The sequence below is a fragment of the uncultured Mailhella sp. genome (genome assembly GCF_905187505.1).
Lineage (GTDB): Bacteria > Desulfobacterota > Desulfovibrionia > Desulfovibrionales > Desulfovibrionaceae > Mailhella.
The window spans coordinates 57,340-114,891 of sequence record NZ_CAJJIC010000001.1 but is presented as its reverse complement, the minus strand read 5'-3'; the positions used below and the strand labels follow the sequence as shown (position 1 = coordinate 114,891).

The following is a 57,552-nucleotide window of genomic DNA, read 5'->3' as shown; positions in this document are numbered from 1 at the left end:
TGTTGAGGTACATGAGCGACTGCCCCAGCGGCGAGGTGCGTCGCGTCACGTCCCATCCTGTGCGGAACAGCACGGTCTGCCGGTCTGCGGAGACGACGTGATCGAGCGACCAGTCCTTGACTTCCAGCACGATGAGACCGTTTTTCGGCGCATAGACCACGAAGTCGGGAGAATCGTCTCCCAGCATGGGGTTCATCCAGCCGGTAAAGGAGGAGGGGAGCTTTTCCAGAAGATGGAAGAATCGCCGTTCGCCCGCCGTAGCGTCGGAGGGCATTCGGGAAGGGATCAGGACCGCCATGCCGAGGACTCCTTGTCGTTGGCAAGAATTTCGAGCACCCGGCCTTCCAGGGGAAGATGCAGCCAGCAGCGGCACACTCTGCCCATGGCGCGCAGAGCGCGAACATAGTCCGTCTGACGGGCGCCGTACTCTTCGATCAGGTGCTCTTTCAATTTTTCATCCGTGAACTGTTCATAATCGCCGCATTTGTGGTCGATGGCAAGACAGGGACCGGCGGTGCCGTCGCCGTGCACGACTTCGGCCAGCATGTCGAGCCGCATGCTTTCCGTGCGGAAGCGCGTTCCTTCTCGGGCCGGTTCCATGCGCCTTTCTTCCAGCGGCCATTCCGTGCGTATGACGAGTCTGTCGCCGGGATCTTTGTCGGCCCGGCTCTCGAACCATTCGTTGACGACGTCCCGCAAAGCTTCGCTCATGCTTTTGAGCGGGGACTCGGCATGATTCCACAAAGGCACGGGGCTGTTCCACAGCGTGCACAGGTGCTCAAGGCGCTTGTCCATGCGGCCGGAACGCTCTTCCTCGAGGCGCTGCTCGTCGCTCATGCCGAAGCACACGGCAAACCATCCGTGCACCATGTTGCCGAGCTGCTTTCGGCTGACGCCGGGAGCGATGCCCGAGGTGTCGACGGCTCGCCCCTTCAGTGCCGGCAGCCAGCGGCCGCGCGGAGCGTCCCTTTGCTCCGGTGCCGACATTTCGGCCGGAACGGGTCTTGGGGGAAAGAGACAGTCTTCCTGTGCCGTGTTCATGGACCGTCCGACGCGGTCTGCGGCCTCGTCGGCATTGATGCACCGGACATGAAACGTGGAGCCGAGAAGCGAAGCTTCGACTTCCATGCCGGGGGCGGCAGCTGCTGCCATGGCGTCAAGGTCGCTCCTGAGCGCTTCGTCCGTGAGAAAGGGGGCCAGCCAGGAAAGCAGGATGGCATTTTTCTGCTGGTTGAAGTCCGCCGTAAGGACAAGAACGTTTCTTGCCCGCGTCATGCCCACATAGAGCAGACGAAGAGTTTCTTCCTGCTGCCTGCGGTCCGCCTTTGCCCTGGCTGAGGCCAGAGTGTCGCAGACGGGATCCAGCGCCGAGGCTCCGCCAAAGACGTTCGGAAGCCATTCCAGAGTTCTGTTTTCCAGAGGGGTTCGCAGCGCAGCCGCGACGGGATCGTCGGTCTGCGTCTGACTGAAGGCCCGGGGCTTCCAGATGTCGCCGGCGGGCTTTTTGCCGGACAGTCCGTAGAGAACGACGACGTTGCGCTCAAGTCCCTTGGACTTGTGATAGGTCCAGACCTGTACTGCGTCTTCTCCGCCGGAGGCACGGCTGCGTTCCTCTTCCTCCAGCCAGTCGAGCCAGCCCTGAGCGGTTGCAGGAGCGTGTCTGCCGTGCATGGCGTCCTCGTATTCCCGGGCGAGGGCGCGCAGCGCTTCAAGCTCTGCCATGCAGGTTCTGCCTCTGGGGCGGGCTGCGGCCCGGCGGAAGGCGTCCGTGGCGTTCATCACCTCGTCGAGAAGCTCGGCAGGAGAGAGAAGGGCGAGTCTTTCGCGTATGCCCTCAAGCTCGGTCAGCAGGGGAATGCCGTCGGCAAGACGGCCGTTTTCTGCGGCGTCGAACCAGTCGTCTCCTTCGTGCAGACTGCGGAAAAGGCAGGCGGCGGAAAGTCTGTCGTCGGGGTACAGCGTGAGGCGGAGGGCGTTCAGGCAGAAGCGCACGTCCTGCTGTTCGAGCAGGCCTCTGCGCTCGGCGCAGGCGGATACGCCCAGCGCTTCCAGAGCGTCGGCCAGCTCGACGCATTCTTCGTTGGTGCGGCAAAGAACGGCAATGTCTCCGGCCTGCACCTTTCTCGTGTCCGAGGTGGCGCTGCTGCCGAAGTCCTTCGTGCAGGCCACGGTAAAGGCGGGATTGTCGATCATGCCGGCGATGCTTTCGGCCAGAGCGGCGATCGTTTTGGCCTTTTTTCTCTTGTCCGAATGGTCGAACAGCCAGAAGTGCAGCGACGGAATGCTGCTTTCCAGAGCTGCGCGCAGCGATTCCCGGCCTGGCTGTTCCAACAGGCTGGTGGTGTTCAGCCTTGCGTCAGGAGCGCCGAGCAGATTTTCCCGGAAGGATGCGGGCATATGCGAGAAAAAGGCTTCGACGAAGCGGCAGATGGCAGGCAGGGAACGTCGGCATACGCTGAGGGACCGCTTTTCCCACAGAGGCTCGGGCGTGCCCGCCCGCGTGAGCGCCGAATCCGCACCCCGGAATCCGTAGACGGACTGCTTGTCGTCTCCGGCGAAGACGACAAGGCAGTTGCAGCTGCCGCTTTGGAGAATGTCGCAGATAAGCTGGAAAATGCGCAGCTGTATGGGGCTCGTGTCCTGAAACTCGTCCACAAAAAGTACGCGGAATCTTCCCTTCAGCCTGTCCTTTACCGCCTTTTCGGAAAGAGCGTCGCAGGCCATGCGTTCCATGTCGGCAAAATCCACGAGACCGGCGCTTTCCTTGACGGCACGGAAGGCTTCCGTGGCTTCCGCGGCAAACTGAAACGTTCCCTGAATGAGATCCCGGACGTCGTGCTCAAACTTTTCCAGTCCGAAGACCCGGCGGCCGAGCTCGTTGAGCTGTTCGACGTACTGCTGAAGACGATGGTCCTTTGCTCCGGCCGGGCGATTGATGATGGACAGCCAGTCCTTCCATCTCATGGCGTCCACGGGCAGGGCCTTCATGAACTCCAGGTGCGCCTTTTCCTTGCCGCTGAGCTTCTTCACGCCGGCTTTTTTTTCTTCCGCTGTGAGCTTCCCCGAACGATCATAGTTTTCCTCCTTCATCTGTACGGCCCGGGCTTCGGAAAGTTCGCGCTTCATGTCGGAAAGCTCGCTCTTGTCGTCGGAAACGACAGGGGACAGCTTTCTTATCAGATTCAGAATTTTTTCAGTGGACAGGTTCCCCATGGCTCGAAGATTGTCTTCCTTGCCGTTGACGCGGGCTAGGGCGATGAGCTCCCGGCAGGTGGCAAGAAAGGCGGGGTCGGAATGTTTCCGCTTCTTTTTGGTGCTGAATCCGCCCTCGAGACGGAATTGGGAGTACAGAGCTCCGAGGTATGCATATTTTTCCAAGAGCGGAGCAATCGCCTTGTTGAAAAGTGCGCGCTCGTCCTCCTCGGCAAGCTCTTCCGCCGCGGGGGATATGCCGGCTTCCAGGGCGTATTCCTGGAGAAGACGAAGACATACGCCGTGTACCGTGCCGATGAATGATCCGTTCACCCGGTCGGCTTCGTCGTAACGCCTTTGTTCGCAAAGGGCGCGGCGTATGCGGTCCTTCAGTTCGGCGGCGGCTTTCCGCGTGAAGGTGACGGCAATGATTTCTTCGGGCCGGCACGCGTCCACGGGCATGCGGTAGGCTTCCTCCACGTCGCAGCCGAGGCAGCCGAGGTAGAATTTTTCCAGATTGTACGTCTTGCCCGTGCCTGCGTCGGCCTTGAGAACCAGGCGTTTCATGCCGTTCATGCTGTTTTTTGCCTTCACTTGGCATCCTCCTCGTCGTCTGTCACAGGCTGGTTCACGCCGCAAAGTTTCCGGTAGTCGCACCATTGGCAGGCATCCTCGTCCGGAGCGTTTTCGGCCAGGTCGAGACGTCCGTGCTCAAGCTCGCCTCGCAGTGCGTGCCAGCGCTCTTCCACGTCCTTCCAGTGCTGAGCCAGGTTTTTTTTCCCGTCGCTTGCGGCATGAATGTCGGCTTCGGGCAGAAGCAGGAACCATGCGTCGTCCAGATGCGCACAACAGGGGGCCTGCTGATTTTTCGTGCCGCTTCCGTGTTCCAGAAGATAGTGGTAGGCGGCAAGCTGCACGGGACATCCTTTCGTGGTCTGCTCCTCGTACGTCTTGCGGCGCGACCATTTCATGTCGACCACAAGACACGGCGTCTTGTCTTTTTTCCTGCCGAAAAGCAGATCATAGCGGCCGCGCAGGGCCACACCGTCAAGTTCCCCCTCAAGACTCTGTTCGGCGTTGAGAAAGACGAGTCCTTCCGCGTCGGTCCGGGCACACAGGCGGAGAAAGCTGCGCTTCAGCCGCCCCGCCATGTCTCGAAGCAGATGTTCGTGTTCCGGCAGAGCCAGGCGCGCGGCGCTTTGCGGGGCAAGACGGGAGAGCAGGTCGAACAGGACGGCGTCCGTGACTTCGGGCATGGATTCGCCGCGGCGGGCACAGTCCTGTCGTCGTTCAAGCAGGGCGGTCATGGCGGCATGGGCAAGATTTCCGCAGACAATCTGGTCGGCTGACAGCCTTGCGCCTCCCCCTTCGAGCCTGAGGACGTTCTTGAAGTACCATGCCGCAGGACAGGTCAGCAGAGATTCAAGCGACGAGGCCTGAATGCTTTCGGGCAGGGAAAGAGGCTTTCTTCTGTTTTCGTTCCATGGGGCGGCAGCCGTCGGTCGGGGCAGAGGAGAGCGTGAGTCGAGATGGAAAAAGTCTCTGGGCTTTTCTTCGACGGAACTGCCCCCGTCGGAGGAGATGCGTTTTTTGCCGGTGAGCACGCAGAAGGCGTCTTTTTCCACGAATCCGTCTTGGGGAAGCAGCGCGGCAAGGGGATGGGGCGAGCTTTTTTCGCGGCCGTGGAAGCGGGGCTCGACGGTAATGACCCTCCGGCCGAAGAGAAAGGGATTCAGCTGCGCCAGTGTCTTTGCCCGTCGCTCGGTGGCGGCGCAGCAAAGAGGTCGGCCTTGTTTCTCAAGCCAGCGCCGCTCTTCATCGCTCCATGTGGAGGACTCCCGGACAGAACTGCCGTCATCGGTGAAGTCCCACCATATGACGGTGTCCGCCGGTCCCCAGAGCTGGCCGGGATCGTTCAGCACGCACCACGGCATGGCCGGAGGACTGCCCGGGGATCGTTCGCCGCTGCCGATCACGGCATCGAGGATTTTTTCAAGCTCCGGGGCCGACAGCGTTTTCTTTCCGTCACGTGCGATATCCGAAAGTCTCCGGCAGAGCTCCGCCGTCTTCTTGAGCTCGGCAGCCGGTTGTTTTTCGGCCCATTCTGCGAGAGCTTCGGCGGCTTCGGCAAGAGCGGCCGACGGTATGCCGGGCGTTTCCGGGGTGCATCCGGCTGAGGCTTCCGGCGCAGGCAGAACGCGCCTTTGCGGGCAGAACCAGCGTATCTGCTTTGTGAGCTTTTCATCCGTGACGCCGTTTCTGAGAAAGGCGGAGCGCCAGCGTTCCGGCCAGGAGGAGAAACTGTCCGCCTCGGGGGAAAATTCCTCGAAGCGCAGGGCGTTCAGCAGTCTGCGGCGCAGTCCCCGGGAGAGCGGACTTGTCGGCAGCAGAAGAAACTGCCTGAGCGTTTCCGGCGAGAAGGGAAGAAACTGAAGGCGCAGATACAGCGGCAGAAGCTGGAGATACGGCCTGGCCGCGGATCGGGCGCGGCAGGACGTACGGGGCAGGGAGAACCGTTCAAGCGCTGCGTCGAGCTCGAAGCTGTCGTTCTTGCGCAGCATGACGGTGCGGCCGAGCGTTCCGTCGCAGAGTCGTTCCCTAAGAACGGCCGCAAGCGCTTCGGCGGCTTCAGGCAGGTTTGTGGCCGTAAGGCGGAAACATTCTCCCCTGCCGGAAAACACGGGCAGAGAGGACACGAATTCGACGCTGAGAGGACGGTCGCCGTTCGTGTCTTCATCGGTGGAGAGATCGTTCACGGTCACGCTGCTTTTCCGCAGAAGAGAGAACATTTCCTGCCAGGGCTTCTCCCAGAGCTTTTCCGGCGTGGTGAGCTCAACAAGATGCAGGCCCGATATGCCCCAGAGTGAAAGTTCCGTGAGGATGAGCCGCATTCTGTCGGCTGCTCCGGGCAGGGGAGCGGAGGCGTGCTTCTGCTCCAGCTCGTACATTTCGGCAAGGCGATGAAGTCCGGACGCGGCACATTCCCGGGCGCGTTCGGCAAGGTCGCAGGCGGATCCTTCCAGCGCACCGGAGAACTTCAGTTCGTCGCGCATGGAAAGCACGCGTCTTGCCGTGTTCCAGTCGTCCTTTTTAAAGGAAGAAGCGTAGAACGGGGCGGCGCCGTTCGGCCGTTCTTCTTCCGTTCTTCGGGCAAGAAGCTGCTGCCACGAGGCAATGCGGCGGCTTTCGTGCGTGTTCAGGCAGGGAAGCCCCATTTTTTCTTCGAGCAGACTGAGAAAGCCCGCCGGGCCGACGATGTGCACTCCGGCCGCAGTGCGGGAGGGGACTGCGGATGCCGATTCCCTTTCTGCCGCTGCCGGGCCGACCGCATCGGGCCATGCACCGCCGTCCATGTATCTGCCGAGTATCACTTTCATGCCTTTTCTCCGGGAATGCGGGGTGAACGAAAAACAATGCGTTGAGCGTAGCGCAAAGTTCGCGTCACTTCCACAGTCAAAAGGGTGCCGGTGCATGGACGCATGGACGATTCTGGAGCCTTCCCGCTTGATTTCGTGCAGAAATCACGCGATTCTTGACAAGAAAATTTTGAGGTCACGCCATGGATGATACCGCGAAATGTGTTCATGAGGGCGACGGCTCCCGCATTACGAGACTTCTGCGCATGGCGCAGGAGATACGCAGAGAACCGCATCAGACGCAGGAGGCGTTGCGCAGGAAGCTTTGCATAGGGCGCAGTCAGTACTACAAGGACAAGGCGGCCCTGGCCGACGTGGGATTCCGGTTTGAGTTTCACAAGGCAAAGGGCTTTCACATTTTGGAAGACAGGCTGACGCCCATCACCGGTCTGACGTTCAGCGACCGCCTGCTGCTCATGTTTGCTCTGGAGCATCTGGCGGCGGAGGGGGACGGCACGCTTGCGGCGCTGGCCATGGAAACGGGGCGAAAGCTGGCCGGAGGACTGGAGTCTCCCTTCAGGGAGCAGATTCAGAGCAGCTTCGATTCCTGCGTCACGCAGGGCACGTTCGGCGTGAAGCCGGAAGTGCTGGCCGCTCTTCAGCAGGCCGTGCATGAGGGAAGGCGAGTGCGCATTCTTTACACGAGAGCGCTGGACTGGACAAAAAGCTGGCGTGAGATTGATCCGAGGCGTCTCTACATACGGCGCAGAGCCATGTATATGTATGCCAGAACCGTGGACGAGACGCCGCCCGCCTGGAAGATATTCCGTCTGAACCGCATCGAGCAGGTGCGGCCCACGGGCATTTTGTGCACGTGGGACCCCATGGATGACGGAGGATTCGAGGAAAAGCAGCGGAATGCGTTTTCCGGCGTGTTCGGCGACAGGCTTTACGACGTCACGCTGCGCTTTACCGGAGGAGCCATGCGCTATGTGCTTGAGAAGACGTGGCATTCAAGTCAGAAAATTCGTCGCTCCAGCAATGAGCTCATGTTTTCCGTAAGGGTTTCCGATCCGCAGGAGGTGTTGTACTGGGCCAAGCAGTGGGGACACGAGGCTGAAGTCGTAGGCGTGGAACTTGCGGAGGAGTCTGCGGAAGAGCCCAAGTCGTGACGTTTTCCGAATGGGCGGGCCGCAGTGTCCACCATGCGGTGGAACGAGCCATCTTCCATGCTTTTTGCCTGTCCGCTTCGCTGCTATGCTCTCTTCTGAAAAGGACGCTGTCCGATGATTTCGGGAGAGCAAAGGAGCGCGCATGGTTTCGGACATTCAGATCGTGGAAGGGCAGGCCTGCCGGGAAGAAACGTTTCGTCTTCTGTGGGAGGAGCCGGAGACGCTTGCTCTGATGCGGCGGCAGAAGGAGGAATTCTGTCTTGCGGCCGTGCAGCGGAACGGGCTTGTGCTGCGGCACGTTCTGCATCAGACCCCGGCCGTCTGTCTTGCGGCCGTTCAGGAAAACGGTCTGGCACTGCAGTTCGTGCAGAAACAGAGTCTGGAAATATGTCGCGCCGCGGTCATGAGTAACGGCGAAGCCCTTGCCTTTGTGAGAAGTCAGACCCCGGAGCTTTGCGAGCTTGCAGTCAAGCAGACGGGAACGGCCCTGCGTCATGTGCTTCGTCCGACGAAGGAGCTGATCCGTCTGGCCGCATGTTCCGATAAAGGGACGGATTTCATTCCCGAGGGCGCCGATCCTGCCATGTTTCTTGACCATGCCCGATCCGCGGGGCAGGCGCTGCGGCTTCTGGATCATCCGACGGAAGAGCAGTGTCTGCGGGCGGTGACGGCGGAGCCCGATGCGCTCTCCATGCTCGAAGAGAGGGAGCAGACCGAGAGGGTCTGTCTTGCGGCCGTGCGCGGGAGCGGTGCTGCCTTGCGCCTTGTGCTTCATCAGACCCCCGCGGTGTGCCTTGCGGCCGTGCGCGAGGACGGCACGGCCCTGAGATTCGTGCGGAAGCAGACGCCGGAACTTTGTCTGGAAGCCGTGCGGAATACGGGAAACGCCCTGCAGTATGTGCTGCATCAGACGCCCAGGATTTGTCTGGAAGCCGTGCGCTCCATGGGAGAAGCGTTGCGTTTCGTCAGAGACAGGACGCCGGAAATCTGTATGGCCGCCGTGGAGACCGACGGGAATGCCATACGCTTCGTGCCCCGGCAGACGCCTGAGATGCGCCTGGCGGCCGTTCGTCAGAATGTCGAGGCGCTGCGCTGGATGGACGGTGTGGACAGGAATCTTGCCCTTGAGGCCGTGAAGGACGACGGATTCGCGCTTCAGTACGTCATGGAACAGGACGACGAAATATGCCGTGCGGCCCTCAGTCACGGCAACAGCGACGTTCTTCAGTACGTGCACCGTCAGACCATGGAACTGTGTCTCGAGGCGTTCGGAAAGGAATCCTGGGGAATGGGACTTCGCCGGGTGCGCCTGCCGCAGACGGAGCGGCTCTGCCTGAAGGCGGTGCGCGCCAGCGGGGAAAATCTCCGTTACGTTCGCCATCAGACGGAAAGGATATGTCTTTCCGCCGTGAAAAGTTCGGGAGACGCCATACGCTTTGCGGCGCATCCCTCGCGAAGGGTGCGTCTTGCCGCGCTGCGAGGCGAAGGGCTGGCCATACGGTATCTTCCGGACGCATCGGAGGAGGAAAAGGAAGCGGCCGTTCGGGAAAACGGACTGGCGCTGCAATACATCCCCGACGTTTCGGACAGGCTGGAGAAGCTGGCCATGCGGCGGCTCTGGAAAGGATGGGGGCATCCGCTTCGCTTCGTCAGAAAGCAGACGGAGGCGCTCTGTCTTGAGGCAGCAAGATGTTCGGAGGAGGCTCTTGATGCCATGCGCGACAGAGCCATGGCCCGGAGGATCGCGGAAAGGCTGGAGCGGGAAAGAACGGCGCGTGACGAAGGGATAAGCGGGGCGTCGGAACATGGAAAAGGTTGTCGGGGCGAGGACTCCATTCCGGCGTGAGAGGAAGAAAGACGGAGCGACAGAGAAAGGGGAAGGGGCTGGACCCCTTCCCCCTTGTCGTCCATGGGCGAGCCGGTCCGAGGCGTGAGCGGGCCGGCTCGTGCTGCGGCCCGGCGTCCTTTCGCTATTGCTGAGCCGCAGCCGGAGAGGAGGACGTTTTTTCAAATTCCGCGATGGGATCGTCGAATTTGTCCCACAGCCTGGAAAAATGTTCCCGCATGACGGCGCTGGTGAAGGAGCCGTGAGGTCTGTGACCGTGCCATAGGGCCTTGTCGCCCCGCCATTGGGGAAAGGCGGAGTTGACGGCTGCGGCAAGGCTGCGTTCGTCGGGATGCAGGCAGTATTCCGCGTCCATGAGCGTGTTGTCGGCAATCTGATGCCGTACGACCGGACCGTCGGCACGAAGAAACACATAGCTGTGCCTGCCGCACAGACGGGTCAGTCCGGCAAGCAGTCTTTTCATGCGGCGCTCGTGTCTTGCATGGAAGAAGGCCACGATGAGGGAGTCTTCTTCCCCGGTTCCCGCAAGCTCCAGAAACGGGACGTCCGCCAGCCACAGGAGTCCCTTCACCTGCTCATGACGAGAGCCAGTGGAGAGCATTCCCGCCATGTCGAAGGCTCCGGCCTCGCGGAAGGCGGAAGCCCACGGCGCGCCGTCCTGCCAGGCTTCGAAGCTGTCCAGCATCTTGTCCTGTGTCAGCGTGTCCAGGGCGTGGCTGTAATCCATGATCTGATGCCCGGATTCGATGTCGTGCAGCGTGGCCGCTCCCTGCCAGAATGCCCGGGTCAGTCCGGCATCGAGAACGTCGTCGCCGTTGCCGAGAAAGATGTCCCGTTTCGGAGATCGGGCCGCGTCCAGAGCTGCCGGGGTGGTTTCCAGCGTTCTTTCCCCTTCCCCGGGGCAGAAGCAGAAGCCCCGGCCGCCGCCGAAGTCCATGAACGGAAGATGCCCCTCCCTGATATGGCGGGCCTTGCGTTCTTCCCGGGCCCAGGTTTCGTTTCTCCAGGGACGGGGATCGGGGGCCTGCGCGTAGGAGAGCATGATGTCTTTGGTGAATTCCCATGTGCCTGCGTCGGCAAAGCGCGTGTTCCTGCCGAGAAACTGTGCCATCTGAACGGCAGGGAAGACGACGGGATTCCATGCGACGGCATGGATGATGGACGGATGTCGAAGGCTGAGCGCGTAAAAGCCTCCCAGCGACGAGCCCATGATGCAGACGCGGTCGTTCGTCTCATCTATGGCGTCGAGCATCTGGCGTCGCAGAGAAGCGAAGCATTCCGCAAAGGGTCTGGAATAGTCGTATTCCAGACAGATGACCTGTCTGCCGAGAAGACCGGTCAGCGCCTGCCCCGAACGGCTTTGTGCACTGCTGTTGAATCCGTGGATATAAATGAAGCGGTCCATGATCTCTCCCGCGTTGAACGTCTGCGTGAACGGGCTCCGGTTCTCCCATCATCCGGTTCCGGCCCCGGGGAAGTCGTCCATGGCGGAAAGGGCGTCCTTGAGCGCCTGGGAGCCGGATGAGAGGAATGACAGATCGGGCCTTCATGTCATGCCTGTGAGAGACAGTATCAGAAAAAGGACGGACGGGGGAGCGGGGGCAGGCACCTCGTCCACCGCAGTGTGGACGAGCGCGGCATTTTTTTCAGGAAAGCGTCGGAAGACGCACAGGTTTTTCCCGCGCAGATGAAAAGCGGCTGCCGCTGGAGCGTGGAACGGAAGAATGCTGACGGATGCAGGATCGGAACAGGTGCTGCGGGGACGAGAAAGGGCCGAATGTGCCGGACAGGACATTCGGCCCCGGAAGCGCGGGATAATCGGGCATGCGGTCTGACGTGCGGATGCGCGCGTCTGTCGGAGAAAGCGGTTCAGGTGGAACGAGCCGGGACAAGAGAAGAACGCTACCCCCAGCGGCTTGAGCGGCGCACTCTGCCTGCGGGCAGGGTGAGCAGACAGGCGGCGTCCGGCAGTTTTTCCATGAAATTCGCCGGAGAGGGCATGACGCAGAGCGCCGTGGCGAGGGCGTCGGCCTCCATGGCGGAGGAGGCAACCACCGAAGCGCCGGGCAGCGTGGCGCAGCGACCGGTGACGGGATTGATGAGGTGATTGAGTTCGCCTTTTTCCCCGAGGACGTTTTCATAGGAGCCGGACGTGGCCATGGCCTGATTTTTCAGTGTGCGCACGGCGGGGTAGTCGGTGCCTCCGTGGTATTTTTCAGGGTTTTCCACGGCCACGCGCCAGGGGAGCCCCGCCTTGTCTCCGTCGGCCACGATGTCGCCGCCGGCGTTGATGAGAAAGTCCCTGACGCCGAAGCTGCGCATGATGCGGGCCCCCTCGTCCGCGATGTAGCCTTTGGCGATGCCGTCAAGACTCATCTTCATGCCGCCGCGCCTGAAGCGTATGCCGTCGTTTTCAATGGCGACGTTCGTCATGCCGACAAGTTCCGAGGCCTCGTTCATTTCCCGCTCGTTGAGATCGGAAGAGCCTGCTTCCAGGATTTCCAGCAGGGAAAGAACGGTGGGATCAAAGAATCCGCCCGTGACGCGGTGCATGCCTGCGGCCGAACGCACGACGGCAAGCAGAGGCGCGGGAGCGTCGGAGATTCGGCCGGAGGCGTTGAGCTGACCGAGAGCCGAGGCGCCGTCAAAGCGGGTGAGGGCGGCTTCGAGCGAGGCCATGTGTTCAAAGGCTCTGCCCATGGCATCGGAGGCCTGAGTGCTTGAAACGCCGCTGGTCTTGATGGTGACGAAGGTGCCCATCATGAGCCTTGTTTCCGTCATGAGCGAAGGCGTCGCGGCGCGGGCGGCGGAAAAAGGCATGGCGGTTGCGGCGGCGGCCGCGGTCAGACAGCGGAGAAAGAAGCGTCGTGTGAACATGGAAACCTCGCAGAGGCGGCGGAAGAAGCGGTTATACGGCTTTTTGCTGTTCCTTGTTGCAGGACTCGGCCATGGCGGCAATGGCAGCCTGACCGTGCAGGCGCAGGATCTGGCGCGGACAGGCCTTGGCGCAGGCCTGACCGCAGGAGTCTCCGTATTCAAGGCAGAGCTTCTGATTGATCTGAATTCTGTTGTTTTCCATGGAAATGGCTTTGGCGGGACAGGTCTTGACGCATTTTTCGCAGTGAATGCAGCCGACCTTGCACACGTCCATGACGGCCTTGAGCTTGTCCTGCGTGGAACAGGTAATGGCCACCCGGGCGCGCTTGGGAATGAGCTGAAGCACGTTTCTCGGGCAGACTTTCGTGCATTTGCCGCAGCCTATGCACATGGATTCGTTGACCATGACGATGTAGTTTTCGACGTGCAGCGCTTCCGTTATGCATTCCTTCACGCAGTCGCCGAAGCCGAGGCAGGAGAAACCGCACTGATCCGAGCCGTGGTGCAGTGCTGCCGCCGCGGCACAGGAGGGTATGCCCTTGTAGTCGAAGCGCCTTGTTACGTGTCCGGCATTCTTGTCGCAGCGTCTGTAGGCGCACAGCGGCTCCATTTCCGTGGTCAGCTTGCCGGTCAGCGTGCCGATGGCCGAAGCCACCTTGGCCCCGCCCACCACGCAGAGATTGGGCGGAATGGAAGGATCATGGACCACGGCGTTGGCGTAGCCTTCGCAGCCGGCGTAGCCGCAGCCGCCGCAGTTGGCGCCCGGCAGGCTGTCGGTGACCTTTCCTACCATGGGGTCCTCATAGACGGCGAAAAAGCGGGAGGCGACGGCAAGAAGGGCCGCGGCAACGAAGCCGAGTCCGGTAAGAGCGAGTATCGAATAGAGAACCATGAGGACGTCCTTGTGCTGACGATGAAAACCAATCGAAACTGAAGCGGATTCCGCCTAGACCATGCCCTTGAAGGCCATGAAGGACAGGGACATGATTCCCGCCATGATGAGCGCTATGGGCGTGCCGGCCAGAGCTCGCGGCACGCGGCAGGTCTCAAGCCGTTCGCGCACGCCGGCCATGAGCAGAAGAGCAAGCAGGAAGCCCGCGCCCGTGGCAAAGGCATACAGCAGGGAGGACATGAGATCGTACTGCTCCCTCTGCACGAGGAGCGTCACGCCGAGGACGCAGCAGTTCGTGGTGATGAGGGGCAGGAAGATGCCGAGCGAAGCGTACAGCGGCGGAACGGCCTTTTTGAGGAACATTTCCACGAACTGCACGAGCGCGGCTATGATGAGGATGAAGACCAGCGTCTGGAGGTATTCCAGATGCGTGGGCACGAGCAGATATTTCTGTACGAGCCACGTGCACAGCGTGGCCATCACGGTGACGAAGATGACCGACGTGCCCATGCCGAGGGCTACGCCCTTTTCCTTGGAGCAGCCGAGATAGGGGCAGTTGCCGAGGTTCTGGGACAGCACGATGTTGTTGACGAAGATGGCGGAAATGAAAACTTCAAAGACGCTCATGGGCGTTCTCCTTGTCTTCCGGCGGGCGGTTCTCTGTTCTCATGAAGGGAAGGACGGCCGGGATGGGGTCAGTCTTTGTCGCTGCGGCCCATGGCGCAGGCGCGGCAGCCGCCGCAGGGCGAGGGGAGCTCGTCGGAGCCTTCGCGGCTCTTCTTCATGAGCTGACGGTGCGTGCCGTAGTTCATGGCGGCGAGGGTGAGCCCCAGACAGAGGAAGGCGCCGGGCGCCTCCACCATGATGGTGAAGGGCTGGAATCCGTCCCACATGACGGGATGACCGAACCAGGTGCCGGCTCCGAGTATCTCGCGGATGGAGCCGAGGAAGGTGAGCGACATGGTGAAGCCGAGTCCCATGCCCAGACCGTCGGCAATGGCGAGATGCACGGGGTTCTTGGCGGCAAAGGCTTCGGCTCGTCCGAGGATGATGCAGTTCACCACGATGAGGGGCACGAAGATGCCGAGCTGCAGATAGAGCGGGTAGGCGTAGGCCTGCATGAGCAGTTCCACGGCGACCACCAGCGTGGCGGAAATGGTGATGAAGCAGGCGATGCGCACCTTGGAGGGAATGATGTTGCGCACCATGGAAATGAGCATGTTGGACAGCGTGAGCACGAAAAGCACGGCCATGCCCATGCCTATGCCGCTCGACGCGCTCTTGGTGACGGCAAGCACCGGGCACAGGCCCAGAAGAAGCCGGAACGGAGGAAGTTCCTTCCAAAGACCCTTGGTCAGTTCCTGCATGAAGCGGTTCATGGTTCCTCCGTTATTTCCACGTCTCCAGAAGGAGAGGCTTGAGTTCCTTGTAGACGGCAACGGCACTGTCCACCGCGCCCATGACGCCCTTGGAAGAGACGGTGGCGCCGGAAACGGCGTCGATGTCTCCGCCTTCGCTTCTCAGCTTGACGGGAACGGCCTTGCCCGGGAACTGTCTGAGAAATGCGGGCTCCTTGACGCGGGTGCCCACGCCGGCAGTTTCCTTCATGCTGGTTATGCCTATGCCGGCAAGGGTGTCGTTTGCCGTGTTGAAGCCGACGACCACGCCGAGATCGCCGCCGTAGCCGCTGCCGAACTGTTCCAGCGCCACGCCGGTGAGCTTTCCCTTCTTCAGGCAGGGAAAGACGTTGACGGTTCTGCCGTCGGCAAGGGTGAAGGCGCGGCGGTCGTTGATGGGGGAGTTGTCGGCGTCTTTGAAGACGTCCAGTATGGCGGGGCCCTGAACGAAGGTGAGCGCCTGGCTTTCGATGAGGGAAGCCGTGGTCATTTTCAGGTAGGAGAGACAGAAGCCTGCCGTGCCGCAGATGAGCGACAGCACAAGAATCATCTGAACCATGCTTTTCATGCGCGAGTCCTCCCTTCACTGCTGGAAGTCCGCCTGGTCTTTCCGGGACCGGTGCCGAAGGGATGGGACCGGATGAGGGCAAACATGGGAGCAAGCAGATTGATGAGCATGACGGCAAAGGGGGCGCCGTCCGTGTAGATGCCGAAGGTACGGATGAGAAGCACGAGCACGCCTCCGGTCAGCCCGTAAAGCAGCATGGGAAGAGGCCGGTGCGGAGAGCAGGAATCTTCCGTGGCCAGGAAAAAGGCGGCCAGTACGGTGGAGCCGCTGAAAATGTGGAACAGAGGTCCGGCATTAAGCTCGGGATTCGCAAAATGGAGTATCGAAGCGGAAGCGAAGACGCCGATGAGGAAGGAGAAGGGAACTTCCCAGCGGATGATGCCTCTGAGGGCGAGATACATGCCGCCGAGAAAGAGCGCTCCCGACTGTACGGCGCCGAGCCCGCCGAGCTGCCTGCCGAGCATGAGATCGAGCAGGGGAATGTCCGCAACGGCCGCGCCTCCGAAGTACTTGGCTCTCAGAAGCGGATCGATGAGCGTGGTTTGCAGCAGAGAGGCGTTCGGGTCCATGTAGAGAGGAAAGGACACGAATACCAGAGCCCAGCCCACAAGCGTGGCGTTGACCTGATTGGCCCCGTAGCCCCCGAAGGCCATGCGGCCTATGCCCATGGCGCAGACCGAGGCTATGATGACGAGCCACCATGGGGCGGATGCCGGAAGCAGAAAGGCCAGAAGAAGGCCGGTGATGGCGGCGGTGCCGTTGTTCTGGCTGAGCTTCTGCTTCATGAGGATTTGACAGACGGCTTCGGTCACGATGGCGGTCACCACGGAAAGGGCCATGACGCGTGCCGCGGGCACGCCCCACTGGATCAGACTCAGAATGACGGCCGGGGTGAGGGCAAGAAGCGTGTGAATGCTGTTTTTGCGTATGGTGCGCCCGCAGTGCCAGAAGGGGGGCGTGCTGATGGCAAGAAGAATGTCGTTGTTGGAATTGCTCATGTCTGTTCTCTCTGATGTGCTCGCGGTATGCATGGATGTACGACGGGACCGTGCCTATCCCTTGCCGACCGGCTCTACGGGAGTGAGATGCGAGAGACGCTCCTCTTCCTCGAGCCTCTTGACGGCAAGGCGTATGTACTGGAGTACGGGGCGTCGCGCGATGCACACGTAGCCGCAGAGCCCGCAGTCGATGCAGAGCCGGAAGTTTTCCTTCCGGGACATGTTGTATTTGCCGAATTCCGCGTAGCGGCTGAGCATGCGCGGGTCGATGCGCGTGGGACATATCTGGATGCACGCGCCGCAGTTGATGCAGGGGCTGTCGCCTTCGATGGGCGGCACTTCCCCGGCATTGACCACGAAGAAGCCGTAGGCACCCTTGGTGATGCTTCGGTCGAGTCTGTCGAGGCTTTCGCCGCGAAGCGGGCCGCCGCGCAGAATGGTGTCGCCGCTTTTCAGGGAAATGTTGGAAAATTCCAGAAGCTCGCCCACGAGGCTGCCGTTCTTGACGATGTAGTTGGCCCACTCCGTGGCCGTTCCTATGGTGATCACCGTCTCCATGAGGGGAAGTCCCGTCGTGCCCGTGCGTCCGAGGCTCCACACGTTGTGCAGGCCTACGGCCGCGACGTCCGGCGGGGCTTCTTCGCCCGTGACTTCCTTGATGAGCAGCTCGTTCACGCTGTTGGGATAGGTGGGGTCGACTTCCACGGTCTTTATGCCGGAGAAGCGGGCGGTACATCCCGTGGGAACGGCCAGCATGATTTCTTCGGCACGGTGCATCCTGCGTTGCAGCTCGAGTCCCGTACGGATCTCGTCGGCGCTTTCGGTGAGCATGGGTTCCGCCCAGCGCACGCCCGGCTCGGGGTTGAGGGCGTTGACGATGAGCGTTTTCGTCCGACGTCCCAGAGAGCGGGTGTTCACGCCCATCTTCTTGACCGTGTGCACCAGCTCTTCGCCCTCCTGGCCGCTTTTGAGAAGGTCCACGGCTTCAGGCGGATCGGGAAAGATGCCCGGCTCGGCCTGCGAAGGGTCCACGGCGTCCACGAACACGCTGCGGGCGTTGACTTCGGTGATCACCCCGTAGATGGGAGAATGCAGATCGCCCTTTTCCAGAGACGGGTGCTCGGCAAGAAGCATGCCGGGATACACCATGGTTTTTTTCTTGACTCCCGCAACCATGGAAAAGCCTTCACGATTGAGGCGTATTCTCTTGGGGGCGGGACCTGTGCCGAACGGCCTGTGCTCGTTGTAGACAAGACGGAACCGAGGGTCCTTGATCATTCGGAAATATTGCTTCATGGCTGTTCCCCGTCGCTATTTCGTATGGCATTGCGCGCAGTTGTCCACAGGGCCGCCCTGCTTTTCATGGCAGCTTATGCACAGGCCGTGATAGGCCGCCATGACGCCGGGAACGAGTCTCGAGGATTCCGTGTCGTGGCAGGTCGCACAGGGGATGAGCGCGCTCTTGGGGAGCCTGCCCTGTTTCTGCACGTCGCGCGAGGCCGTGGCCGTGTGGCAGCTTGAGCATGAGGTCATGTCGCCTTCGGCAAAGGCTTCTTCATGGCAGCTGGCGCAGCGCGTGTGCACGGCGTTTTTCAGAGAGAGAATGGGGCCCATGTCCGTCTTGCGGTCATGACAGTTCGCGCAGTTCTGAGGCGTGGCCTCTATCTGCGGACCATGATGACAGGCCTGACAGTCGATGTTCAGATCCCTGGTGTGCCTGGAGTGTCCCCACTTCTTGTGGGAGAGCGTCATGTGATGGCACGTCGCACAGGTGGACTGGTCCATCGTGACGGAATGTCCCTTGAAGGAGGCGTCGAATTCCAGCCCGTGACAGGTCCGGCAGCTCTGGCCGGCCTGCCCGGCCGCAAGTGCGTCATGGTGGCAGACCTGGCAGTCTATGCCGAGCTTGTCCGCGTGAGACGCATGGTCGAAGACTACGCGTCCGGCCGTGTTGTTCATCAGGATTCTGTTGGGAAGAGGCTCGGATTTTTCCGGCAGCAGATATCCCCCCACAGCAAGAATCAGCAGAGCACCAGTCAGGATATATGTTACGTTACGCAATGTCTTCTCCCCCTGATTTAGCTTTTTTCATATAATATGTTTCAGGGGATGAGAAGAGGCAAAGATATAAAATTCACGTGAGATTGCTTGCTTTATCAGTATGTTTTCGGGAGCGTCCTCGGCGGACGTGACAAATGAGACAACAGTCTGGATGATAATTTTTATGTTTAATTTCAAATGGTTGATTGCATAATGCGCGGACATTTCAGAGGAGTGTCGAAAAGAGAATGACGAAAAGGGGGCTTCGGAAAGGTCTGCGGAGGAATTCGGAAGAAGGTGCCGGCGCCGCCGGCAAGAGCGCGGAGCCGGACAAAGGGAAAGTATGTTATTATATAATATATTGATATAAATGTATTTATTTTTCAGTCTTGACAAAGACGGGCACTTTTGGATAAGTGAAAAAATTTTTTTGTCGAAACGGCGGAGAGCGGCGGAACGGTGTGGGAAAAAGACGGACCCTGCAGAACCCGGCCGGAACGTTCGCCCCGGAAGGAGAAAGACGGGACTCGATTTTTTCTTTTGTCTCTGGCATGGTCGGCGCAAAGGAGAAAGCATGAAAAAACTGATGATAGCATCCGACATTCACGGCTCCGCACGCTGGTGCGGCAGACTTATGGAATGTTTTGAGCGGGAGGGCGCAGACAGGCTGCTCCTTCTCGGCGACATCCTCTATCACGGTCCCCGCAACGATCTGCCTGAGGAATATGCGCCCAAAAAGGTCATGGCCATGCTCAATGCCGTGCGCGACAGAATTCTTTGCGTGCGCGGCAACTGCGACGGGGAAGTGGATCAGATGGTGCTCGAGTTTCCTATCATGGCGGACTACGCGTTTATTTCTCTCGAGAATGCGGACGTCTACGCCACGCACGGACATCATTATAATGAAAAGACTCCTCCGCCTTTTCCCAAAGGCAGCATTCTGCTTTACGGGCATACCCATGTTCCCGTGTGCAACAGGCATGACGGTTTTGTCGCCATGAATCCCGGCTCCGTGTCCATTCCCAAGGAAGGCAGCGCGCACGGCTTCATGGTATGGGAAAACGGCGCGTTCAGCTGGAAGAATCTGGAAGACGGTTCGACATACCGGCAGGAAACGATTTAGAGCGTTTCGCAACGTGCGGAACCTTCCGGACCGGGCATGCACGTGCGGACGCAGTGAAGTTTGCCTTCCGCTCGGCGGCCTCGCGCCTGCGTGCGATGCCCGAAGAGCATGGAGGTCCCTTCGTTCTGGAAACGTTGCCGCCCTTATGGGGCCGGTGCAGGAAAGCGCGTCGTGTTTCTTGTGGGAATGCGGCGCGCTTTCCTGCGTTCATGTTGCCGGTCCGTAAGCCTCCGGACCCTCGGGAGCCCTTCGCACCGGCCGGATTTCGTCGATGAGGCCTGCTCGTCCGTCGTTACTCCTGCGGGAGTTCGTCGCCGCAGAGAAAGGCGAGCAGAGGTTCGCGTTCGGCCCCGGAAAACCAGCTTTCCACAGGAACGTCGGAGAGCGCCTGTCGCAGGGAGGCGGCGTCGGCGCGAAGTCCGGCAAGAGCTGCTTCCAGTTCCCTGATGTCGCGCAGGGAAAAGAAGTCACCGAACAGACGAAAGCTCGCAATGACGCCGTTTCTGACCTCGAGCAGGCATTCCAGCCGTCCCCAGGAAAAGCGGTGCCGTCGTTTTTCCGTGAAGCGGGGGGACTGGCCCCAGTTCCATTCCCAGCTCCGATAGCGGGAAGCGGCGAGTTCCTCGGCCTTTTCCCGAAGATGCGGGGCGAGCGGACGTTCTTCCTGTGCGCAGCGGCGCGTCATGGCGCTGATGACCATGTCCATGCATGCTTCACGGGACAGGCCGTCGGGCAGAAACTCTCGAAGATTGGCCACTCTGGCTTTGTGAGATGCCACGCCCTTGGAGCGGAATTTTTCCGGATCCACGGCAAGAGCTCCGGCAAGAGCCGAGGTGTCCACGTCCACCAGCACGCAGCCGTGGTGAAGCATGCGCTGTCCCGCGCGTCGCTGCGCCGTGCCCGCCACCTTGCGTCCGTCCACGGTGATGTCGTTGCGGCTCGTGTACTCGGCGTTTATGCCGAGGTCTCTCAGCGCCGCCACCATGGGCCGCATGAATTCCTCAAAGCCGGAAATGCGGTTTTTCTCTACCCACGTGAGGAAGGAAAAGTTGACGTTGCCGAGATCTTGATAGACGGCTCCTCCGCCCGTGGGACGGCGGACCACGTGTATGCCGTGTTCCCGGCAGTAGACGGCATTGACTTCTTCAGCGGTGTTCTGATGGCAGCCTATGATGACGGACGGTTCGTTGCGCCAGATGAGAAAGATGCCGGGATTCTCGGGAGAAAGCGTGTTGAAGAGGGTTTCTTCCAGAGCAAGGTTGAAGGCAGGATCGGTACTTTCCATGCGAAGGGCGTACATGATGACTCCTTTGAGCGTTTTTGTCAGGTGAGAAAAAGGAGCCTCCATGACGTACGCGGAAGAGGTCTGCGTGCAGGCATGGATACCGCGCTTTTTCGCGGGGCGGAATCCTGACGTTCTGAACTTGTCCGCCGGACGGGTCGACTATACGGAGCGGCGGGAATGCGCGCAAGGGGGCGCTTGCTCTTGAGTCGGCCTCGTGGCAGTATGCCGCCAGAAGAACGTCATTCGTTTTTTCAATTTTTACAGACACGAGGAATCCATGGAGCAGCTTTCGTTATTCGACGGTTCCGCGCACAACGGGCATGACCGCGCCGCAGCCCGGGCGGCAAGGCTTCGTCGCGAGATCGAGCGTCACAACCGGCTCTACCATCAGCTTGACGCTCCTGAAATTACGGACGAGGCCTACGATGCGCTCTATCGTGAACTCGTGGATCTGGAGGAGCGTTTTCCCGACCTGAAAACGCTGGACTCCCCGACGCGTCGCGTGGGCGGAGCCGTGCTTCCCTATCTGGAAACCCGTCCGCACCGGGAAAGAATGTACGGACTGGACAACGTTTTTTCCGTCGAGGAATGGGATGGATTCGTTCAGAAGGCGGCACGGGCGCTGCCCGAGGCCGGACCGGACGTCATGGCGGCGTGGTGGGCCGATCCCAAGCTGGACGGGCTGGCCTGCGAGCTTGCCTATGAGAACGGCGTGATGGTGCAGGCGCTCACCCGGGGCGACGGCGAAGTGGGCGAAGTGGTGACCGAGGCCATGCGCACGGTGCGCAATCTGCCGCTCAGACTTCAGGGCAACGGGCCTTTTCCCCGGCGCATAGAAATTCGCGGCGAAGTGCTCATGTTCCGCAAGGAATTCGAGGAGCTGAACAGGCGTCAGACCGAGCTTGGACAGAAGCGCTTTGCCAATCCCCGCAATGCCGCGGCGGGTTCCCTGCGGCAGCTCGACACCAATGTCACGGCAAGCCGGAAGCTGCGTTTTCTTGCCTACAGTCTCGGCGAAGTGGACGCGCCGGGCATGAAGGACTGGGACACGCACTCTTCGCTCATGGCGTCTCTGAAAGCCTGGGGCTTCGACACGCCGCCGGAAGGGCGTCTCTGCCGCAATGTGGATGAAGCGCAGAAATATTATGAACATCTGGAAGCCATACGCGACGATCTGCCCTTTGAAATAGACGGCGTGGTCTACAAGCTGGACAACAGGGAGGCTCAGGCTGCGCTCGGCTTCACGGCAAGGGCTCCGCGCTTTGCCGTGGCGTGGAAGTTCACTTCTCGAAAGGCGGAAACGCGACTCAGAAAGATAGCCATACAGGTGGGGCGGACGGGCGTGCTCACCCCGGTGGCGGAACTTGATCCCGTAAGTCTCGGCGGGGTTGTCGTAAGCCGGGCCACGCTGCACAACGAAGATGAAATACGTCGTCTCGATCTGCGCGAGAACGACATGGTCATCATTCAGCGCGCCGGGGACGTCATTCCCGACGTCATGGGCCCGGTGCTCGAAAAGCGTCCCGAAGGCCTCGAACCCTTTGTCTTTCCCCATGTGTGCCCGGTGTGCGGTTCTCCGGCAAGACGCCTGGAGGGAGAGGCGGCCTGGCGCTGCCTGAACATGGCCTGTCCTGCTGTCATCATGCGCAGCATCGTGCATTTCGTCTCCAAGGCCGGGCTCGACGTGGACGGCGTGGGAGCGAAATGGGTGGAGGCGCTCATAGCATCGGGAAGAGTGAAGAGTCCGGCGGATCTGTTCACCGTGACGAAGGAAGAGCTCATGAGCTATGAGCGCATGGGCGAGGTTTCTGCGGGCAATTTTGTGAACGCACTCGAAGAGGCAAAGCACAATGCCTCGCTGACGCGTTTCATTGCCGCGCTCGGCATACGGCAGGTGGGCGAACAGACCGCCCGCACGCTCTCCGAACATTTTCACGACATGGACGAGCTGGAAAAGGCGGGCGTTGAGGAACTCATGAGTCTGCCCGACATAGGTCCCGAGGTGGCGGGCAGCATACGCGCCTTTTTTGAGACCGAGTCGAACCGAAAACTTCTGGAGCGTTTCAGGGCCATGGGACTGTGGCCGAAGGGCGGCCGCAGAGAGGAGACGGGCGGAGCGCTTTCGGGCCGCAAGGTTCTTTTCACGGGCACGCTTTCCCGTCCGCGCGACGAGTACCGCAGGCTGGCTGAAGCGGCCGGAGCCAACGTGGCTTCGGGAGTGTCGAAGACGCTGGATTATCTCATTGTCGGGGAGAATCCCGGATCGAAGCTGGACAAGGCGAGAACTCTCGGCATCACCGTTCTGGATGAGGAAGGATTCCTTGCTCTGCTGCATGACGACGGCGAAAAATGAATGATGTCGACTTTTGAAAAAGCGTGACGCCGCACTTGCGTGCCGGGGGCTTATTGGCTATGATGGGCCAGATTTTTTTCAGTGTCCTCCCATGGACGGAAGATGTATGGCAGTTGCCGGGGCCACATCCGTGTGCCGGGCTTATGTATCATATGGCCGTGAGGAGATGCGCTGATGAGCGTTTACTTGATCAGGAGATTATGATGAAAACCAGCTCTCGCAATGCCTACCCTGGTAAAATCACTGCTGTTATTCCCGGAAGCCTCAGCGACGAGGTCGAGCTCACGCTGGAAACCGGCGAGAAAATCTACGGTCAGATTTCTCACGCCAGCTTCCAGAATCTTTCCCTTGCAGAAGGCAAGGAAGCGGTCGCTCTCGTCAAGGCCACGGAAATCATGCTCGTTGCCGATGACAATGATTATGAATTTTCCTGCCGCAACCAGTTCACCGGCAAGGTCGTCAAGCTTGTGCGCGGCTTCGTCAACGGCGAAGTGCTCATCCAGACTCCCAGCGGCATGGAAATCAACGCCACCGTTTCTCTGGAAGGCGTGAACCGTCTGCGCCTCGAACGCGGCTGCACCGTCGTGGCCATGTTCAAGTCTCCCAACGTGCTGATGGCCGTCAAGAAGTAAGCGTTATTTCGGACGCCGTCCGTGGCGGAAGAAAGTCCGACCGGGACTTGTTCCGTTAGGGAAATGTTTTGCAGGACATGGAGAGGATATGCCCATGGGCATCCTTTCCATGTCCTGTTTTGTTTTTTTGTTTGGAAGCTCCGGCAAGAAGAGAGGGCTCACAGAACTCCTCCGGACGCTGTCGGCGTTGTTTTTTTTGCATGAAACGGGGAACGAGCGGAGGGAGGCTGGCGTGCAGCGTGGAAACGGACGGAAGTTGCGGCCCGGAGCACGGAGCGGTACAGACTTCCGACGATCGGAACGGGGAATTATTTTTTTCTGAAGCGCAGCAGAAGAACCGAAGTCAGCATGAGGGCATAGCCGAGCAGTTCGCTTGATTCTTCTATGGCATTTTTTGCCGCGCGCCATTCTCCGCCGGGCAGAAGGGTTTTCCAGAGCACGCTCATGCCGAACAGCCGGGAGTAGGTCAGAACGATGACGATGCCCGTGAGAAAGAGAGGGAAATGACGCCATCGGATGAAAACGGCCAGAGAGGAAATCGTTTCGCGCAGGCGGACGGCCGCGCAGGTCAGACAGCCGAAGGCCAGGATGAGGGCGGGCCATTTCCAGAAGCCGTGGGAAATCATGTCGAGAAAGTAGTCCTGTTCCCGTATGAGCATGCAGCCGGTGAGCCCGCCTGCCAGGATGAGCGCGTTGCGCATGTCGGGACAGCGGACGGCTTCACGAAAAAGAAAGAGGGTGCATAGAGAAAGCAGAAGCGTTTGAATGAGCTCAGTAGGGCCGACTTCACTGAAGGGATTGTCGCAGCGTGAGTCCCATACAAAGATTAAGAACAGTACGGCGATGGTCGCGCCCAGCATGAAAAGCAGTTTAAGAGCGCTCGTTATGGTTTTGATGTCGGACAGAACTGCGTCTTGCAATGCGGAAAAGCGGATATTCATGGCTGCCACATGGGTTGAGCCGTCGGCTTCTTTGCAAGCGGACGACCGTTGCCCTCCGAAGAGGGAGAAGATCCATGATATCACTCATCGGGGAAGGAGTTGTCAAGCGTTCATACGGTTAAAGCGGCAGATTTTGCATGATGATGAGATTTTTTTGAAAGAAAATCCGCCGCTCCGTTGCAGGAGGAGCGGCGGATGATGCTCAGAATTTTTTTGCTGCAGCCAGCCGTTGTATGGCCAGCGGAAGAACGATGCCGACGATGCAGGTCACTCCGGCAAGAAGCACCATGCCGTCCAGTGCCGGAGGGAGAGCCGGAAGCGTGCCGTCGTGCCATGGCCATACCGTGCGCAGAGAACCGGCCATGAAGCCGATGAGAACGGCGTTCGTCTGCGAGAGATAACGGCGGAAGCAGGCGGAAAGCACGCGGCTGAAGCTCATGAGACCGCACAGTCCGCCCGCAATGAAGGTAAGCAGCACCGCCATGTCGAGGTGCACCACGGCGGAAAGAATGTAGGCATACTGCCCCATGACCACCAGCATGAAGGAACCGGAAATGCCGGGCAGAATCATGGCGCACAGAGCGATGAAGCCCGCAATGAAGATGCGGGGAAGATCGTGGGAAGCCGTCATGGCTTCCGCCCCGGTGACGAACCATGCTGCGACGGCTCCGGCGGCGAGCAGGGCAATGCCTGAAGCCGGCATGCGCTGGCCCCGCATCATGAGCAGTATGGATGAAATGATGAGGCCGAAAAAGAAGGCCCACAGCGCCTGCGGCCATGCGTGAAGCAGGTACAGCGTAAGACGCGCAAGGCTGAAAATGGACGTGCCTATGCCCAGAAGAAGCGGCAACAGAAAGCCCCACGGAATGCCGGCGAAGGCGGCCTTCCAGCGACCGGTGAAAAGCAGCCGGAAGAACGTGGCGTCAAAGGCCTTGATGCCGTTCAGAAGCTGGTCGTAGATGCCGGTGATGAAGGCTATGGTGCCGCCGGAGACGCCGGGAACCACATCGGCGGCTCCCATGGCCAGTCCGCAGAGAAGGTAGCGCAGCTTTTCTCTCATGCCTTTTCCCCCTTCACCATGCGCACGCGCAGAGGGCGCCGGGCCGGTATGCGGCGATAGTTGACGGTAGGAACGCCCACCATGAGGCCGGCCAGAGGCCTGAGTCCCGGTTTCGTCCCCATGGCCTCGCATACGCCGGCATCGAGCGCGGCGGCGCGCATGACGTATCCGGCCCAGCAGCCGCCGAGACCCATGGTCGGCAGAAGAAGATCGAGCATGGAAACGGCAATGGAGCAGTTGACGATGTCGAGATCGTATTCTCCGCTGGCGCAGGCGAACACGGCGCAGGGAGCTCCCCGGAAAATGGGATCGGCGCCGCTTTCATGGGCACGAACCAGTCCGGCAAGCCGCTTGTCCTGCCGGAAGAGGTTTATGACGCGATCGGCCACCTTGCGGAGCGTGTCCCTGCCTTCCAGCACCAGCCAGCTCACGTTTTCCAGGTTCTTTCCCGTGGGAGCGTATCGGGCCGTGTCCAGAGCCTGAAGCAGCGTCTGTTCCGGGACGGCGGCTTCCTTGAATTCCCGGATGGAACGGCGGCTTTTAATGAGAGCCGTCAGAGCTGCCGTGTCGGGCAGGGGAGAAAGGTGCGGCAGCGTGTCGGGATCGACGTCGTCGAGCCGTACGGCGGCCGAGGGACAGGCGGCGGCACAGTGACCGCAGTGCATGCAGTATTCTTCATGATGGATGCTGATGCCTCCGCTCGTGACGTGGAAGCAGTGAAGAGGGCAGACCCGGGCGCAGAGCCCGCAGCGGACACAACGGCTATTGTCTATGCGTATCATGGCTTTTCCTGGAGGTATGTGCTAAGGAATGTCCGTGCAGCATAGAGGAAAATGCCGGAAAGGGGAAGCGTTCCCCGGCGGTTTTTGCGCGAAGGCTTCCGCCCGGCTTTTGTCTTGTTTTCTGGTCTTACTGCTGCGCTCTGTCCGGGGATCAGGTGCGGCGGACGGGCTCGGCCGACATTTCGCCGTTTGTGCCTCGCCTTCTGTAAAAGGAAAAAGGGATCATGGAATCGTTGACTCTGGTCGTGTTCGGCGCGCTGTTCGCCGTGCTGGGCTTTGTATGGGCGCTTTGCTGTGCCGTGCATGCGCTCCTTCATAAAAAGGATCCTCAGTCGGCGCTTGCCTGGGTGGCCAGCGTCATGCTGCTGCCTTTTCTGGGAAGTCTGGCCTATTCTCTGTTCGGCATCAGCCGGGCCGACAGCCTTGCAGGGCGCCTTCTTGACGAGGCTTCACGAAGGCAGGATTCCTCGGATCGCGTGCTGGATCGTCGCCTGAATGCGGAGGAAGATGTCAATCTCCCCGGGGATTGGGAGGCATTGCGCGTAGGAAGGGCCATCACCGGCCGGCCCATGATGCGCGGCAACAGGCTGGAACTTCTGAAAAACGGCGAAGAGGCCTATCCGGCCATGCTGGATGCCATACGCCGGGCCCGGCACATGGTATGCCTTTCCACCTATATATTCAAAGGCGACGAGACGGGACGCGCCTTTGCCGAGGCCCTCGGCGAGGCGGCGGAGCGGGGCGTCGACGTCAGGCTCATTGTGGACGGATTCGGCGGCATGATCTATTCCCTGCGCAAGCCCTGGCGCAGGCTCGCCGCACGAGGGGTGAAGGTACAGATGTTTTTGCCTCCCCGTCTGTGGCCTCCCATGTTCGCCATCAATCTGCGCACGCATCGAAAGGTGCTGGCCTGTGACGGCAATGTCGCCTTTACCGGCGGCATGAACATAGGCGACCATCATCTTGTGTCCCTGCCGAAGCGAGGCCGCGTGCAGGATATCCATTTTCGCTGCACCGGGCCCGTGGCGGCCAGACTTCAGGAAGCCTTTCTCATGGACTGGGCCTTTGTTTCCAAGCTGCCCACGCCTCCTTCCGGCGTGGAGCCGGAGGAAGCCGGGAATTCCCATTGCCGGCTGGTGTTCGACGGACTTGGAAGGCAGCGGGAAAACATTCATCAGCTTTTGTGCGGGGTGATATCTTCCGCAAGGCATCGCGTGACCATATTCACGCCGTACTTCATTCCTCCCCGTGAGCTGTCGGGGACGCTTGTTGCCGCCGTGCAGCGCGGCGTGCGCGTGGACATCATCCTGCCTGCCAAAAACAACCTTTTCTATGTGCATCATGCCTCCCGTCGCTATCAGCGGCAGCTTGCGGGCATGGGAGTACGCATCTGGTATCAGCCGCCGCCGTTTGCTCATACCAAGCTTCTTCTGGTGGATGACTGGTATGCCCTGTTCGGGTCGGCCAACCTTGATCCGCGCAGTCTTTTTCTTAACTTTGAGCTCAATGTGGAGGCTGCGGACCCTGAGTTTCAAAAGGAGCTTTCCTCCTATGCAGACGAGATACTTTCGCGTTCCCGCAGAATGACTCCGCAGGATTATGAAAGAATGAGTCTTGCCTCATGTCTTTTTGATTCCGTCTGCTGGCTGATGAGTCCCTATATCTGAGCTCGGGAAACATAACGAAACAATATGAAAGACTTTTCCTGTTGACTTCACAGACGAATCACGTATCTGTGTATCATACGATACCCGAAGCTTTTCAAGGAGTTTTTCATGTCGCTGTTTGATATCCTGAATTCCTCAGAACTCAAGTCTGCACTCGGTACCTTTGCGGATAAGGCCAGAAACGCCGCGTCCGACGCAACGAGCCAGGCGCCCGGCGGCCTGGGAGGTCTGCTTGGAGCCGGAGCGCTCGGCGCGCTGATCGGCGGATTCGTTTCCAAAAGCGTGCTGAAGGACGCCGCGCTTGTCGGCGCGGGGGCCGTTGCCTGGAACTTTTATCAGAAATGGAGTCAGGGCAGAGAGCAGAGCCGGAGCGAGCATGGCGGTGGAGAGAGAACCTCGGCGCTGCCTTCCGTTTCTGCGGGAGCCTCCGTGGCGGCAACCCCTGACGCCACGGCCATGCTCATGCTTCGCGCCATGGTCTATACGGCGAGGGCGGACGGCCATGTCGACGCCACGGAGCAGGGACGCATTCTCAGGCTTGTTGAACAGATGTTTCCCGGACAGAGCATGACCGCCGTCATGAATGCTCTGATGACCGAACCCATTGATCCGTCAAGGCTGGCGGCGGAGGTCCGCTCGCCCGAACAGGCAGAGGATCTGTATCGGCTTTCCTGCCTTATCGTGGACGTGGATCATTTCATGGAAAAAAGCTATCTCGACGGGCTGGCCCGTGCCTTGCATCTTTCCGAGGCGCGCAGGGCGACGCTTGAACAGGAAGTCTCGCAGGCCAGACAGCAGTTACTGCCCGGATAACGGATGAAACAAACAAAGGGAACGACATGTCGTTCCCTTTGTTTTTCGTCGTTAGAGTCCGGCGTTCTTCCGACACAGAAGGTGTGGACTGAGAAGAGGGGACTGCCACGGGGGGAGGACGGCGGCAGGAGAGACGCCGCTCTTGATGAAGGCCAGGAAAAGAGTCTTTGGGGGCGGAACGTTTTGCCGCGCTGACGTGGCGGCGGACAAGGACGATGCGCGTGCTGCCGGTCGGTCGCGGGACGTCGGACCCGGAGCAACGGCGGAAGATGACAAAGCGCCCCTGAGACTCACGGCAAGCTCAGGGGCGCTTCTGTTTTTCCATGTCGGATTACTTCATGGAACGATACTTCAGGTAATGCTTGAATGCCCGATGCAGGTTGTGAAGGCGATGGAGCAGACTGTAATGCGTTTCGACGCCGGAAGCATTGAGATAGCTGACGGCTTCTTTTTCGGACAGGTTATTCATCATCTTGTTGACGTAGAAGGAGTCCCAGTCTGCCAGGAAGTGACGTTCAACGCCTTCCTCTCTGGCGATGGCGTCCAGTATGCCGCAGTAGATTTCCCGTCCCTTCCGCATTTTTGCTATGGTTCGGCTCCGTATTTCCTGAGGCGTGATGGGAAGAGCCATGGCCTTTTTCACCGCTTCGGCGATGGCGTCGGGATCAGGATCGGCCCATATGACGTAGTCCTTGTCGAACATGGCGTCGCGGCCTCCGATATTGGGTGTCGTGACCACGGGCAGACCGCAGAGCAGGTATTCAACCGCGGCAAAGCATGCGCCTTCCTGAGCAGAGGCAATGATGCCGCATCGGCTGGCGGAGAGCATTTCGCAGATTTTGTCGTTGTCGAACCACTGCCATGCTTTTCCGTCGAACTGCGGACAGATGAGATTGGGACACGCGGCGCTCTCTCCTCCAGCATGGGGGAGAATGAGCTTTTCGTATTCATAGTCGGAAGGATCGAGGAAGTAGGTGAGCAGGGCGCAGTTTTCCACCCTGCTCAACAGTTCCAGTCGCTTATATGGCGCCATGCGTGAATTGGAGATGGCGTCATACTTTTTTTCCACCTGCCGTATCGTGTAGCAGCGCTCGTCAATGAGACAGTTCTGGTTGCACAGTTCGGAACGAACGCCGTGAGCTCGAAGCAGTTCAAGTTCTTCCGGTTCGTTTGCCAGCACGGTCACTATGATCCACGGATACTGTCTGGCATATTTATGATATTCCTCAGCAAGTCGTTCGATCTTTTTCTGCGGGCGTATGGACATATTAATGGTAAGAACAATGTGAATGTTCTTGCCCTTTCGTATGTAGGGAGCCAGCTGCTTTACGGGCGTGTAGATATGACCGAAATTATAGCTGTGGAATATAAGAGGATCCTGTGAGACCTTGCACAGTGTAGGCATCACTTCCTCCTGAAGGTTAGACAGTGAACAGAAAGCCTACACGTTGAAGAGGAAGTTCATCATGTCGCCGTCCTTGACGACATAGTCCTTGCCTTCCACTCGGAGCACGCCGGCGGAGCGGCAGGCCGCTTCGGACTTGTACTTCATGTAGTCTTCGTAGCTGATGACTTCGGCGCGGATGAAGCCTTTTTCAAAGTCGGTATGGATGACGCCTGCAGCCTGCGGAGCCTTCCAGCCCTGGCGGAACGTCCAGGCACGCACTTCCTTGGGACCGGCGGTAAGGAAGCTGGCAAGCCCGAGGGTGTGGTAGCCCATGCGGATGATGTTCTCAAGGCCGCTCTCCTTGATGCCGTAGGATTCCAGCATTTCCGCCTGTTCGGCGTCGGAGAGTCCCTGAAGTTCTTCTTCGAGACGGGCGCATATCTTCACCATGCCGCATCCTCTGGCTTCCGCCAGAGAGCGCAGTGCCTTCACGTGATCGTTGTCTTCTTCAAGACCGGCCTCGTCGACGTTGGCGCAGTAGATGAACTTTTTGGCCGTGAGCAGGGAGAGCTCGCGCCAGACCTGCTTGAAGGGCTCGTTGAGTTCGGGCACCTCGAAGGTGGAGCCGCTCTTGCCTTCGCCAAGATGGGCCACCAGCGCTTCCAGTACGGGCTGGGCCTTCTGCATTTCCTTGTCGAATTTCGATTTCTTTTTCAGCGTGTCGAGGCGCTTTTCCGCCGTGTCGAGATCGGCGAGAAGAAGTTCGGTTTCAATGGTGTCCACGTCGCGCAGCGGATCGACGCTGCCGTCCACATGCGCGATGTTTTCATCGTCGAAGCAGCGCACCACTTCCACAATGGCGGCACACTCGCGGATGTTGGCAAGAAACTGATTGCCGAGGCCTTCACCCTTGCTTGCGCCGCGCACGAGACCGGCGATGTCCACGAAGTCCACGGTGGCATAGATGGTCTTGGCAGGCTTCACGAGATCGGTAAGCGCGTCGACTCTCTTGTCGGGCACGGCCACGGTGGCCTTGTTTGGTTCGATGGTGCAGAAGGGGTAGTTGGCGGCTTCGGCGTTCTGCGCCTTGGTGAGCGCGTTGAAAAGAGTGGACTTGCCCACGTTGGGCAGACCGACGATTCCCAGACTTAATGACATGACAGACTCCGAAAGAAAGCGGGACGCGCCTCAGCCGCGCACGGCGATGTGGAGGTTGGCGACGCCCAGCGTGAAGGGGATGTGCTGAACAAAGGCGAAGCCCGCCTCGCGCAGTTCGTCGCTGAACGCCGCGGGTTTCGGAAAGTTTTCGATGGTGCCGGCAAAGTAGTCATAGGCCGAGGTGGAGTGACTGACAAGGCCGGCAAGCTTGGGCATGACGTGACGCAGATACCAGTGATAGCACGGACCGAACAGAGGCGTGGACACGGGAGCAAATTCCAGTATGCAGGCTCTGCCTCCGGGCACGAGCAGACGGTGCATTTCGCGCAGGGCATCCATGCGGGGGCGCACGTTGCGGATGCCGAAGGCGATGGTCACGGCGTCGGCGCAGCCGTCCGGCAGGGGCATGTTGCGGGCATCGGCCACCATGGTGGTCACGCGGGAGCGCTCGCCCGCCCGCATCTTATGCTCTTCGCCGTAGCGGAGCATGGGTTCGCAGATGTCGGTGGCATAGACGCGCAGCTCGGGATAGCGGCGGATGAGCGCAAGCGTGACGTCGAGCGTGCCCGCCGCCATGTCGATGACCGTGTTCGTGGGGCCGGGCACCACGGAGCGCACGAGATTGCGACGCCACCAGCAGTCGAGGAAAAGGCTGAACACGCGGTTCTGAAGGTCATACCACGGGGTCATGCGGCCGAACATTTCAGACACGTTGCGGGTATGTTCATCGCCGGGGCCCTTGCCGGAAGCGCCGTCCGCGGAGCTCCCTTCGGAAGCGGACTGCGCGATGCCGCCCGACGCTTCACCCGTCTGTTCCTTGCGGAGATTCTCATCTCCGGAAGTGTTCTGGCTCATTGTGCGTCTCCTTCCTGTTCAAGCTTTTCCCTGCCCTTCAGGGCCGTGTCCATGACCACGCGGTAGATGGAAGGGAAGATTTCTTCAAAGTTGCTGGGAGAAAGGCGCTGCGACTCAATGAACTTCACCGCGATTTCCTTGCTCACCTGCATGATTTCACGTTCCAGTTTTTCCATATATGCTCCTGCGGCGGTGCCGCAAGCTGAAGGCAAAAAAACCCGCCTGTGGGGAATGGCCCCGGCCACCGCGGCTGGGAACCGGGCGGGTCAAAAAGACGGGAAGGGGTACCCCCCAGCCTTTTTATGTTGACATGAATCCGTCATGCGGCCGGACCCGGAAGTCCCCGGGCTGGTCCCGGCCGCATGACGGACGGAATTTCAATCAGCGGCGTCTGTCCGGGACAGATCCCGCACGCAGTCTTCCGTCAGAACATGTCCTTCAGAAGATCCTCACCCTGCTGGGCCTGTTCGGCGGCCTGCTGAGCGAGCTCGGGATCAACCTCGCCGTCGAGGGCGTCGATCCCGTAGCCGGTTCCGGGTTCCGTGCCTTCGATGAAGGGCATGCTCATGCCGCCGGCGTCGGCGAACACGATGCCGTCGGGCTTCGGGAAATCGTCCGGCGGATAGGCTTTCAGTGCCTCCTTCGCATAGTAGATGTAGGCGGGAAGCGCCGCTCCGGAGCCTGTTTCTCCGCGTCCCATGGGCTGAAGCTGATCGTAGCCTATGTAGGTTGCGGTGACGAGATAGGGCGTTATGCCGATGAACCACGCGTCGTTTTCGTCGTTGGTGGTGCCGGTCTTGCCGCCGAGGGGACGTCCGAGCACGCGGGCCTTGCCGCCGGTGCCGAAGTTGACCACGCCCTCGAGAAGCTTGGACATGACATAGGCGTTCTGCGGCGTGATGGCCTGCACGGATTCGGGCTGACTTTCGTAGATGGTGTTGCCCCAGGGCCCCTGAATGCTGGTGATGAAGCGCGGGGAGCTCACCTTGCCGCCGTTGGCAAAGGCCGTGTATGCCTGCGCGAGGTTGAGCGGCGAAACGGCCACGGCGCCGAGGCTGATGGAAAGCGTGGCGGGAAAATCAGGCGTAAGGCGCAGAGCCTTGGCCCGGGCAATGATGTGTTCCACGCCCATCTGCTGCGCCACGCGGACGGTGCAGAGGTTGCGCGAACGGGCCAGCGCCCGGTACAGAGGCATGGGGCCGTCGAACTTGCCGTCGTCGTTGCCGGGACGCCAGGCCTTCTTGGTCCACTTGTCGATGAGAATGATGGGCGCGTCGAGCAGCATGGACGCCGGAGTGAAGCCGTTGTCCAGCGCGGCCGAGTAGACGATGGGCTTGAATGACGAGCCCGGCTGACGCTGTGCCTGCGTGACGCGGTTGAACTGCGAACCGGAACTGCCGAAGGAGTAGCCGCCCACCATGGCCACCACGTCGCCGTTTTCCGGTTCGATGGACACCATGGCTCCCTGCACGTCGGGGTATTGCTGCAAACGCAGGGCTATGACCGGCTCGCTGGTGCGGGAGGCGGCGTTTTGTGCGTTCTTCTGGGACTGCGCGCCATTGGAGGTTTTCTTCTGCTTCTGGGAAGAGGCCGGAGTCTGGTCTCGGGAAACCCATATGACGTCGCCCGGCTTGACCACGCGCGTGGCATCGCGCATGACCACGGCCGTGACCGATCCGGCCACGCGCTTGTTGGGCTTGCGCGCCCAGTTCATGGTGCGCACGTTCACGTATCCGCGCTGCGTTTCAGACAAAAGCACGTCGGCGCCGGACTTGCTCACGCCGGTCACGAGGGCGAGAGCCCAGCCGTCGTCGTCGAGATCGGAGAGCTGGAAGTCCTTTTTCTTAAGAAAATCCGTGTATTCCGACGGTTCGAGGTGCTTTACGGGGCCAAGCCAGCCGTGACGCTTGGTGGCGTCTTCCAGACCGTGGCGCAGGCCTTCGTTGGCAGCCTTCTGCTGCAGAGGATCCATGGCGGTGTGCACGGTGAGGCCGAGCTCGTACACGGCGTCTTCGCCGTAGATGCCGAAGTCGTAGCCGTTCTTCTTGCAGTTCTCTTCCGAGAACATGTCAACGAGCAGGCGGCGCACTTCTTCAAGATACCACGCTCCGTCAGGGTTGGAAGAGGGCATGGCCTTGTATTCGAGCTTCTGATTGATGGCTTCGTCGTATTCGGCGTCGCTTATCCAGCCGAGGTCGCGAAGACGGCGGAGCACGTGATGCTGACGGTTCTGAGCGGCTTCGGGATTGCGGTAGGGATTGTAGGCCGAAGGCGACTGGCCGAGACCGGCGATGAGCGCGGCTTCGGCTATGGTGAGGTCCTTGGCGTTCTTGGCAAAGTACACGCGCGCGGCGGCTTCGACGCCGTAGGCATTGTTGCCGAGGAAAATCTGGTTGATGTAGAGGGTGAGTATTTCATCCTTGCTGAGCTGCTTTTCCAGACGGTAGGCAAGAATGGCTTCCTTGATCTTGCGTTCGTAGCTCTTTTCCGGCGTGAGCATGAGACGCTTGACCACCTGCTGCGTGATGGTGCTTCCGCCCTGCCGGGTGGAGCCGTGCTGGAAGTTGGCTATGGCCGCGCGGATGATGGCCTTGATGTCCACGCCGGGATGATTGTAGAACTGATCGTCCTCCACGGCGAGAAAGGCCTGAGGCACCACCTTGGGCAGCTGGTCGAGCGTGACGAGGAAGCGCCGTTCGTGATAAAGCTGGCCTATGAGACTGCCGTCGCGCGCAAGGACGGTGGTCACGAGCGGAGGCCGGTAGTCGGCGATCTTGCTGAAGCTCGGCAAATCGTCGGCAACCCACTGGTAGATCATGTACCCGCCTGCCGCCGCACCGAGGGCTCCGAGCAGCACGAGCGTGCCGAAAAGATACAGAAGCGTGCCGAAGAACCCGCGCTTTCTGCGGCGTTTTCTGCGGCCTCCCCGGGGATCGGCGTCCAGCGACAGAAGTTCGCTGTCCGACTCGTCTTCCATGACCGGTTCGGAGGACTTTTTTCTTCTGCCGCGGGCGGGCGTGCCTAAATCGAGCCTGTCGAGTCCGTTATCGTTGTTCCAGTCGTTGTTGCTCATGGCGATAGGGAAAACCGTGTGTCGGGTTGAGGCGCTCCGACGGGGGAGCGCCGTGACGTGAGAGTCTTCTACGCCTGGCCGAGGAAGCGGGCGAGCGCTTCGTTGACCATGGCGGGGTTGGCCTTGCCTCGCATTTCGCGCATGACCTGTCCCACGAAGAAGCTGATGAGCTTGGTCTTGCCGCCTCTGTACGCTTCCGCTTCGGCGGGATGCGCGGCGAGAACCTTCTGCACGGCGGCGTCGATGGCGCCGGTGTCGGACACCTGCACGAGTCCGCGGGCCTTGACGAGCTCGGCGGGCATGATCTCGCCCTTCATGAGCTCGGGGAAAATGTCGGCCGCAATCTTGGCGGAAATGGTGCCGTTGCCGATGATGGCGACAAGCTCGGCCAGGGCTTCGGGAGAAATTTTGATGTCGGCGGTGCTTATGCCGCTCTGATTGACCTCGCGCATCATCATGCCGAGCATGATGTTGGCCACCTTTTTGGGCTGAGAGCAGATGTTGCAGGCCTTTTCAAAAAGCACGGCAAGGTGCGGATCGGAGCAGAGCTGCTCGGCATCCTGTTCGGGAAGCTGAAAGTCGCCCATGTAGCGGGCCATGCGGGCTTCGGGAAGTTCCGGCTGCGTGGCCGCCCATTCGGCGAGCTCCTCGTCGGTGATGACCACCGGGAGCAGGTCGGGATCGGGAAAATAGCGGTAGTCCTGCGCGTCCTCCTTGCTGCGCATGGGCGCGGTAAGGTTGCGGGCGGCGTCGTAGAGGCGGGTTTCCTGAATCACTTCCTCGCCGTCGTCGAGCAGATCGGACTGTCTTGCGATTTCAAACTCGATGGCGCGCTGCACGTTGCGGAAGGAATTGAGGTTCTTCAGTTCCGTGCGGGTGCCGAGCTTCTTTTCCCCGCGGGGACGTATGGACACGTTGGCGTCGCAGCGGAAGCAGCCTTCCTCCATGTTGCCGTTGCTGATGCCGAGGCTCACCACCATGGCATGCAGTTTCTTGAGGTAGGCCACGGCTTCTTCCGCGCTGCGCAGATCCGGCTCGCTCACGATTTCGATGAGAGGCGTACCGGCCCGGTTGAGGTCAACATAGCTGAAATTTTCGCCCTGAGGATGGATGTTCTTGCCCGCGTCGTCTTCCATGTGGATGCGGGTGATGCCGATGCGGCGCTTTTCCCCGTTGACCGTGATGTCGAGCCAGCCGTGCTCGCAGAGGGGAAGCTCGAACTGCGAAATCTGGTAGTCCTTGGGCATGTCGGGGTAGAAATAGTTTTTCCGGGCGAACTGAGAGCGCTGATTGATGGTCGCGTGGATGGCGAGCGCCATGCGCGAGGCGTATTCCACGGCCTTGCGGTTGAGCACGGGCAGAACGCCGGGCATTCCGGCGCAAACTTCGCAGACATTGGTGTTGGGCTCGTCGCCGAAGGAATTGGGGCAGGAACAGAAAAGCTTGCTGGCAGTGGCCAGGTGCACGTGCACTTCCAGGCCGATGACAGCCTCGTATGCGGACATGGGGTACTCCCTGATGATAGCGGATAAACAAAGCCTCCCGGGCGGAGGAATCTGTACTCCTATCATTAAAAACGGCGAGGCTCAAGCGCAACCCGGACGTTCGGCCGCAGTGCGGAGAGGAGCCGACGAAGCGGGAGTCGTCCGTTCCGCAAATGCGGCGTCGGCGGAAGGCAAACACGTTTCCGGCGTTACGTTTCGCCGTGATGGCGAGGCACCGGCGTCCGGAACCTGCCTGCGTGCTCTCAGAGGCTTTCTCTTCTGCCCGGTCCCGAAGTGACGATGCCCCGGTCGATGAGGCGGCGCAGATACCAGCTTGTGTCGCTCACCAGCATGTAAAGCTGGTCGGGCACGCCCTGGATTTCCAGAACGTCGCCGAAATCCAGCGGAAGATTCTCCTGACCGTCCACGGACAGAAGCACCTGATCGCCGTGACGGCAGGCTTCAAGTCGTATGCGCGAAGCGGCGGGCAGGGCGATGGGCGGAAAGCCGCCGGCAAAGGGACAGATGGGGGTGACGAGCTGGGCATTCATGGAGGGCATGGTGAGAGGCCCCCCGGCGGAAGCCGTGTACGCGGTGGAGCCGAGCGGCGTGGACACGATGACGCCGTCGCAGCGCAGCGTGCTGAAATGCACGTCGTCTATGGTGAGACTCAGGGAGACGGCGCGGGCCACGACGCCGTGGGCGGTGACCACGTCGTTGATGGCCACGCCTTCGCTTCGGGGATGAAGGTCGTTTCCCTCCCGTCTCAGAATGCGCCAGCGCAGCGTGAGATGGCGTTCAAGTTCCCATCGCCCCAGAATCATGTCGGCAAGCGGCTTTTCCCAGCCCTCGGCGGGCAGGGATGCCAGAAATCCCACGCGCCCGAAATTCATGCCCGCAAGCGGCGTGCGTATGCCTGCCAGACGGCGCGCCACGCCCACCATGGTGCCGTCGCCGCCGAGCACGAGCACGGCGTCGCTTGCAGCGGCTTCGGCCCGCATGGTGATGGCATCGGCTCCGGCGGAAAGCAGAATGCCGTCCACATGGCGTGCCTTCAGCCAGGAGAGCAGTTCCCGACCGGCGTTTTCCGGCTGAGGATTGTCCTTGTGAAGAATGAGAAGACGCGAGATGGGATGCATGGAATGTCCTTTGAGGGCCTCCCGGCGCGTGCCGCAGAGCGGAAGGCGGAATAAAACGTGCGCCGGGATGAAGACAGTCCGGGGCATGGGAGTCTTGTACTCTAAAGAACAATCCCGCGCAACGGAAAAATGAAACGGACGTCCCGTGTCAGGCCTTCTGCAGAGGGGGCGTGCCAGCCGTCGCGGCAGGTGCGCAGGGCGCAGAGAAAGAGGCGCATTGCCGGAAAAAGGCCGCTTCTTCCCCTTGCCGAAGCCGGAGACGGAGTTATCTTCTGAGCACGGAACGCATCCTGTTTCCGCCGGTTCGGCAACAATTCCGGCCATTGTCAGCCCCGTCGCTTTGGGGTATGGTTCCTTGTTCGTAAACTCGCGGCTGCCGCCGCTTATGCCAAGCATCATGGAGCATCATGAAAACAGCTCTTGAAATCATACAGGAACACGCCGAGGAAGGCGCGCGACTGCGCCGAACCTTCCTTGCGGATGTCGCTCCCGTTCTTGACGCCGCTTCCCGCAGCATGGCCCGCTGCCTTGCCGCCGGGGGAAAGATTCTTGTCTGCGGCAACGGAGGAAGCGCCGCCGACGCCCAGCACATGACCGGCGAACTCCTGGGACGGTTTCTCATGGAGCGGCCGTCGCTTCCGGCCGTGGCCCTTACGGTGGACACGTCCACGCTCACGGCCGTGGGCAACGACTACGGCTACGAGGAAGTGTTTTCCCGCCAGGTTTCCGGACTCGGACGTCCCGGAGACGTGCTGGTGGCCTTTTCCACCTCGGGCGGAAGCGTCAACGTCATAAAAGCCATAGAGACCGCCCGTGCTGCGGGCATGACGGTCGTCGGACTGACCGGAAAGGGCGGGGGCCGCATGGCGTCCATGTGCGACTATCTGCTCGACGTGCCTCACGGACACACGCCGCTCATTCAGGAAATGCACGAGGCGTGCATGCACCTCATGTGTCAGCTTGTCGACTACTATCTTTTTGAAAATGTCCGGGCCCTCAGCGATGAGAACCCGAAAGGAGCCTGATATCCATGCCTATCTATGAATACCGCTGCAAGGCCTGCAACCATACGTTTGAAGATCTCGTCTTCGGCGATGAAAAGCCTTCCTGCCCCAAGTGCCATTCCACGGAAACGGAAAAGATGATTTCGCGCTGCTCCTGCCGACTTGCGGACGGCACGCCCGATTCCTTCGATCTTTCGTCCGCTCCGGCCTCGGGCGGCGGCTGCGCCGGCTGCTCCGGCGGAAACTGCGCAAGCTGCGGTCACTAAGGTGTGCGGGAGAGCCTTCGCGGGCGCTCCCCGTTACCGCTTTCCTTGTTTTCATAAGGGGTTCCATGGGCGTGATCCGTCAAGGTCGCGCTCATGATTTTTCTTTTTCAAGGGAGCCTTCGGCCGCATGAGGCGCGACGCATCGTCGTTTCCGCGCCGCGCGGGAACGCTTTCGCAGGCATGGTCGAAAGGTCTCTGCCGGAAAGGGAACGTCCCTTCGCTGCGTGGCCTTCCCTTTCCAGGGAGCCTTCGGCGCGTGTTCCTGCGTTGCGGTCGTACAGAATCTTCACGCTTTTTCTGGCGAAGCGTCCGTGCCGTGCCCGGCGTTTTCGGAATCCTCGTTCATCATGCCGTTTCCCGACAAGGGAGCCTCGAGCCTCTCAGGGCGACGAAAGGGTCCGGCTGGGCTTCATGCCCGCCGGTTCCGGCAACTCTGGAGTTTATATGAAAAAAATCATCATCGCCACGCGGGGAAGCAAGCTTGCGCTGTGGCAGGCGGAACATATCAGGGAACGCCTTCTGGCGCATCATGCCGGCCTTGAGGTCGAGCTGCTCGTGCTCAAGACCAAGGGCGACGTCATTCTCGACGTGCCGCTGGCCAAGGTGGGCGGCAAGGGTCTGTTCGTCAAGGAAATCGAGGAAGCGCTGCTTTCCGGCGCGGCGGACATCGCGGTGCACAGCATGAAGGACGTTCCCATGGTGCTGCCCGAGGGACTTGTGCTCGGTGCCGTGCCGGAGCGGGAAATCTGCACCGATCTTTTTCTTTCCGAAAACTATGCCTCGCTTTCCGCTCTTCCTGCCGGTGCCGTGCTGGGAACGAGCTCCCTGCGCAGACAGGCGCAGGTTCTGGCCCTGCGCCCCGACATCCGCGTGGACATGCTGCGCGGCAACGTGGAAACCCGTCTGCGCAAGATGAAGGAAGGGCAGTATGACGCCATCATTCTTGCCCGTGCCGGAGTGAAGCGCCTCGGCCTTTCGGCAACGTGGCAGGAAGATCTTGTGCCGCCCGCCATGCTGCCCGCCGTGGGACAGGGCGCTCTCGGCGTGGAAATGAGGGAGGACAGGGAAGATCTGCATGAACTTCTCGCCTTTCTGGAGCATCGTCCCACGCGCCTGTGCGTTTCCGCCGAGCGCGCGTTCCTTCGTCGCCTCGACGGAGGCTGTCAGGTGCCCATTGCGGCCCACGCCGGGCTTTGCGGAGAAGAGCTGACGCTGGACGCCCTGGTGGCCGGCGTGGACGGCAAAACGGTGATACGCGGCTCTCTGCGCTCGAGCGCCTCGCTGGAAGAGGCGGAGCGCATGGGCCGTGCCCTTGCCGAAGAGCTGCTCGGCAGAGGCGCCGACCGCATTCTTGCCGAGCTTTATGACGGAGAAGAGGAGAAGGCATGAGTCCTGCGCTTCATCTCGTTGCGCCGCTGCCTGCGGAAAAGCTGCATCCTTCCTGGCCTGCGGAGCGCATCCCGTGGGAGGACAGTCGCGCCATTCCCCGCGGTGGCCGACGCCGTCCGGCTCAGCCCAGGGCGCTGGCCGCGCTGGAACTGGCCGTGCACATACGCAACTCCGGCTACAACGTCTATCTGGCCGGTTCTCCCGATCTCGGCCGGACCTATATGCTGTGCGACTTTCTTGAGCCCCTGGCTCGCAGGGAGGCCACGCCGCCGGACGTCATCTACGTCAACAACTTCAAGGACGAAGACAGACCCGTGCTCATTCAGCTTCCGGCCGGGCAGGGCGGACAGCTGCGCGATTCCCTGGCGGACGCCCTGCGGCAAATGCGCGAGGATCTGCCCGCGAGGCTGGATTCCGATGCCTTTTTGCGCAAACGCCGCGCCGGACGCGAGGAGTTTCGCGAAAAGCGCTCGGGCATGGTGAAGGAACTTGAGCGCATGGCCGAAGAAAAGGGCTTTGCCCTTGAGGCCGAGGAGCAGGGCTCGCTTTCGCTTTTTCCCATGAAGGAAGGCAGGCGTCTGAGCGATGAGGAAGTCGCGCTTCTGGACGCTCTGGAAAGGAAGGAGTTCAAGCGCCGTGCTGATCAGCTTTTGCAGAGCATGGCTCCCTTCGTCCGAAAGATGGGCGAGCTTGAGAAAAGCTTTCAGAAGAAGGAGCAGCAGCTTGAACGCGAAGCCGCGGAGTACCTGCTGAACCGACTGGTGGAGCCTGTGGCCGTCCGAGCCTGCCGCGTGTGCGGCTGCGAAGAGAAGACCGACGAGCTGCGCGCCTTTTTCGACGACCTTCGTGCCGATGTGCTGGAACACCTGGATCTGTTTCTGCCCAAGGACGGCCCTGCCGTTCTTCCCCATGGGGAAAACGCGTCCCCGCAGGAGCCGGATCTGTACCGCTACAGCGTCAACGTGCTTGTGGACAACGGCGGAATGCACGGCGCGCCCGTGGTGGTGGAGGATCACCCCACCTACGGCAACCTGCTCGGCTGCGTGGAGAGAGAATCGGAAATGGGCGCGCTGGTCACGGATTTCACGCTCATCAAGGCCGGCTCCCTGCACCGCGCCAACGGCGGCTATCTCATCCTGCACGTCAACGACCTTCTGGCGAACGGTCCCGCATGGGAAGGACTCATGCGCGCTCTGCGTTCCGGCGTGGCCCGCATCGAGGACCCGGACTTCAACGACACCTCCCGTGTGAAGGGCATAGAGCCCGAGCCCATGCCGCTCAATCTCAAGGTGGTGCTCGTGGGCGAGGATGAGCTTTACGAAATGCTCCTTGAGCGCGACGAGCGTTTTGCCAAGCAGTTCAAGATCAAGGCACAGATGGCTTCGGAAACCGAGCGCACGGCCCCGTCCGTCCGTTCCTGGCTCTGCCAGCTCGCCCGCATCATGGACGAGGCCGACCTGCTGCCCTTCGACCGCGAGGCCCTGGCCGGTCTGGTGGATCACGGCTCGGAACTGTGCGAGGATCATCGAAAGCTTTCCCTGCGCTTCCCTCTCATGCGCGAGACGCTCATCGAGGCGTCGGCCATGGCGTCCATGGCCGGCAAGTCCATGGTGGACAAGGCCAGTCTCGACGAGGCGCTGCGGGCAAGACGGCATCGTTCGGATCTTGTCGAGGAACTCTTCATGGAGGAATACGACAGGGACGTCATCAAGCTGCGCACCTCGGGAGCGGAAGTCGGCTGCGTCAACGGCCTTGCCGTCACCACGAGCGGAGACTATGAATTCGGTCTGCCGCATCAGATTTCCTGCACCGTGGGAGTGGGGCACGGCGGCATCATCGATCTTGAGCGCGAGGCGGAGCTCGGCGGCCCCATCCACACCAAGGCCATGATGATCCTCAAAAGCTATCTTGCCTCGCAGTTCGCGCACAACAAGCCGCTGGTGCTTTCCGGCAGTCTCTGCTTCGAGCAGAGCTACAGCGGCATTGAGGGAGATTCCGCCTCGGGTGCGGAGCTGGCGGCGCTGCTTTCCGCCATTTCCGAGGTTCCCATCCGGCTTTCTCTGGCCTTTACCGGCGCGGTGAGCCAGTCCGGACAGATCATGGCCGTGGGCGGCGTGACGCGCAAGATAGAGGGCTTTTTCGAGCTGTGCTCCCGCAGAGGTCTCACGGGCGAGCAGGGAGTCATTCTGCCGCGCGACAACGTGGAACATCTCATGCTGGACGAAAAGGTGGTCAATGCCGTGCGCGACGGAAAGTTTTCCATCTATCCCGTGACGCACATTGCCGAGGCCATGGAACTTCTGACCGGCATTCCCGCGGGACGCCGCCGCAAGGACGGGTCCTTCCCGAAGGACACCCTGTTCTGCAAGGTCGACGAGCGCCTGAGTGAGTTCGGCTGGCTGGCCGAGCACAGTTTCAAGACCAGGAGGCGCAGAACGCATCCCTGACACGGAAGTTTTTCGCGCTGACCGAGCGGTCCGACAAGGTCTCAGGCGCTTCTTTTGAAGTGGCCTCCTTGCGTGAACTTCCGGTATCATCATGAACAACGCCCGTCCGTTGTTTTCTTTGGGGGAAAAAAACGGACGGGCGTTTCGTCATGATTTCCGATGCGTTTCGTCTGCGTATGTTGCGGCAGCGGATGCCGGAGCACCTGAAAGCTTTTCTTTTCAGGCGTTCTTCGGTTCCCTCAAAAAGCACGCACATACTGCGCCGATGACGGCGAGAGGCGTGAGCAGATGCATGGCGGGGGCGAGTCCTCCCCACGCGTCGGCAGCCCAGCCGAGAACGGGAGCGAACATCCCGCCCACGCTCACGGCCACGCCGAGCGTGATGCCTGAGGCGAATCCCATGTTCTTGGAAAGATAGCGCTGCCCAAGCACGACCATGGAGCTGAACGGGGCGAACAGGGCAATGGCCAGCGGCGCGAGCAGAAGACCGGCCAGCCACGGGCTTGTCACCAGAGGAAAGACGGCCAGTATGGGCAGGGAGAGGAAGGACGCCCAGCGTATGATGCGGCGAAAGCCCCAGCGATCGGCGGCCGCGCCTCCGGTGAGGTTGCTGGCCACCCCGAACACGGAAAAGAGAACGAGCATGAGGTTGCCCGTGGCGGCGGAGGCGTGAAACACGCCCTGCCAGTAGAGGGGCAGATAGGTGGTGAAGGCCACGGTAAGGCCCATGCGGGTGAGCAGGCAGCCGGACAGTATGCCGAACGATCCCCATTCATTGGAAGCTCCCGCGCTGCCGCTCAGGACCTTGGGAGTCCTTGCCGCCATGTCCCAGGCGGACACGCGCCAGAAGAGCAGGGAGGCCATGACGAGACCGAGCAGACAGAAGGCCGCCGTGCCGTGCAGGCCGAAGCCTCCGAGGGTAAAGTCTCCCATGGGCACGCCGCCTACGGCCAGCATGACGATGACCGGTCCCATGAGCATGCCGCCGTTGCCGCCCACGGAAAAGATGCTGAGGCCGACGCCCTTGCGGTCGCCGGAAACGATGTTGGCGTAGCGCGCCGCTTCGGGGTGGAAGACAGCCGCGCCTATGCCTCCGACGACCAGGGAAAGGAACATGGCGTATTCATTGGAGAGAAAGCCTGTGGCGCCTATGCCCGTGGCGGCCATGAGAATGCCGAGAGGAATGAACCAGCCCCGGGCTATTCTGTCGGCCAGAAGCCCGAGTCCCGGCTGAACCAGGGAAGCCACGGCGGAATAGGCAAAGGCCAGAAAGCCGCAGGTCTGATAGTCGAAGCCGTGCGCCGCCGCCAGATAGGGCAGCAGGGCGGGAAGGGCGTGAGAGTTGAGATCGCAGGACAGATGACCGAGGGAAAGAAGCAGAATTTTTCTGTAGTTCATGGCAATGCGGGGAAACAGGGTGATCATGCGCGGCGGCATGGGTAGAGCCATGCTAGTCCACAGCCTTTCTCATGGCAAGATGCGGGAGCCGGTCTTTTCCGCCCTGAGCCTGAGGATCGGAGCAAAAGAAGATGGGACGGGGGGGCGGCGTCCTTACGGAAGGCTTCGTGCTTCGTGGCGCTGAAGGGGTGCGCCTTACGCGCTGACCGGAAGGAGTGGAAACCATGAAAAAGACCGTCCGCATCATGATGCGGACGGTCGGATATCGCGTTCAGCCGCTTTTCGGCGGCAGGAGGCGCTACTTGAACAGTTTGAGTCCTTCCTTCAGCAGGTTCTTTGCCTTGTCGCCGGCCTTGTCGCCATCCTTGAGCAGCGTGGAGCCCAGGTTCTTCGTCTGCTCCGCCGTCGCTTCGGCCAGTGTGCGGGAGACTTCCGTGGCCACGAGGAGGGCGGCCTTCGCGAAGCTGGCGCCGGATTCCTTGCGGCCGATGTCGGTCATGCGGATTTCAGGCAGCGGAACGTGGACGGTGACCTTGAGAAGGGGCACAAGGAGCGTGGCCTTCGCGTTGCGTATGACAAGTTCGTCGATGATGACCTTCTTTTTCGAGGCGTCGTCGGTCTTGCCGGAAGAGGCGGATGTGCCGGATTCCTTGTTTTCGTTCCTGTCGGCGTACTCCCGGACGTTTTTCAGGATGACGTCGAAGTTGCTGGTGTTCTTGCCGAGCTCGTAGACAAGTTCCGGGCCGTCGACGGTCACGTTGCGCACGATGACGACATCCTTGAACACGGAGCCTGTGTCAAGCGCCACGGCAATGGAGTCCACCGTTGCGGCATGACTGCCGCTGAAGCCCGCGGGGTTGCCTACGGAGAAGCCGCTGAACACGCCTTTGCCGGAGAAGAGGGAAAGATCGGCCTTGTCCAGATGCACGGCGGTGCCCGTAATCTTCGGACCTTCCGTGTTCACGGCCTTTTCCACGATGGAATTGAGAGAGAAAAAGAGAATGATGACGCCTGCAATCAGCAGGATGACCAGAGTGGCCAGAGCGATGAGCCATTTTTTCATGGACAGCCTCCATGAGGAAAGAGAGTTCCGGGACCGTGTACTTGTGACGCGTTGTGCCTGCGACGGAAAGAGAGGTCTGCGGCGGAATCGACGTGTTTTCGTGCCCTGTTCTGCTCTCTGCGGAGAGTGCGGCTTCACGGGCGCAGCCTGAGCGATTCCGGCAGAGGATCTTTTTCATGCCGAGTGTAGAGAAAAAAGAGAAAGAACGCCATGATGTCTGAGCCTCTGCCGGGGAAAAATAAGGAGAAACGCGTTGATGCTGCAGGCCGGCCAGAAGGGGCGGACGAGTTCAGACACGCACGGGAAGAAGCAGGCAGGCATGAAGGGAGAGTTCCATTTCCGCCCAGTGCGTCTTGTAGGCCATGGAAGGATGATCGCTCATGCCCATGTCGTAACGGACGGCTCCCTCCTCGCACAGCCAGAGAAGCTGGTTGAGCTGAAGCAGATCACCTATGGAAAAGGCCTTCCAGTCCGCATCATAGCTGAACTGCTGTCCGCGGTAGCAGGAACCGGCCATGCCTCCGAAAATGAAGCCGATGTCCTTGCCCTCATGCATGGCGAACATGACCCTCCCGCCCCGATATGCGGCAAGACGCCGCATCATGGCGTGGTAGAATTCCAGTGAGGGATGTTCCGTCATGCCGCAGCGGCCTTTTCCCTTCCAGCTCTTTTCCTCCACGGAGACCATGCGCGCATAGACGGCGTCGGCTTCCTCTGTGCCGGAAGGCACGATGCGTTCAAAGACGACGCCGTTGTCCGCAGCCCTTCTGCGGGCTTTTTTCATTTTTGAGCGGAAGTTGCCGGAGCGTCTGGAAAGATAGCCGTCCATTCCTCCCTGCAGCGAGGCGCTGCGCTGAAGAGAGACGGGCTGCTTCAGAAATCGGAACTGCGGGGAGAAGCGGAGAAAGAGGCGGCGGAAGAGTTCACAGTTTTTTTCCATGCCGCTGAGAAGAAAGCAGGGCGGGTGTCCCCCGCATTCCCGGGTGATGAAGGGCAGGGCTTCGGCGAAAAGTTCGTCGGCTTCCGGCCCCAGCAGGGGACTTGCCGAAATCCAGTGCGATTCTACGGGCACGAGAATGATCTGACCGGACAGAAGAGCAAGCTCGGCAAAGGCGATAACGTTTTTTCCCTTCTCTTGGATGAACAGCCTTCTTGACGGTGCGAAGGCGTCGTGAAAGGCAAGCTGCCATGCCGGGGTGCAGCTGAAGGGATCCGGTCTGCCGGAACGGGCGGCCGCGTCCGTCCAGCGGACGATGAGCTCAGGGGCCCAGTCGAGAGAGCCGTGGGAAAGATGGATGAATTTCATGAACCGTGCCTGCTGGAACCGTCATGCCGCAAGGACTTGTGAGAAGCACGGCAGCATGAGGAAAGAGACAGAGACTTCGCGCCGGAAAAGCTGCGGGCGTTCACAACGAGCAGGAAGCGCCGTTTTCCGGGGAGGGCGCAGGGCGTTTGTCGCCCGGGCGGTGCTGAGACGGAAACGTTATTTCCACGAGAAGAGGCGGGCAGCCGTCGGCGTCTTCCCCGGGACAGGAAGGTTCGGGCAGCATCGTCATGTTCTGCTCTTCCATCCAGAGACCTGCGGCCTCCTGCACGTTTTCCATGAGTTCATCCATGGTATCTCCCTCGGGAACGCAGCCGGGAAAATCGGGCAGTTCTCCGGCAAGCCCTCCGAAAAGCCGACGCTGTATGAACATGGGGTAAAGCAAGAACATATCCTCCTTCGGCGGGCAATGGGCCGTGCGCTTTCCTCCACCCTAGCCCGTCCCGGGAAGGAAGGCAACGTCCGCTTTCTTCCGCTTGCCGGGCCGGAGGTCCGGCATGACGCAAAAGGCGACGCGGGCCAGGGGAAGCCCGTGTCGCCTTTGCCTGCCGGACGAAAAGCCGGCGATCCGAAGATGCGCCTCGAAAGGCACAGATCCGATAATGGATGCTAGCCGTTCACAAGATCGGCGCCCAGCAGCTTTTCCGCGTTGCCGTGGAAGAATTTTTCCTTGTGTTCTTCCGAAAAGCCGAATCGGTCCACGTCACGGACGGCCTGTTCCATGTTGTAGCAGGGATAGGCGGAACCGAACAGTATTCTTTCTCCGTCAAGCCAGCGCATGGCTTCGCCGTACATACCGTTGCCGGGCGTGTCCGGGTTCAGCATGTAAAGGTCAGGGAGCAGCCAGACATTGGGACAGACCAGACAGACGTTGAAGACATGGGGAATCCAGGGATAGCAGCCGTGGGCCAGTACGATCTGGAGCTCGGGAAAATCGTTTGCCACGTGCTGCACGGCCGTGGGATCGGAGAAGTCGAGATTCCCCTGAAAGAAGCTCATGGTGAGCACGACGGGAAGGTGTGCCTTTTCGCAGCGGGCGTAGATGGGATAGAGCACGTTGGCGTCCGCATGGCGCGGAGGCATGCAGTAGGCGGGTTCCATGGCAAATCCCCGGAAGCCGAGCTCCATGCAGCGCTCCAGTTCGTCCATGGTTGCCGCTATGCCTCGGGATACGTCGAGACTGCCGAAGGGAATGATCTTGTCGGGGTATTCCATGGCGAGGGCGTGTATGTCGTCGTTGGAGACCGAGGCGGTATCGTCGGGCACCTGACGGCCTATGGCCACGCCCTTCCTGATGCCGGCCGAAGCCATTTCCTTCCAGAAGAGCTCCATGGATTTTTCTCCGGCGGCCCGGCTGGGGATGCCGTGATGCTTCTGGGGAGCGGTTTCATTGCAGACGGGGGAATATATGCCCAGCCGGGTGAAGCTCCGGTAGGGAGGACGCAGGCGAAAATCAAAGATGTTCATGTGATGTCCTTATGAAAAAGTGAGAGCGGATCAGAAAACGATGCGGCTCCAGACATAACCGGAAACCAGAAGCACGCAGCACAGGAACGAACAGCAGATGAAGCCGTGCGTGAATTCCTGACGGAAGGAAACGCAGTCCCGCTGTCCGAAGATGATGGCGTTGATGGGATTGGCCGCGGGGAAGAACATGGAAAGGCTGCTGCTCAGCACCACAAGGTAGGACAGAATTTCCGGATGAATGGGAAGGCTGTCTCTGATGAAGCAGACAATGGTCACGAACAGCGCGCATATGACCATGTTGTTGGCAAAGTTGGTGATGTAGGCGGCAAGAAAGATGACCGTGGCCATGATGAGAGCCGTGGGCATGTTGTTCAGCAGCGCGGAAACGCCGGAGGAAATGATGGCGTTGAGGCCGACGACGTCGGAGGAGATGGCGTTGGCCAGCGGGAACAGCACCACCAGAATGAAAAACACGTTCCAGGGAAAGAACGGAGCGATCTTGCCCACGTCGATGAGCGGTTCGCCTTCCACACGGATGATGAAGAGCACGGCAAGCAGCAGCAGGGAGAGCCCGCCGAGTCCGAGTATGCCGAATACGTCGTGCAGCGAAGAGGAGGGCGGAACGACGCCGGGCAGCAGCAGGAAGAGCAGCGTGCCCACCACGCCGACGAGGGCGACTTTCTTTTTCAGGGAAAGAGTGACGTTCTCCTTGACGTGAACGTAGTTTTTGAGCGGCGAGAGGTCGACCTTCATGCAGTATTTGCAGAAAAGCACGTAGGCAGCAATGCCGAGCACGCTCAGGGGCATGCAGAACAGGACGAAGTGCACCAGATTCATGCTTTCGCCGGTGATGGCCTGATAGGCGCCTATGGCCACAATGCCGCTGCCTTTGAAGGGCAGGGCGGAGTCCCCGAAGGACAGGGAGAAGCCCATGCCTACGAAAAAGGCGGGAACGGCGGAAGAGTATGGCTTTATTCCCGTTTTTTTCATGAGGTCCTTGAACAGTTCGAGGAAGATGACGAAGACGGCGATGCTCTGGGAAAGAAGTGCGGCAAGGAATCCGGCCATGAGAAAATAGAACAGCGTGAGAAAGGGCTTGCCGCGCGCGCTTTTCATGCCGAGCAGCCAGTCGAGGATGACTCCCGTAAGATCGGCCTGCTGAACGAAGGCTGCCAGAAGAAGCAGGGAGAGTATCATGACCAGCGTCTGCGTGCCGAAGGCCGTCTGCAGCACGGTGGTCATGGGCATATAGTCCGTGCAGCCCAGAGCCACCACGCCGAGCAGAGAGGGCCACGCCAGGCCGACGTTGACCCAGCCGTAGATGACGCCGATGAAGACGCCGATGACCTGCATGCTGACGCTCGTGAGCGGAGCTACGGGAGGCAGGAACTGAAAAAGAAACATGAACGCCAGTACGGCGGCGCTGTGAAGGGCATAGGAAAGGTTTTTATTCATGGCGGTCTCCATTCAGCCGCAAAGCTTTTTCAGAAGGCGGACCAGAGCGTTTCCGAGCTCGTCCACATAGTGCAGTCCGTCGGCATCCTTGTCCGCGCCGTGAGGCATGGCGCCGTTTGAGGCGTCCATGGCCTGCGGCCAGTACACGCTGCCGGGCACGATCATGCCCGTGGTCAGGAAGAAGGCCTGCATGGCCTGAATGGTGTGGATGGAGCCGGAACGATAATAGGCGGAAATCGCCGCGCCCACCTTGTCGCTGAAAAGACAGCGCGCGTCGCCGCGGCGCAGGGCTCCGCGGGCAATGAAGCCGGCTCGGTCGATGAGGGCCTTCATTTCCGGCGTGAGCGACCAGAAATACGTGGGAGAGCCGAGAAGTATGCCGTCGGCCCTTTTCATTTCTTCCAGCCATTCATTGAGCGGGTCGTCATTGAAGACGCAGCGTTCCAGATTGTTTTTTCTGTATGCCATGCAGGCACGGCATCCGTGAATGCCGGTCCCGCCCACCTGAATGAGTCTTGTTTCCATGCCTTCTTTTTCCAGAATGTCCAGACAGCGGCGCAACAGCATGGACGTGTTGCCGGTCTTTCTCGGACTGCCGTTGAATGCTACCACATACATGAGGTTTCCTCGCGGATGCTGATTGTCGTTACAGAGGAAGGTGTTCGGCCAGGTCCCGCAGCTCCCGGAACCTCTCATCCGACAGGGTTGCCTCGCCCATGCCGGGAATGCGTCCGAGCATGCGGTATTTCTGCTCCCCGTACCGGTGATAGGGCAGAAGCTCGTAGCGCACGTTGTCGAACCTTTTGACGAAGCGGGCGATGTCTTCTATGTCGCGCGCGTTGTCGTTGAATCCGGGAATGACAGGTGTGCGTATGGTCATCGGCAGGCGGGGAAAGGCCTCGCGCACACGGACGAAGTTTTTCAGAATCAGCTCGTTGCCGGTTCCCGTCCACTGCCTGTGCCTTGCCGAATCCAGGCATTTTATGTCCATGAACATGGAGTCGAGCAGACCGGCTGCCGCCAGCATGACTTCGGTGGAAACATGACCGCAGGTTTCGATGTTGGTGCGTATTCTCGCCTGTCCGGCCAGACGGAGAACCGCAAGGGCGAACTCCGGCTGATGCAGCGGTTCGCCGCCGCCCAGCGTCATGCCGCCTCCCGAGCGTACATAGAAAATCTGGTCCTCGAGAATCCGGTGAAGCACTTCTCCGGCGGTCACGGTTTTGCCGTAGATGCCGAGCGCACCTCCGGGACAGGCCCGGGTGCACAGGCATGACGGTTCCGGGCGGCACGTCTTCCGGTCCACCACGGGGGAGCCGTCATCAGCAGGACGGACGGCTCCCCGGGAGCATACCCTGCTGCAGGTTCCGCAGTGCAGGCAGTCCTGTTCGGTCCAGGAAAGCTCCATCAGGCTGCTCTGGGATTCGGGATTGCTGCACCAGCGGCACCTGAGCGGACACCCCTTGAAAAAGACGAGCGTTCTTATCCCCTCGCCGTCATGGACGGAGAACTTCTGTACGTTGAAGATGATCCCGCTCGTCTTTTCGTCGGTCATCGTCCGGCTCCGAAGTCGTCATGGGCGTTGCGGGAAATGATGTCGTTCTGCAGCGCGGTGGAAAGCTCCACGAAGTAGGCGCTGTATCCTGCCACGCGCACCATGAGGTTGCGGTACTTCTGGGGATCCTTTTGGGCGGCCAGCAGGGTCTTCTGATTGATGACGTTGAACTGCACATGCCAGAGCTTGAGATCGCAGAAGGCCCGGAAGAAGCCTATGAGCCTGCGGGTTCCCTCGTCGCCGGCCACGGCGCCGGGCGTGAACTTGATGTTGAGCAGTCTTGCCGCGCGCGACGTGGAGGCCCAGTTCTTGCTGTGGAAGTTGGACAGCAGCACCGCCGTGGGACCGCTGACGTCCATGCCCTGAGAGGCCGATGAGCCGTCGGACACGGGCATGCCGGCAAGACGTCCGTTGGGAGAGGCCGCCAGTATGCGGCCGAAGGGAATGTTGGCCGTAATGCTTACCATGCGCAGATCCAGATGCACGCCGGTATTTTTGAAGTTCTGGGTAAGAACTTCCTGACATGCCGCTTCGATGTCGCGTCCTATGCTGTCGGCGTAGGGATCGTTGTTGCCGTAGCAGTGGCCGGAACGAAGAATGCGCCGGATGTGTTCCTTGCCTTCAAAGTTGCATTCCAGAGCATCCAGCAGCTCACGCATGGTGAAAACCTTCTCGTCGAAGACAAACTGCTTGACGGCCGCAAGAGAATCCACGGCGGTGGCAAAGCCTATGCATTCCACGAAGCCCAGATCGAGCGTGCCGGGAATGCTGCGGGGGGTGTCGAGATCCATGCAGGCGGCGAAGGCCTTGTCATGAAGCGCGTCCTCCATGGGAGCGGCATAGCTCTGACCGCGCTGCTCCTGAATCTGGTACTGCAGGAAAAGGGCGTAGCGCATCATGAACTGAATCTGCTTTTTGAATGCATTCCAGAACTCCTCCCAGCTGCAGAATCCGCAGGGATCCCCCGTTTCCAGAGAGAAAAGCTCTTCGCCGCAGCTTTTCAGTCGGCCGTTGAACAGCGTGGTTTCCACCGCGGCCGTGCAGTTGGTCTGTGTGCATGGGCTCGTGTACGAATCCACGTTGGGCATGCGGATTTCCGTGCAGCCGGAAGCACAGTAGTCCATGATGTCGAGCAGCGGCGCGCCCTTGGCCAGATGCAGGGGAATGATTTCCTCGTCGTTGTACAGCTTGGGAAAGCCCTGGCCGACCTTGACCGTTTCCGCGACGGCCCAGAGGAAGGCTTCGGGAGAGCGGGCGTGTATGCGGGCTGCCAGGTCGGGCTGCTGCAGCGGGCATTCCCTGCGCGAGCGGAGTATGAGGTAGCTCAGTTCGTTGGTGGCATCCTCTCCGTCGCGGGTCTGGCCTCCCACGGTTGCGGCTTCCCAGTGGGCGTAGCCTTCGTGCTGAGTGGCGGACTGGGCGGAAACGGGCAGGTTGAGAAACTGCGCTTCCTGGAGCCACAGACAGTCCAGAAGTTCCAGCACCTGGTCATCGGTCAGACGTCCGGCTTCCACGTCGGCCTTGTAGTAGGGGTAGAGGTACTGATCCATGCGGCCGTTGCCGAGCATGAAGCCTACGCAGCGCTCCAGTCTGATCATGCTCTGGACAAACCACATGGACTGCATGGCCTGATGGAACGTTTCTGCCGGATATTCGGGAACTCTTTCGCAGTTTTCAGCAATGTTCTCAAGTTCGGCGCGACGGACGGGATCCTGTTCCGATGCGGCCAGACTGCGGGCGGCACGGGCATGACGTTTCGCCCAGGTCACAAGCGCATCGCATATGGTCATCATGGCCTTGAGGAAAAATTCCTTTTCCCACAGTTCCTTCGCATTGTTTCTGTCCAGAAGGGCCAGACGTTCCTCCGCTTCTCTGCGTATGGCGGCAGCCCCCCTGCGGATGATCTTTTCGTAGTCGGGCACCCACTGGAGGCAGCCGTTCATGGATGCCTGTTCTCCCACGTAGGGACGGGGCACGCTGCCGTCAGGCGTGGCATAGGTGAACTTTCTGAGTTCCTTCGGAATGGACTGGATGAGCTTTTTATGGAAGGCTCTGTCCTTCCAGTAGGGTACGAGTTCTTCCTTGACGAAGCAGAGATCGTCATCGTCGATGTGCAGCGGAGAGCTCAGATTCTTGCGGGCGGCTTCCAGCCCTTCTCCCATGATGTCGCCTATGATTTCGGGGTACAGAAGCCCGTAGCGTCCCTTGTCGGTGCCGACGCGGCCGACAAGAAGCTGGTCTTCCTCGATGTACACGGGCAGGTTTTCCGCAAGATGCTTCATGGCAAGGGCGTAGCGCAGAACAAGAGGCTCTCCTTCCGTTTCCTTCATGGATTCGGTGAAGTATTTTGCCCGGTTCACGTCCACATAGGGCACCATGTTGGCAAAGCAGCGCTTGAAGATCTTCTGGAAGCGCGAATGACACGGAGAATTCTTTTCGTTGCCTACATAGCTGCCTGAGGCTATGGCCTGTTCCTGGGGACTGTAGCTGACGGAAGCGGATGACGTGTCCATGATATCCTCCTGGAGGGATGGTTGCTGATCTATGCCCTCCAAGAAAGCAATATTTGTGCCATATGCATAATATATTGAAATTCAAAATAAAATTTATTTTGGAGAAACGATTTGTGGCAATATGCTCGTCGTATTGTTGCAAAAACAACACAAAACGTGAAAATACGGGCATATAGATGTGGATTCTTGCCACAGTCGTTTTGCATATCCGGTCTGAGCAAAGAAAATTTTTCTCTTTCAGTTATTAAAAAATAAGTAAATACAATATATTATGTGTTTTGTTCCAAAGAGCGCATAAAAGGTCGCCACGGAGGAAAAGCCGTGACGAGCTCCGCGTTTTTCAAGGAAGAAGAAAAGAAGAAGGGCGCGTCGTGCGGACTGCGGACAGAGGAAGCCGGCTGCATCATTTCGAAGAGTGCCGCGCTGGTCTTTTTACGGATGCAGAGCGGCTGCCCCGGAGACGGTCATGAAGCGGCTGCCCATTCAGTGTATGCCGTATTTGCGCATCTTTCTGGCCACCGTGGAAAAATCGATGCCGAGATGATCGGCCATGGCCCGGCACGTTCCGTACTTTGTGCGGGCGTCGGCTATCATGGATCTTTCCAGAATTTCCGTGGCTTCGGGGAGAGTCATGGTTTCGGTGTCGTCAGGAGACGGAATGTGCCTGCTCTCGCTTTTGCGTGAAGAGCGTCGAAGATGCCTGTCGAGGTCTTCGGAGCCGATTTCATTTTTGTCCGCCAGCACGACGAGCCGTTCAAGCATGTTGCTCAGTTCTCTGACATTGCCCGGCCAGTCATAGGAAAGAAGCCGGGTCCATGCATCGCTCGTCAAGTAGCGGGCGAATCCGTAGGCCTTGTTGTATTTTTCCAGAAAGAAGGGAATGAACTTCATGAGGTCCTGGCGTCTCTCCCGCAGTGGAGGGAGAGAAAGGGCAAACACGTCCAGACGGTAGAAAAGATCGGAGCGGAACAGTCCCTGCCTGACGAGAAGAGGCAGATTTTTGTTGGTGGCCGCAATGATGCGCACATGGCAGTCCATGTCCTTCCGTCCGCCTACGCGCCGGAATTTGCCTTCCTGAAGAACGCGCAGCAGCTTGACCTGAAGCTGAAGGTCAAGATCTCCTATTTCGTCGAGGAAGAGGGTACCGCCGTCCGCCTCTTCAAAAAGGCCCGGAGTGCTTCGCCATGCTCCCGTAAAGGCTCCCTTTTCGTAGCCGAAGAGTTCCGATTCCATGAGCGCCGGCGGAATGGCGCCGCAGTTGACCGCGAGCAGTCTTTCCCTGCTGCGGCTGCTTTTGCTGTGGATCAGCTTGGCCATCACTTCCTTGCCGGTGCCGGACTCTCCGAGAATGAGCACGGGAGCGCTGGTGGGCGCTATCTTATCGACCAGCTTCAGAACGTTCTTCATTTCCGACGATTCGGCAATGACGACGTCGGCGTCAGGAAACAGCTCGGACGTGGAGCTTTGAGGGGCCTGGATATGCCGTGTCCTGGAGGACGACGCGATGATGAAGTTATACACGTCTGCGATGTCGCACGTCAGTGCCATGACGCCCTCGAGTCTTTTTTGGTCGTCTATGACGGGCACCGTGATGGACATGAACGTGCGGCCGCTGTACTGGGTGACCTCTCCGATGTTCACTTTGCCGGACTCTATGACCTTTATGGCTGCCGGATTCAGGATCATGCCGTATTTTTTCAGATCATAGAGGCTGCGTCCTACGAACTCCTCGGGAATGATGCGGGATTCTCTGGCTTCTTTGTTGGCATAGATGATGACGCCGTTTTCATCGACGAAGTTGATGGCAAAGCGCGCGTTGTCGATGAAGTCGAAGAAGTCGGGCAGGTCCACGACGGTGAGGGCTTCGGGAATTTCCCGGATTCTATCCTGAAAGCTGTCGATGGCTTTTTCCTTTCTGACCATGTCGCTGTCCCGCTCTTGTCCGTGAAGAAAAGAAAATGTTCAACGCCTATGCCCATACCATGCATGAGTTCGTCAGGCAATATTCTCCTGAGGAAGACGCCGCAGGGATGGGGAGATGCCCGAAAGGGCTGGGAAGACTTATGCCGTGGCGGCAGAGCGCTGACCGAGGCTGAGTCCGCTGGCCTTCTGTGTGGGCTTTCGGCATGGCATGCATACGCAAAAAGCGGCCCGGCTGTGCGCCGAACCGCTTTTCAGGCTGATGCTTGGTGTCCCCGGCGTGAGTCGAACACGCGGCCTACTGCTTAGGAGGCAGTCGCTCTATCCATCTGAGCTACGAGGACACGAGGGAAGACATTATCCTCAGTGGAAACGACTGTCAAGAGAACGGCCGTGAGGACTGAAAAACGGGGTGATGTGCGAAGCGGTTTTTTTGTCGTCTTCCGCTGCGGCGTTCTTGAAAAAGCGGCGTTCGCGCGAAGGGAAGAACACGGCAATGCCGGGATCAGAACAGGTCTTTTCTCCGTGATTGCGGCGGAAGGCGGAAGGAACGGGAAAAGGCAGAAAAAAGGGAGTCGTTCTGTTCCGGAGTTGTAAAGAAGAAGGCCTTTTTCACGCAGAAAAAGGCCTTCTTTTCTTCAGAAAGTGAAAAGGAAGAGCTCAGACTTCGGCGCCTACGCGCATGAGCTCGAAGGTGACGCCCTGCGGCACGGCGACGAAGGAACAGTCGTCGCTGGCCTTGTTGAGCAGCTTTCCTCCGAATTCGTTCACGAGCTTTTCCGCCATGATGTTGGGATCGTCCACGCGGATGCCCAGGTGGTTGACTCCGCAGGCGGAGCCGTCGGGCAGAGGTGCGCCCTCGGGAATTTTCTTGAGGAAGATCTGAACGCCGGAGAGCGTGACGACCGCACCGTCGGCGCCTCCGAATTTGCGATAGCGCACGAATTCAGCGCCGAAGGCCTGCTTCCAGAAGTTGATCATGGCGTCGAGGTCGGTGCAGCAGAGGTGGACGTGATCAAAAAAAGTCATGAAAACCTCGGTGGTTGACGTTGATGTGAAACTTGAAGGACGGCATCTTTCGGCAGGGGACGGCGCGTCCGGGACGAGGTTCTTTTTGAGGAGGGTCTTCGTCCGGACGGAATGAGGTTACGCGCCTTCGGCTTCGTTGCCGCTGGAAGCAAGAATGCGGAAGCAGGTGGCGGGCACGAGCAGCGTGCCGTCTTCATGCAGGATGCGCGTGGCCTTCTTGATGGCCCGGCCGGTGGTTTCATGCGTCATGAGCACGAGCGAGACGCAGTCGTCCCTTGTGGCGGCCTTCTGGATGAGCTGGGCAAAGCTTATGCCTTCCTTGGCGAACACGGTGGCGATGTCGCGCAGAACGCCGGGCGTGTCGCGCACGGTGGCGCGCACGTACCAGGGGCTTTCCGCCTCGTCGGAAGGCAGAATTTCTGCGTCGGGCAGCTCCTGCACGAAGCCGGTGTTGGCATCGGCGCTGTGGACGCTGTCGCGGCGGGCAAGGGCCAGCAGGTCGCCGAGCACGGCGCTCGCCGTAGGACGGCTGCCCGCGCCGAGACCGTGCAGGAACAGGGAGCCTACGGCGTTGCCTTCGATGCGCACGGCGTTGTACGCGCCGTTCACTCTGGCAAGCAGCATGGAGTGGT

At 60.0% G+C, this 57,552-nt stretch carries 46 protein-coding genes and 1 tRNA gene (2 of these 47 cut by a window edge); 11 read left to right on the top strand and 36 right to left on the bottom strand.

The features are described 5' to 3' along the window. The 3 genes in view from QZZ60_RS00490 to QZZ60_RS00480 are tightly spaced (at most 14 nt apart) and all read right to left on the bottom strand, a layout consistent with a single transcriptional unit that may run on beyond the window. On the bottom strand, positions 1-298 hold the beginning of the coding sequence (locus QZZ60_RS00490; protein WP_295636285.1) for a nuclease-related domain-containing DEAD/DEAH box helicase. It extends 1,517 nt beyond the left edge of the window; the window shows 298 of its 1,815 coding nt (coding positions 1-298); the start codon lies at positions 296-298; the stop codon falls past the left edge of the window. Beyond that, entirely contained in the window at positions 286-3,768 is a 3,483-nt protein-coding gene (locus QZZ60_RS00485) for a UvrD-helicase domain-containing protein (protein WP_367119397.1), read from the bottom strand. Before QZZ60_RS00485 ends, QZZ60_RS00490 begins: the two co-directional genes overlap by 13 nt. Before the next feature lie 14 nt (positions 3,769-3,782). Further along, complete coding sequence (locus QZZ60_RS00480; protein ID WP_295636281.1) at positions 3,783-6,569, bottom strand: PD-(D/E)XK nuclease family protein; 2,787 nt, start codon at positions 6,567-6,569, stop codon at positions 3,783-3,785. Between the two features lie 182 nt (positions 6,570-6,751). Between QZZ60_RS00480 and QZZ60_RS00475 the strand changes: the two genes are divergently transcribed. Then, positions 6,752-7,720, top strand: coding sequence for a WYL domain-containing protein (locus tag QZZ60_RS00475; RefSeq protein ID WP_295636279.1), 969 nt, complete (start codon positions 6,752-6,754; stop codon positions 7,718-7,720). Positions 7,721-7,862: 142 nt separating this feature from the next. Next, entirely contained in the window at positions 7,863-9,566 is a 1,704-nt protein-coding gene (locus tag QZZ60_RS00470) for a DUF4116 domain-containing protein (RefSeq protein ID WP_295636277.1), read from the top strand. A gap of 124 nt (positions 9,567-9,690) precedes the next feature. On the opposite strand, the gene QZZ60_RS00465 is transcribed toward QZZ60_RS00470, so the two are convergent. From QZZ60_RS00465 to QZZ60_RS00425, 9 genes are all read right to left on the bottom strand, one after another. Next, positions 9,691-10,971: a YqiA/YcfP family alpha/beta fold hydrolase gene (locus QZZ60_RS00465; RefSeq protein WP_295636275.1), complete on the bottom strand. Its 1,281-nt coding sequence runs from the start codon at positions 10,969-10,971 to the stop codon at positions 9,691-9,693. Positions 10,972-11,468: 497 nt separating this feature from the next. Continuing rightward, positions 11,469-12,443 carry an FAD:protein FMN transferase gene (locus QZZ60_RS00460; protein ID WP_295636273.1) on the bottom strand — a complete coding sequence of 325 codons (975 nt, stop codon included), beginning with the start codon at positions 12,441-12,443 and terminating at the stop codon, positions 11,469-11,471. Between the two features lie 31 nt (positions 12,444-12,474). Then, positions 12,475-13,335, bottom strand: coding sequence for an RnfABCDGE type electron transport complex subunit B (gene rnfB, locus QZZ60_RS00455; protein WP_295636271.1), 861 nt, complete (start codon positions 13,333-13,335; stop codon positions 12,475-12,477). 54 nt (positions 13,336-13,389) lie between these two features. Then, positions 13,390-13,962 (bottom strand): RnfABCDGE type electron transport complex subunit A, encoded by a 573-nt coding sequence (locus tag QZZ60_RS00450; RefSeq protein ID WP_295636269.1) that lies wholly within the window; start codon positions 13,960-13,962, stop codon positions 13,390-13,392. 68 nt (positions 13,963-14,030) lie between these two features. Next, on the bottom strand, positions 14,031-14,714 hold the full coding sequence (gene rsxE, locus QZZ60_RS00445; RefSeq protein WP_295636267.1) for an electron transport complex subunit RsxE: 684 nt from the start codon (positions 14,712-14,714) through the stop codon (positions 14,031-14,033). A gap of 10 nt (positions 14,715-14,724) precedes the next feature. Beyond that, a complete protein-coding gene (gene rnfG / locus QZZ60_RS00440) occupies positions 14,725-15,300 on the bottom strand; it encodes an RnfABCDGE type electron transport complex subunit G (protein WP_295636265.1) in 576 nt (191 codons plus the stop codon). Further along, positions 15,297-16,298 carry an RnfABCDGE type electron transport complex subunit D gene (locus QZZ60_RS00435; RefSeq protein WP_295636263.1) on the bottom strand — a complete coding sequence of 334 codons (1,002 nt, stop codon included), beginning with the start codon at positions 16,296-16,298 and terminating at the stop codon, positions 15,297-15,299. The genes rnfG and QZZ60_RS00435 overlap by 4 nt, the downstream gene beginning before the upstream one ends. A 54-nt stretch (positions 16,299-16,352) precedes the next feature. After that, on the bottom strand, positions 16,353-17,594 hold the full coding sequence (locus QZZ60_RS00430; RefSeq protein WP_295636261.1) for a 4Fe-4S dicluster domain-containing protein: 1,242 nt from the start codon (positions 17,592-17,594) through the stop codon (positions 16,353-16,355). A gap of 15 nt (positions 17,595-17,609) precedes the next feature. Further along, on the bottom strand, positions 17,610-18,257 hold the full coding sequence (locus tag QZZ60_RS00425) for a cytochrome c3 family protein (protein ID WP_295636259.1): 648 nt from the start codon (positions 18,255-18,257) through the stop codon (positions 17,610-17,612). Positions 18,258-18,912: 655 nt separating this feature from the next. On the opposite strand from QZZ60_RS00425, the gene yfcE reads away from it, so the two are divergent. Then, positions 18,913-19,461 (top strand): phosphodiesterase, encoded by a 549-nt coding sequence (yfcE, locus tag QZZ60_RS00420; protein WP_295636257.1) that lies wholly within the window; start codon positions 18,913-18,915, stop codon positions 19,459-19,461. 292 nt (positions 19,462-19,753) lie between these two features. Here the strand turns inward: yfcE and QZZ60_RS00415 are convergent, their stop codons facing one another. Then, positions 19,754-20,761, bottom strand: a complete 1,008-nt coding sequence (locus QZZ60_RS00415; RefSeq protein WP_295636256.1) for a lipoate--protein ligase — start codon at positions 20,759-20,761, stop codon at positions 19,754-19,756. A 262-nt stretch (positions 20,762-21,023) separates the two neighbouring features. On the opposite strand from QZZ60_RS00415, the gene ligA reads away from it, so the two are divergent. Together ligA and QZZ60_RS00405 are read left to right on the top strand one after the other, a co-directional pair. Continuing rightward, on the top strand, positions 21,024-23,099 hold the full coding sequence (gene ligA / locus QZZ60_RS00410) for an NAD-dependent DNA ligase LigA (RefSeq protein ID WP_295636255.1): 2,076 nt from the start codon (positions 21,024-21,026) through the stop codon (positions 23,097-23,099). Between the two features lie 203 nt (positions 23,100-23,302). Beyond that, positions 23,303-23,731 (top strand): TOBE domain-containing protein, encoded by a 429-nt coding sequence (locus tag QZZ60_RS00405; protein WP_295636253.1) that lies wholly within the window; start codon positions 23,303-23,305, stop codon positions 23,729-23,731. 308 nt (positions 23,732-24,039) lie between these two features. On the opposite strand, the gene QZZ60_RS00400 is transcribed toward QZZ60_RS00405, so the two are convergent. The 3 genes from QZZ60_RS00400 to QZZ60_RS00390 form a co-directional block, all read right to left on the bottom strand. After that, positions 24,040-24,672, bottom strand: coding sequence for a hypothetical protein (locus QZZ60_RS00400; RefSeq protein ID WP_295636251.1), 633 nt, complete (start codon positions 24,670-24,672; stop codon positions 24,040-24,042). Between the two features lie 202 nt (positions 24,673-24,874). Then, positions 24,875-25,732, bottom strand: coding sequence for a DUF368 domain-containing protein (locus QZZ60_RS00395; protein ID WP_295636249.1), 858 nt, complete (start codon positions 25,730-25,732; stop codon positions 24,875-24,877). Then, positions 25,729-26,514, bottom strand: coding sequence for a nitroreductase family protein (locus QZZ60_RS00390; RefSeq protein WP_295636247.1), 786 nt, complete (start codon positions 26,512-26,514; stop codon positions 25,729-25,731). Before QZZ60_RS00390 ends, QZZ60_RS00395 begins: the two co-directional genes overlap by 4 nt. A gap of 224 nt (positions 26,515-26,738) precedes the next feature. On the opposite strand from QZZ60_RS00390, the gene QZZ60_RS00385 reads away from it, so the two are divergent. Together QZZ60_RS00385 and QZZ60_RS00380 are read left to right on the top strand one after the other, a co-directional pair. Beyond that, entirely contained in the window at positions 26,739-28,181 is a 1,443-nt protein-coding gene (locus tag QZZ60_RS00385) for a phospholipase D-like domain-containing protein (RefSeq protein ID WP_295636245.1), read from the top strand. Between the two features lie 108 nt (positions 28,182-28,289). Next, a complete protein-coding gene (locus tag QZZ60_RS00380; protein WP_295636243.1) occupies positions 28,290-28,994 on the top strand; it encodes a DUF533 domain-containing protein in 705 nt (234 codons plus the stop codon). A 331-nt stretch (positions 28,995-29,325) separates the two neighbouring features. On the opposite strand, the gene QZZ60_RS00375 is transcribed toward QZZ60_RS00380, so the two are convergent. The 7 genes from QZZ60_RS00375 to QZZ60_RS00345 all read right to left on the bottom strand — a co-directional run bounded on the left by QZZ60_RS00375 (position 29,326) and on the right by QZZ60_RS00345 (position 38,090). Further along, positions 29,326-30,399: a glycosyltransferase gene (locus QZZ60_RS00375; protein WP_295636241.1), complete on the bottom strand. Its 1,074-nt coding sequence runs from the start codon at positions 30,397-30,399 to the stop codon at positions 29,326-29,328. A gap of 36 nt (positions 30,400-30,435) precedes the next feature. Further along, complete coding sequence (gene ychF / locus QZZ60_RS00370; protein ID WP_295636239.1) at positions 30,436-31,539, bottom strand: redox-regulated ATPase YchF; 1,104 nt, start codon at positions 31,537-31,539, stop codon at positions 30,436-30,438. 30 nt (positions 31,540-31,569) lie between these two features. Further along, entirely contained in the window at positions 31,570-32,394 is an 825-nt protein-coding gene (locus QZZ60_RS00365) for a ubiquinone/menaquinone biosynthesis methyltransferase (RefSeq protein ID WP_295636237.1), read from the bottom strand. Next, on the bottom strand, positions 32,391-32,570 hold the full coding sequence (locus QZZ60_RS00360) for a hypothetical protein (RefSeq protein ID WP_295636235.1): 180 nt from the start codon (positions 32,568-32,570) through the stop codon (positions 32,391-32,393). The genes QZZ60_RS00365 and QZZ60_RS00360 overlap by 4 nt, the downstream gene beginning before the upstream one ends. Before the next feature lie 248 nt (positions 32,571-32,818). Continuing rightward, entirely contained in the window at positions 32,819-35,467 is a 2,649-nt protein-coding gene (locus tag QZZ60_RS00355) for a penicillin-binding protein 1A (protein WP_295636234.1), read from the bottom strand. 68 nt (positions 35,468-35,535) lie between these two features. Then, a complete protein-coding gene (gene gatB / locus QZZ60_RS00350; RefSeq protein WP_295636232.1) occupies positions 35,536-36,972 on the bottom strand; it encodes an Asp-tRNA(Asn)/Glu-tRNA(Gln) amidotransferase subunit GatB in 1,437 nt (478 codons plus the stop codon). Between the two features lie 242 nt (positions 36,973-37,214). Then, positions 37,215-38,090: an NAD(+)/NADH kinase gene (locus QZZ60_RS00345; RefSeq protein WP_295636230.1), complete on the bottom strand. Its 876-nt coding sequence runs from the start codon at positions 38,088-38,090 to the stop codon at positions 37,215-37,217. 404 nt (positions 38,091-38,494) lie between these two features. On the opposite strand from QZZ60_RS00345, the gene QZZ60_RS00340 reads away from it, so the two are divergent. From QZZ60_RS00340 to QZZ60_RS00325, 4 genes are all read left to right on the top strand, one after another. Then, positions 38,495-39,115, top strand: coding sequence for an SIS domain-containing protein (locus tag QZZ60_RS00340; RefSeq protein WP_295636301.1), 621 nt, complete (start codon positions 38,495-38,497; stop codon positions 39,113-39,115). Between the two features lie 5 nt (positions 39,116-39,120). After that, on the top strand, positions 39,121-39,360 hold the full coding sequence (locus QZZ60_RS00335) for a zinc ribbon domain-containing protein (RefSeq protein WP_295636228.1): 240 nt from the start codon (positions 39,121-39,123) through the stop codon (positions 39,358-39,360). Positions 39,361-39,804: 444 nt separating this feature from the next. Further along, entirely contained in the window at positions 39,805-40,749 is a 945-nt protein-coding gene (hemC, locus tag QZZ60_RS00330; RefSeq protein ID WP_295636226.1) for a hydroxymethylbilane synthase, read from the top strand. After that, complete coding sequence (locus QZZ60_RS00325; RefSeq protein WP_295636224.1) at positions 40,746-43,196, top strand: Lon protease family protein; 2,451 nt, start codon at positions 40,746-40,748, stop codon at positions 43,194-43,196. The genes hemC and QZZ60_RS00325 overlap by 4 nt, the downstream gene beginning before the upstream one ends. A 219-nt stretch (positions 43,197-43,415) precedes the next feature. Here QZZ60_RS00325 and QZZ60_RS00320 read toward each other — a convergent pair whose 3' ends face one another. The 13 genes from QZZ60_RS00320 to QZZ60_RS00260 all read right to left on the bottom strand — a co-directional run. Further along, the gene (locus tag QZZ60_RS00320; protein ID WP_295636222.1) at positions 43,416-44,645 is read right to left on the bottom strand and encodes an MFS transporter; all 1,230 of its coding nucleotides are present in this window, start codon (positions 44,643-44,645) and stop codon (positions 43,416-43,418) included. A 247-nt stretch (positions 44,646-44,892) separates the two neighbouring features. After that, entirely contained in the window at positions 44,893-45,657 is a 765-nt protein-coding gene (locus tag QZZ60_RS00315) for a hypothetical protein (protein ID WP_295636220.1), read from the bottom strand. Positions 45,658-45,946: 289 nt separating this feature from the next. Beyond that, a complete protein-coding gene (locus QZZ60_RS00310) occupies positions 45,947-46,963 on the bottom strand; it encodes a GNAT family N-acetyltransferase (RefSeq protein ID WP_295636219.1) in 1,017 nt (338 codons plus the stop codon). A 100-nt stretch (positions 46,964-47,063) separates the two neighbouring features. Further along, positions 47,064-47,372 carry a type II toxin-antitoxin system HicB family antitoxin gene (locus tag QZZ60_RS00305; RefSeq protein ID WP_295636217.1) on the bottom strand — a complete coding sequence of 103 codons (309 nt, stop codon included), beginning with the start codon at positions 47,370-47,372 and terminating at the stop codon, positions 47,064-47,066. Between the two features lie 218 nt (positions 47,373-47,590). Next, entirely contained in the window at positions 47,591-48,448 is an 858-nt protein-coding gene (locus QZZ60_RS00300; RefSeq protein WP_295636215.1) for an amidohydrolase family protein, read from the bottom strand. Positions 48,449-48,478: 30 nt separating this feature from the next. After that, positions 48,479-49,903 (bottom strand): SLC13 family permease, encoded by a 1,425-nt coding sequence (locus tag QZZ60_RS00295; protein ID WP_295636213.1) that lies wholly within the window; start codon positions 49,901-49,903, stop codon positions 48,479-48,481. A gap of 12 nt (positions 49,904-49,915) precedes the next feature. Next, a complete protein-coding gene (locus QZZ60_RS00290; RefSeq protein WP_295636211.1) occupies positions 49,916-50,521 on the bottom strand; it encodes a flavodoxin family protein in 606 nt (201 codons plus the stop codon). Positions 50,522-50,549: 28 nt separating this feature from the next. Further along, positions 50,550-51,458 (bottom strand): glycyl-radical enzyme activating protein, encoded by a 909-nt coding sequence (locus tag QZZ60_RS00285; RefSeq protein WP_295636209.1) that lies wholly within the window; start codon positions 51,456-51,458, stop codon positions 50,550-50,552. After that, complete coding sequence (locus QZZ60_RS00280) at positions 51,455-53,971, bottom strand: pyruvate formate lyase family protein (protein ID WP_295636207.1); 2,517 nt, start codon at positions 53,969-53,971, stop codon at positions 51,455-51,457. The genes QZZ60_RS00285 and QZZ60_RS00280 overlap by 4 nt, the downstream gene beginning before the upstream one ends. Before the next feature lie 483 nt (positions 53,972-54,454). Continuing rightward, positions 54,455-55,894 carry a sigma 54-interacting transcriptional regulator gene (locus QZZ60_RS00275; RefSeq protein ID WP_295636205.1) on the bottom strand — a complete coding sequence of 480 codons (1,440 nt, stop codon included), beginning with the start codon at positions 55,892-55,894 and terminating at the stop codon, positions 54,455-54,457. Positions 55,895-56,158: 264 nt separating this feature from the next. Then, positions 56,159-56,235, bottom strand: a tRNA-Arg gene (locus QZZ60_RS00270). Positions 56,236-56,551: 316 nt separating this feature from the next. Continuing rightward, positions 56,552-56,920: a VOC family protein gene (locus QZZ60_RS00265; protein ID WP_295636203.1), complete on the bottom strand. Its 369-nt coding sequence runs from the start codon at positions 56,918-56,920 to the stop codon at positions 56,552-56,554. Between the two features lie 117 nt (positions 56,921-57,037). Beyond that, positions 57,038-57,552: the end of a homoserine dehydrogenase gene (locus QZZ60_RS00260; protein ID WP_295636202.1), read on the bottom strand. The gene runs 805 nt beyond the window's last position; 515 of the gene's 1,320 nt are visible here — the last part of the coding sequence; its start codon lies off the right edge, out of view — the gene reads right to left on this strand; its stop codon occupies positions 57,038-57,040.

Coding starts and splice junctions, on each gene's coding strand:
- rnfB (WP_295636271.1), bottom strand. CDS start 13,335: ATGGTTCTCTATTCGATACTCGCTCTTACCGGACTCGGCTTCGTTGCC.
- QZZ60_RS00335 (WP_295636228.1), top strand. CDS start 39,121: ATGCCTATCTATGAATACCGCTGCAAGGCCTGCAACCATACGTTTGAA.
- QZZ60_RS00295 (WP_295636213.1), bottom strand. CDS start 49,903: ATGAATAAAAACCTTTCCTATGCCCTTCACAGCGCCGCCGTACTGGCG.
- QZZ60_RS00385 (WP_295636245.1), top strand. CDS start 26,739: ATGGAATCGTTGACTCTGGTCGTGTTCGGCGCGCTGTTCGCCGTGCTG.
- QZZ60_RS00300 (WP_295636215.1), bottom strand. CDS start 48,448: ATGAACATCTTTGATTTTCGCCTGCGTCCTCCCTACCGGAGCTTCACC.
- yfcE (WP_295636257.1), top strand. CDS start 18,913: ATGAAAAAACTGATGATAGCATCCGACATTCACGGCTCCGCACGCTGG.
- QZZ60_RS00475 (WP_295636279.1), top strand. CDS start 6,752: ATGGATGATACCGCGAAATGTGTTCATGAGGGCGACGGCTCCCGCATT.
- QZZ60_RS00310 (WP_295636219.1), bottom strand. CDS start 46,963: ATGAAATTCATCCATCTTTCCCACGGCTCTCTCGACTGGGCCCCTGAG.
- QZZ60_RS00315 (WP_295636220.1), bottom strand. CDS start 45,657: ATGAAAAAATGGCTCATCGCTCTGGCCACTCTGGTCATCCTGCTGATT.
- QZZ60_RS00465 (WP_295636275.1), bottom strand. CDS start 10,971: ATGGACCGCTTCATTTATATCCACGGATTCAACAGCAGTGCACAAAGC.
- QZZ60_RS00425 (WP_295636259.1), bottom strand. CDS start 18,257: ATGAACAACACGGCCGGACGCGTAGTCTTCGACCATGCGTCTCACGCG.
- QZZ60_RS00400 (WP_295636251.1), bottom strand. CDS start 24,672: ATGAATATCCGCTTTTCCGCATTGCAAGACGCAGTTCTGTCCGACATC.
- QZZ60_RS00435 (WP_295636263.1), bottom strand. CDS start 16,298: ATGAGCAATTCCAACAACGACATTCTTCTTGCCATCAGCACGCCCCCC.
- ychF (WP_295636239.1), bottom strand. CDS start 31,539: ATGTCATTAAGTCTGGGAATCGTCGGTCTGCCCAACGTGGGCAAGTCC.
- QZZ60_RS00285 (WP_295636209.1), bottom strand. CDS start 51,458: ATGACCGACGAAAAGACGAGCGGGATCATCTTCAACGTACAGAAGTTC.
- ligA (WP_295636255.1), top strand. CDS start 21,024: ATGGAGCAGCTTTCGTTATTCGACGGTTCCGCGCACAACGGGCATGAC.
- hemC (WP_295636226.1), top strand. CDS start 39,805: ATGAAAAAAATCATCATCGCCACGCGGGGAAGCAAGCTTGCGCTGTGG.
- QZZ60_RS00415 (WP_295636256.1), bottom strand. CDS start 20,761: ATGTACGCCCTTCGCATGGAAAGTACCGATCCTGCCTTCAACCTTGCT.
- gatB (WP_295636232.1), bottom strand. CDS start 36,972: ATGTCCGCATACGAGGCTGTCATCGGCCTGGAAGTGCACGTGCACCTG.
- QZZ60_RS00290 (WP_295636211.1), bottom strand. CDS start 50,521: ATGTATGTGGTAGCATTCAACGGCAGTCCGAGAAAGACCGGCAACACG.
- QZZ60_RS00380 (WP_295636243.1), top strand. CDS start 28,290: ATGTCGCTGTTTGATATCCTGAATTCCTCAGAACTCAAGTCTGCACTC.
- QZZ60_RS00480 (WP_295636281.1), bottom strand. CDS start 6,569: ATGAAAGTGATACTCGGCAGATACATGGACGGCGGTGCATGGCCCGAT.
- QZZ60_RS00325 (WP_295636224.1), top strand. CDS start 40,746: ATGAGTCCTGCGCTTCATCTCGTTGCGCCGCTGCCTGCGGAAAAGCTG.
- QZZ60_RS00470 (WP_295636277.1), top strand. CDS start 7,863: ATGGTTTCGGACATTCAGATCGTGGAAGGGCAGGCCTGCCGGGAAGAA.
- QZZ60_RS00485 (WP_367119397.1), bottom strand. CDS start 3,768: ATGAACGGCATGAAACGCCTGGTTCTCAAGGCCGACGCAGGCACGGGC.
- QZZ60_RS00345 (WP_295636230.1), bottom strand. CDS start 38,090: ATGCATCCCATCTCGCGTCTTCTCATTCTTCACAAGGACAATCCTCAG.
- QZZ60_RS00365 (WP_295636237.1), bottom strand. CDS start 32,394: ATGAGCCAGAACACTTCCGGAGATGAGAATCTCCGCAAGGAACAGACG.
- QZZ60_RS00375 (WP_295636241.1), bottom strand. CDS start 30,399: ATGCCTACACTGTGCAAGGTCTCACAGGATCCTCTTATATTCCACAGC.
- QZZ60_RS00320 (WP_295636222.1), bottom strand. CDS start 44,645: ATGGCTCTACCCATGCCGCCGCGCATGATCACCCTGTTTCCCCGCATT.
- QZZ60_RS00460 (WP_295636273.1), bottom strand. CDS start 12,443: ATGTTCACACGACGCTTCTTTCTCCGCTGTCTGACCGCGGCCGCCGCC.
- QZZ60_RS00450 (WP_295636269.1), bottom strand. CDS start 13,962: ATGAGCGTCTTTGAAGTTTTCATTTCCGCCATCTTCGTCAACAACATC.
- QZZ60_RS00265 (WP_295636203.1), bottom strand. CDS start 56,920: ATGACTTTTTTTGATCACGTCCACCTCTGCTGCACCGACCTCGACGCC.
- QZZ60_RS00355 (WP_295636234.1), bottom strand. CDS start 35,467: ATGAGCAACAACGACTGGAACAACGATAACGGACTCGACAGGCTCGAT.
- QZZ60_RS00360 (WP_295636235.1), bottom strand. CDS start 32,570: ATGGAAAAACTGGAACGTGAAATCATGCAGGTGAGCAAGGAAATCGCG.
- QZZ60_RS00405 (WP_295636253.1), top strand. CDS start 23,303: ATGAAAACCAGCTCTCGCAATGCCTACCCTGGTAAAATCACTGCTGTT.
- QZZ60_RS00280 (WP_295636207.1), bottom strand. CDS start 53,971: ATGGACACGTCATCCGCTTCCGTCAGCTACAGTCCCCAGGAACAGGCC.
- rnfG (WP_295636265.1), bottom strand. CDS start 15,300: ATGAAAAGCATGGTTCAGATGATTCTTGTGCTGTCGCTCATCTGCGGC.
- QZZ60_RS00390 (WP_295636247.1), bottom strand. CDS start 26,514: ATGATACGCATAGACAATAGCCGTTGTGTCCGCTGCGGGCTCTGCGCC.
- QZZ60_RS00305 (WP_295636217.1), bottom strand. CDS start 47,372: ATGTTCTTGCTTTACCCCATGTTCATACAGCGTCGGCTTTTCGGAGGG.
- QZZ60_RS00395 (WP_295636249.1), bottom strand. CDS start 25,732: ATGAGAGAAAAGCTGCGCTACCTTCTCTGCGGACTGGCCATGGGAGCC.
- QZZ60_RS00275 (WP_295636205.1), bottom strand. CDS start 55,894: ATGGTCAGAAAGGAAAAAGCCATCGACAGCTTTCAGGATAGAATCCGG.
- QZZ60_RS00430 (WP_295636261.1), bottom strand. CDS start 17,594: ATGAAGCAATATTTCCGAATGATCAAGGACCCTCGGTTCCGTCTTGTC.
- rsxE (WP_295636267.1), bottom strand. CDS start 14,714: ATGAACCGCTTCATGCAGGAACTGACCAAGGGTCTTTGGAAGGAACTT.